At 68.6% G+C, this 55,654-nt stretch carries 53 protein-coding genes (2 of these 53 cut by a window edge); 29 read left to right on the top strand and 24 right to left on the bottom strand.

The genetic code is table 11. The annotated features are described in order from the left end of the window. Positions 1-169, top strand: partial view of a M90 family metallopeptidase gene (locus J2X20_RS26690; RefSeq protein WP_310272239.1) — the end only. Its footprint begins 653 nt before the window's first position; only the last 169 of its 822 coding nucleotides appear in the window; the start codon falls outside the window, past its left edge; the stop codon is at positions 167-169. Here J2X20_RS26690 and J2X20_RS26685 read toward each other — a convergent pair. From J2X20_RS26685 to ggt, 8 genes are all read right to left on the bottom strand, one after another. Then, on the bottom strand, positions 166-720 hold the full coding sequence (locus J2X20_RS26685; protein WP_310272237.1) for a protein phosphatase CheZ: 555 nt from the start codon (positions 718-720) through the stop codon (positions 166-168). The genes J2X20_RS26690 and J2X20_RS26685 overlap by 4 nt on opposite strands. Positions 721-847: 127 nt before the next feature. Continuing rightward, on the bottom strand, positions 848-1,651 hold the full coding sequence (locus tag J2X20_RS26680; RefSeq protein WP_310272235.1) for a DUF2520 domain-containing protein: 804 nt from the start codon (positions 1,649-1,651) through the stop codon (positions 848-850). Next, positions 1,648-2,418: a class I SAM-dependent methyltransferase gene (locus J2X20_RS26675; protein ID WP_310272233.1), complete on the bottom strand. Its 771-nt coding sequence runs from the start codon at positions 2,416-2,418 to the stop codon at positions 1,648-1,650. The genes J2X20_RS26680 and J2X20_RS26675 overlap by 4 nt, the downstream gene beginning before the upstream one ends. A gap of 58 nt (positions 2,419-2,476) precedes the next feature. Continuing rightward, complete coding sequence (locus J2X20_RS26670) at positions 2,477-3,616, bottom strand: MFS transporter (RefSeq protein WP_310272230.1); 1,140 nt, start codon at positions 3,614-3,616, stop codon at positions 2,477-2,479. A 43-nt stretch (positions 3,617-3,659) separates the two neighbouring features. Continuing rightward, entirely contained in the window at positions 3,660-4,259 is a 600-nt protein-coding gene (locus tag J2X20_RS26665) for a TVP38/TMEM64 family protein (protein WP_310272227.1), read from the bottom strand. Beyond that, complete coding sequence (locus J2X20_RS26660; RefSeq protein WP_310272224.1) at positions 4,256-6,277, bottom strand: alkaline phosphatase; 2,022 nt, start codon at positions 6,275-6,277, stop codon at positions 4,256-4,258. Before J2X20_RS26660 ends, J2X20_RS26665 begins: the two co-directional genes overlap by 4 nt. 7 nt (positions 6,278-6,284) lie before the next feature. Next, on the bottom strand, positions 6,285-6,749 hold the full coding sequence (locus tag J2X20_RS26655) for a hypothetical protein (RefSeq protein ID WP_310272222.1): 465 nt from the start codon (positions 6,747-6,749) through the stop codon (positions 6,285-6,287). Between the two features lie 59 nt (positions 6,750-6,808). Continuing rightward, the gene (gene ggt / locus J2X20_RS26650) at positions 6,809-8,500 is read right to left on the bottom strand and encodes a gamma-glutamyltransferase (protein ID WP_310272565.1); all 1,692 of its coding nucleotides are present in this window, start codon (positions 8,498-8,500) and stop codon (positions 6,809-6,811) included. 139 nt (positions 8,501-8,639) lie between these two features. Between ggt and J2X20_RS26645 the strand changes: the two genes are divergently transcribed. Further along, a complete protein-coding gene (locus tag J2X20_RS26645) occupies positions 8,640-9,362 on the top strand; it encodes a winged helix-turn-helix domain-containing protein (RefSeq protein ID WP_310272220.1) in 723 nt (240 codons plus the stop codon). A gap of 51 nt (positions 9,363-9,413) precedes the next feature. On the opposite strand, the gene J2X20_RS26640 is transcribed toward J2X20_RS26645, so the two are convergent. Next, positions 9,414-10,160, bottom strand: coding sequence for a Crp/Fnr family transcriptional regulator (locus tag J2X20_RS26640; RefSeq protein WP_310272216.1), 747 nt, complete (start codon positions 10,158-10,160; stop codon positions 9,414-9,416). A gap of 175 nt (positions 10,161-10,335) precedes the next feature. On the opposite strand from J2X20_RS26640, the gene J2X20_RS26635 reads away from it, so the two are divergent. After that, entirely contained in the window at positions 10,336-10,866 is a 531-nt protein-coding gene (locus J2X20_RS26635) for a Rossmann-fold NAD(P)-binding domain-containing protein (protein ID WP_310272213.1), read from the top strand. Here J2X20_RS26635 and J2X20_RS26630 read toward each other — a convergent pair. Both J2X20_RS26630 and J2X20_RS26625 read right to left on the bottom strand, forming a co-directional pair. Then, positions 10,863-11,537 (bottom strand): cytochrome b/b6 domain-containing protein, encoded by a 675-nt coding sequence (locus J2X20_RS26630; RefSeq protein WP_310272210.1) that lies wholly within the window; start codon positions 11,535-11,537, stop codon positions 10,863-10,865. The two genes, J2X20_RS26635 and J2X20_RS26630, sit on opposite strands and share 4 nt — an antisense overlap. Then, positions 11,512-11,994 carry a rhodanese-like domain-containing protein gene (locus J2X20_RS26625; protein WP_310272207.1) on the bottom strand — a complete coding sequence of 161 codons (483 nt, stop codon included), beginning with the start codon at positions 11,992-11,994 and terminating at the stop codon, positions 11,512-11,514. The genes J2X20_RS26630 and J2X20_RS26625 overlap by 26 nt, the downstream gene beginning before the upstream one ends. Before the next feature lie 298 nt (positions 11,995-12,292). Between J2X20_RS26625 and J2X20_RS26620 the strand changes: the two genes are divergently transcribed. The 8 genes from J2X20_RS26620 (at position 12,293) to J2X20_RS26585 (ending at position 22,163) form a co-directional block, all read left to right on the top strand. Then, a complete protein-coding gene (locus J2X20_RS26620) occupies positions 12,293-14,992 on the top strand; it encodes a TonB-dependent receptor (protein WP_310272205.1) in 2,700 nt (899 codons plus the stop codon). 140 nt (positions 14,993-15,132) lie between these two features. Then, entirely contained in the window at positions 15,133-17,613 is a 2,481-nt protein-coding gene (locus J2X20_RS26615) for a DUF1549 and DUF1553 domain-containing protein (RefSeq protein WP_310272203.1), read from the top strand. An 11-nt stretch (positions 17,614-17,624) separates the two neighbouring features. Then, positions 17,625-19,061, top strand: coding sequence for a DUF1501 domain-containing protein (locus tag J2X20_RS26610; RefSeq protein ID WP_310272201.1), 1,437 nt, complete (start codon positions 17,625-17,627; stop codon positions 19,059-19,061). A gap of 604 nt (positions 19,062-19,665) precedes the next feature. Then, complete coding sequence (locus J2X20_RS26605) at positions 19,666-20,049, top strand: hypothetical protein (RefSeq protein ID WP_310272198.1); 384 nt, start codon at positions 19,666-19,668, stop codon at positions 20,047-20,049. Continuing rightward, positions 20,046-20,429, top strand: coding sequence for a hypothetical protein (locus J2X20_RS26600; protein WP_310272196.1), 384 nt, complete (start codon positions 20,046-20,048; stop codon positions 20,427-20,429). Before J2X20_RS26605 ends, J2X20_RS26600 begins: the two co-directional genes overlap by 4 nt. Then, positions 20,426-20,998: a peroxiredoxin gene (locus J2X20_RS26595; RefSeq protein ID WP_310272192.1), complete on the top strand. Its 573-nt coding sequence runs from the start codon at positions 20,426-20,428 to the stop codon at positions 20,996-20,998. Before J2X20_RS26600 ends, J2X20_RS26595 begins: the two co-directional genes overlap by 4 nt. 26 nt (positions 20,999-21,024) lie before the next feature. Next, positions 21,025-21,486 carry a c-type cytochrome gene (locus J2X20_RS26590; protein ID WP_310272189.1) on the top strand — a complete coding sequence of 154 codons (462 nt, stop codon included), beginning with the start codon at positions 21,025-21,027 and terminating at the stop codon, positions 21,484-21,486. Further along, on the top strand, positions 21,483-22,163 hold the full coding sequence (locus J2X20_RS26585; RefSeq protein ID WP_409034211.1) for a lectin: 681 nt from the start codon (positions 21,483-21,485) through the stop codon (positions 22,161-22,163). Before J2X20_RS26590 ends, J2X20_RS26585 begins: the two co-directional genes overlap by 4 nt. 4 nt (positions 22,164-22,167) lie before the next feature. On the opposite strand, the gene J2X20_RS26580 is transcribed toward J2X20_RS26585, so the two are convergent. The 3 genes from J2X20_RS26580 to J2X20_RS26570 form a co-directional block, all read right to left on the bottom strand. Next, positions 22,168-22,860 carry a Crp/Fnr family transcriptional regulator gene (locus J2X20_RS26580; RefSeq protein WP_310272184.1) on the bottom strand — a complete coding sequence of 231 codons (693 nt, stop codon included), beginning with the start codon at positions 22,858-22,860 and terminating at the stop codon, positions 22,168-22,170. Between the two features lie 4 nt (positions 22,861-22,864). Further along, a complete protein-coding gene (locus tag J2X20_RS26575; protein ID WP_310272182.1) occupies positions 22,865-23,665 on the bottom strand; it encodes a substrate-binding periplasmic protein in 801 nt (266 codons plus the stop codon). A 167-nt stretch (positions 23,666-23,832) separates the two neighbouring features. Beyond that, the gene (locus tag J2X20_RS26570; protein ID WP_310272179.1) at positions 23,833-24,462 is read right to left on the bottom strand and encodes a LysE family translocator; all 630 of its coding nucleotides are present in this window, start codon (positions 24,460-24,462) and stop codon (positions 23,833-23,835) included. Positions 24,463-24,738: 276 nt separating this feature from the next. Here J2X20_RS26570 and J2X20_RS26565 point away from each other — a divergent pair, with 276 nt between their 5' ends. Together J2X20_RS26565 and J2X20_RS26560 are read left to right on the top strand one after the other, a co-directional pair. Further along, positions 24,739-24,963, top strand: a complete 225-nt coding sequence (locus J2X20_RS26565) for a hypothetical protein (RefSeq protein ID WP_310272176.1) — start codon at positions 24,739-24,741, stop codon at positions 24,961-24,963. Between the two features lie 1,105 nt (positions 24,964-26,068). After that, positions 26,069-26,446, top strand: a complete 378-nt coding sequence (locus J2X20_RS26560) for a hypothetical protein (protein ID WP_310272172.1) — start codon at positions 26,069-26,071, stop codon at positions 26,444-26,446. A 136-nt stretch (positions 26,447-26,582) separates the two neighbouring features. Here the strand turns inward: J2X20_RS26560 and J2X20_RS26555 are convergent, their stop codons facing one another. Then, positions 26,583-26,939 (bottom strand): DUF2200 domain-containing protein, encoded by a 357-nt coding sequence (locus tag J2X20_RS26555; protein ID WP_310272169.1) that lies wholly within the window; start codon positions 26,937-26,939, stop codon positions 26,583-26,585. A gap of 155 nt (positions 26,940-27,094) precedes the next feature. Between J2X20_RS26555 and J2X20_RS26550 the strand changes: the two genes are divergently transcribed. From J2X20_RS26550 to J2X20_RS26540, 3 genes are read left to right on the top strand one after another with little or no spacing between them, the layout of a single operon-like run. After that, positions 27,095-27,706: a class I SAM-dependent methyltransferase gene (locus tag J2X20_RS26550; RefSeq protein WP_310272166.1), complete on the top strand. Its 612-nt coding sequence runs from the start codon at positions 27,095-27,097 to the stop codon at positions 27,704-27,706. Next, positions 27,703-28,587, top strand: coding sequence for a DMT family transporter (locus tag J2X20_RS26545; RefSeq protein ID WP_310272162.1), 885 nt, complete (start codon positions 27,703-27,705; stop codon positions 28,585-28,587). The genes J2X20_RS26550 and J2X20_RS26545 overlap by 4 nt, the downstream gene beginning before the upstream one ends. A 36-nt stretch (positions 28,588-28,623) precedes the next feature. After that, the gene (locus J2X20_RS26540) at positions 28,624-29,190 is read left to right on the top strand and encodes an alpha/beta hydrolase (RefSeq protein WP_310272160.1); all 567 of its coding nucleotides are present in this window, start codon (positions 28,624-28,626) and stop codon (positions 29,188-29,190) included. Here J2X20_RS26540 and J2X20_RS26535 read toward each other — a convergent pair. Continuing rightward, positions 29,187-32,066, bottom strand: coding sequence for an ATP-binding protein (locus J2X20_RS26535; RefSeq protein ID WP_310272157.1), 2,880 nt, complete (start codon positions 32,064-32,066; stop codon positions 29,187-29,189). The genes J2X20_RS26540 and J2X20_RS26535 overlap by 4 nt on opposite strands. A 216-nt stretch (positions 32,067-32,282) precedes the next feature. On the opposite strand from J2X20_RS26535, the gene J2X20_RS26530 reads away from it, so the two are divergent. Next, on the top strand, positions 32,283-37,097 hold the full coding sequence (locus J2X20_RS26530) for an NAD-glutamate dehydrogenase (protein ID WP_310272154.1): 4,815 nt from the start codon (positions 32,283-32,285) through the stop codon (positions 37,095-37,097). Positions 37,098-37,146: 49 nt separating this feature from the next. Here the strand turns inward: J2X20_RS26530 and J2X20_RS26525 are convergent, their stop codons facing one another. Together J2X20_RS26525 and J2X20_RS26520 are read right to left on the bottom strand one after the other, a co-directional pair. Continuing rightward, positions 37,147-37,524, bottom strand: a complete 378-nt coding sequence (locus tag J2X20_RS26525; protein WP_310272151.1) for a hypothetical protein — start codon at positions 37,522-37,524, stop codon at positions 37,147-37,149. Positions 37,525-37,605: 81 nt separating this feature from the next. Beyond that, entirely contained in the window at positions 37,606-38,034 is a 429-nt protein-coding gene (locus J2X20_RS26520) for a VOC family protein (RefSeq protein WP_310272148.1), read from the bottom strand. Between the two features lie 230 nt (positions 38,035-38,264). On the opposite strand from J2X20_RS26520, the gene J2X20_RS26515 reads away from it, so the two are divergent. Together J2X20_RS26515 and J2X20_RS26510 are read left to right on the top strand one after the other, a co-directional pair. Continuing rightward, complete coding sequence (locus J2X20_RS26515) at positions 38,265-38,519, top strand: hypothetical protein (RefSeq protein WP_310272146.1); 255 nt, start codon at positions 38,265-38,267, stop codon at positions 38,517-38,519. 226 nt (positions 38,520-38,745) lie between these two features. Beyond that, positions 38,746-41,349 (top strand): cellulase family glycosylhydrolase, encoded by a 2,604-nt coding sequence (locus J2X20_RS26510; protein WP_310272144.1) that lies wholly within the window; start codon positions 38,746-38,748, stop codon positions 41,347-41,349. A 655-nt stretch (positions 41,350-42,004) separates the two neighbouring features. Here J2X20_RS26510 and J2X20_RS26505 read toward each other — a convergent pair. The 5 genes from J2X20_RS26505 to J2X20_RS26485 all read right to left on the bottom strand — a co-directional run bounded on the left by J2X20_RS26505 (position 42,005) and on the right by J2X20_RS26485 (position 47,163). Beyond that, a complete protein-coding gene (locus tag J2X20_RS26505) occupies positions 42,005-42,874 on the bottom strand; it encodes a TauD/TfdA dioxygenase family protein (RefSeq protein WP_310272142.1) in 870 nt (289 codons plus the stop codon). Next, the gene (locus J2X20_RS26500) at positions 42,871-44,655 is read right to left on the bottom strand and encodes a family 2A encapsulin nanocompartment cargo protein cysteine desulfurase (RefSeq protein WP_310272139.1); all 1,785 of its coding nucleotides are present in this window, start codon (positions 44,653-44,655) and stop codon (positions 42,871-42,873) included. The genes J2X20_RS26505 and J2X20_RS26500 overlap by 4 nt, the downstream gene beginning before the upstream one ends. Next, the gene (locus tag J2X20_RS26495; RefSeq protein ID WP_310272136.1) at positions 44,630-45,553 is read right to left on the bottom strand and encodes a family 2A encapsulin nanocompartment shell protein; all 924 of its coding nucleotides are present in this window, start codon (positions 45,551-45,553) and stop codon (positions 44,630-44,632) included. Before J2X20_RS26495 ends, J2X20_RS26500 begins: the two co-directional genes overlap by 26 nt. A gap of 42 nt (positions 45,554-45,595) precedes the next feature. Next, entirely contained in the window at positions 45,596-46,522 is a 927-nt protein-coding gene (gene epsC, locus J2X20_RS26490) for a serine O-acetyltransferase EpsC (protein ID WP_310272133.1), read from the bottom strand. Between the two features lie 167 nt (positions 46,523-46,689). Beyond that, on the bottom strand, positions 46,690-47,163 hold the full coding sequence (locus J2X20_RS26485) for a rhodanese-like domain-containing protein (RefSeq protein WP_310272131.1): 474 nt from the start codon (positions 47,161-47,163) through the stop codon (positions 46,690-46,692). Between the two features lie 320 nt (positions 47,164-47,483). Here J2X20_RS26485 and J2X20_RS26480 point away from each other — a divergent pair, with 320 nt between their 5' ends. From J2X20_RS26480 to J2X20_RS26470, 3 genes are all read left to right on the top strand, one after another. After that, positions 47,484-48,089: a TetR/AcrR family transcriptional regulator gene (locus J2X20_RS26480; protein ID WP_310272128.1), complete on the top strand. Its 606-nt coding sequence runs from the start codon at positions 47,484-47,486 to the stop codon at positions 48,087-48,089. A gap of 147 nt (positions 48,090-48,236) precedes the next feature. Continuing rightward, positions 48,237-49,067, top strand: a complete 831-nt coding sequence (locus tag J2X20_RS26475; protein WP_310272564.1) for an oxidoreductase — start codon at positions 48,237-48,239, stop codon at positions 49,065-49,067. Beyond that, positions 49,064-50,065 (top strand): NADP-dependent oxidoreductase, encoded by a 1,002-nt coding sequence (locus J2X20_RS26470; RefSeq protein WP_310272125.1) that lies wholly within the window; start codon positions 49,064-49,066, stop codon positions 50,063-50,065. The genes J2X20_RS26475 and J2X20_RS26470 overlap by 4 nt, the downstream gene beginning before the upstream one ends. Here J2X20_RS26470 and J2X20_RS26465 read toward each other — a convergent pair. Continuing rightward, on the bottom strand, positions 50,052-51,086 hold the full coding sequence (locus tag J2X20_RS26465) for a DUF3500 domain-containing protein (protein WP_310272122.1): 1,035 nt from the start codon (positions 51,084-51,086) through the stop codon (positions 50,052-50,054). The genes J2X20_RS26470 and J2X20_RS26465 overlap by 14 nt on opposite strands. A 70-nt stretch (positions 51,087-51,156) precedes the next feature. On the opposite strand from J2X20_RS26465, the gene J2X20_RS26460 reads away from it, so the two are divergent. The 7 genes from J2X20_RS26460 to ccmC form a co-directional block, all read left to right on the top strand. Beyond that, positions 51,157-51,636 carry a VOC family protein gene (locus J2X20_RS26460; protein ID WP_310272120.1) on the top strand — a complete coding sequence of 160 codons (480 nt, stop codon included), beginning with the start codon at positions 51,157-51,159 and terminating at the stop codon, positions 51,634-51,636. Between the two features lie 31 nt (positions 51,637-51,667). Then, positions 51,668-52,819 (top strand): serine hydrolase domain-containing protein, encoded by a 1,152-nt coding sequence (locus tag J2X20_RS26455; RefSeq protein ID WP_310272116.1) that lies wholly within the window; start codon positions 51,668-51,670, stop codon positions 52,817-52,819. A gap of 59 nt (positions 52,820-52,878) precedes the next feature. Beyond that, entirely contained in the window at positions 52,879-53,274 is a 396-nt protein-coding gene (locus J2X20_RS26450) for a VOC family protein (RefSeq protein WP_310272113.1), read from the top strand. Next, positions 53,271-54,143 (top strand): sugar phosphate isomerase/epimerase family protein, encoded by an 873-nt coding sequence (locus tag J2X20_RS26445; protein WP_310272110.1) that lies wholly within the window; start codon positions 53,271-53,273, stop codon positions 54,141-54,143. Before J2X20_RS26450 ends, J2X20_RS26445 begins: the two co-directional genes overlap by 4 nt. A gap of 77 nt (positions 54,144-54,220) precedes the next feature. Next, a complete protein-coding gene (ccmA, locus tag J2X20_RS26440) occupies positions 54,221-54,841 on the top strand; it encodes a heme ABC exporter ATP-binding protein CcmA (protein ID WP_310272107.1) in 621 nt (206 codons plus the stop codon). Then, complete coding sequence (ccmB, locus tag J2X20_RS26435; protein WP_310272104.1) at positions 54,841-55,503, top strand: heme exporter protein CcmB; 663 nt, start codon at positions 54,841-54,843, stop codon at positions 55,501-55,503. Before ccmA ends, ccmB begins: the two co-directional genes overlap by 1 nt. 1 nt (position 55,504) lies before the next feature. Further along, positions 55,505-55,654, top strand: the 5' end (the start) of a protein-coding gene (gene ccmC / locus J2X20_RS26430; RefSeq protein WP_310272101.1) for a heme ABC transporter permease CcmC. Its footprint extends 603 nt past the window's final position; 150 of the gene's 753 nt are visible here — the first part of the coding sequence; it begins with the start codon at positions 55,505-55,507; the stop codon falls past the right edge of the window.

The following is a 55,654-nucleotide window of genomic DNA, read 5'->3' as shown; positions in this document are numbered from 1 at the left end:
TGGCGAGCCCGGGCTGATCGATCCCTATGCGGCGACCGATCCGGCGGAATTCTTCGCCGTGATCAGCGAGCTGTTCTTCGAGCGGCCGATCGAGTTGGCGGCCGGGCACCCGGCGCTCTATTCAGAGCTCAGCGGCTACTACCGGTTGGACCCGGCCAGTTGGGTTTAGAAGCCGAGGGACGCCAAGAGGTCATCCACATCATCCTGCTTGAGGGCCTTGTCGGGCGTCTGCACGCCGCCGAGCTCCTCGGGTGCGGCGGCCGCGGCCGGTGCCGGCAGCGAGGAGATCAGGTCCTTGAGCGGCGGTTCGGCGCGCTCCAGCATCTTGCTGACCTTGTTGATGACCTGGCCGGAGAGATCCTGGAAGTCCTGCGACATCATGATCTCGGTGTGCAGCGACTTCTCGCGTGCCGCAAAGCTGGCGGCGTCGGCCGCGTAGGCGGCGCAGAGCTTCATCAGAGCGCGGGCGCGGTCCTGGCTGATGTTGCTGGACAGGGCCAGGCGGTTCAGCGCGTCGGACAGCTCGCGGCCCTTCTTGCGCACGGCCTCGGCGTCATCCTGGGCCGCCTCCACGAGGTTGAGCACCTTGGTGGCGGCCTGTTCGGTCATGCTGCGCACATAGGCCAGGCGCTCTCGAGCGTCAGGCAGTTCCTCGACGACCGTGTGCAGGACCTGGGCGGCGTCGGCCCGGATCATGGCCTGGATGGACGCGTCGGACATCTGGAACTCCCTGGATGCGCCCGGCAACAACGTCGGGGGCTGTAACAAGTTTAGAAGCACCCCCTCGGCGCGCAACCGCCGACTCGCCGCCGAACGCGGCCTTTGTCACGCCATGCTGCAAACGTATTCAGTGCGCCGCCAGCAGGGCACGCAAGGCCGTGATCTGTGCCACATCCAGGCGCCCGGCGGCTTGCGCCAGGGCGAGCTGGCGCTGGCCCAGAGCACGCAAGAGATCGGCCTCCAGGCCGGCGGCCTCCAGGGCTTGCAGATGGCGGGCCAGCACGCCGGCGTCACCGCGGGCGATGGGGCCCGAAACGGCAGCCGCCAGGCCCCGGGCCAGGGCCGTGTCCAGGGCCCCGCGGGTCAACGGCGCCAGCGCGGCCAGGGCCTCCGACTGAGCCAGGCCTGCCGCGTTCCACAGCGACTGCGCCTCGGCCAGCACGGCCAACACGCCGCTGGCGGCCAGATTGGCCGCCGCGTGATAGGCCGCACGGGCCTGGCCACTCATCGGCGTGGGCAACCTCAGCGGCACGAGCCCCAGCGCGTGAGCGAGTGCTTCCAGCGCCGGGCCGTAGACGGCATCGGCCTCTATGCCCACATGCACGCCGCCGAAGCCGGCGTCGCCGGCCAGCAGCTTCAAGGGGTGGAAGCCCGCCACGGCCAGGGCCGGGCTCAAGGCGGTGAGCGGCGTCGCCCCGCTGCAATGCAGGGCCAACTGGCCCGGGCGCCAGGGCAGGCTGGCCGCCGTGGCGGCGATCTGGTCATCGGGAACGGTCAGCCAGACCCAGTCTGCGGCCCGCGCCGCCTGCACCTGCCCCAGCTCGCCGCCGACCGGAAAGCGGCGGCCAACAACGACCTGCTGGCCAGCCGCCTGCAAGGCCGGCACCAGCGCCCGCGCCAGCCGGCCATAGCCGATGACCGCGTGGATCAAGGCTTGACGAACTTCAGCGTCATGCGATCGCTCTCGCCGATGGCCTGGTATTTCGCGCGGTCCTTGTCCTTCAGCGCATAGGTCGGCGGCAGAGTCCAGACGCCATCGGGATGGTCGGCCGTGTCCTTGGGGTTGGCATTGACCTCACTCTTTCCGGCCAGCTTGAAGCCGGCCTTCTCGGCGAACTGGATGACAGCAGCCTCCTGCACATAGCCCGTCGGCGCCTTGGGATCCTGGATGCGCGAGGCGGGCAGGCGATGCTCCTCGACGCCCAGGGTGCCGCCCGGCTTCAGGGCCTTGAAGGCGGCGTCGAAGACGGCCTGCGCCTTGCCCTCTCCCATGCCCATCCAGTTGTGCACATTGCGGAAGGTCAGCACCACATCGGCGCTGCCGGGCGGGGCAATGTCCAGCAGGCCCTTGGCGGGGTCGAAGCTGGTGATCTTGACCTTGCCATAGACGCCCATGGAATCCATCTTGGCCTTGAAGCGGGCGCTGCCGCCGTCGGCCGCATAGAGCTGGCCGCCTTCGCGCAGATAGGGCGCCAGGATCTCGGTGAACCAGCCGCCGCCCGGGGCCAGCTCGACGACGGTGTCGGTGGGCTTGATGCCAAAGAAGTTCAGCGTCTCGTAGGGGTGGCGATAGGCATCGCGGGCAACATTGCCCACCAGGCGGTTGTCGCCAGCGACGGCGGCCTTCAGCGGGTCGGTGCCTTGGGCTTGTGCAGCCGCAGCGGCCAGAGCGAGAGTGGCAATCAGCCAAGTCTTCATGAGGGGGGTCTCCTTGTGGAACAGGCAGTATCCGGTGCGCGTCGGCCCCTGTCCAAGCTCAGCGACGGAATGCCAAGGACGCCAGACCAAGCAGGGCCAGGGCGGCGCCAAACAGGCCCAGGGCGTGCAGACCCAGCCCCTTCAGCACCGCGCCGCCGACGGCCGAACCCAGCGTGGCGCCGACGTAGATGGCCGACGCATTCAGCGCGAACAGCACCGGCAGCTGGGCCGGGTCCAGGGCCGCGAGGCGCGCCTGCTGGGGCACCATGAAGCTCCAGCCGAACACGCTCCAGATGAACATCAGTGCGCCCACCGCCGCCAGCGGCCAGGTCGGCAGGGTCAGCGCGGGCATCAACAGGCTCTGGGCCAGGCAGAGCAGCACCAGGGTGCGGCGCGAACCGATGCGGTCAGTCAGCCGCCCGCCCATGGCATTGCCAACGACGGCGCCCAGGCCGAACAGCAGCAGCATGCCGGTCACGCCATCGCGGCTCAGGCCGTAGAGGCTCTCCAACAGCGGCGCGACGAAGGTGTAGCAGACGTAGAGCCCGCCGGTGAAAAGCGCGGTGAAGGCGACGGCCACCATCAGCCGGGCATCGCGCAGCACCTTGCCCAGCTTGGACAAGCTGGCCACCGGCACCGCGATGCCGGCCGGCAGCGCCGTGACGATGGCAGCCAGACCGACCAAAGTCAGCATGGCCACGACGACAAAGGCCGCCTGCCAGCCCAGGGCATAGCCCAGCCAGGCGCCGGCCGGGATGCCCAGCACCTGGGCGAAGGTCAGCCCGCCGAAGACGATGGCCAGGGCCCGGCCCTGCTGGCCCGGGCCGGCCAGGGCCACGCCGACCGAGGCCGCCACCGGCGTGACGAGGCCGCCGCCCAAGGCCATCAAGGCACGTGCCGCCAGCAGCAACGCAAAGCTGGGCGCCAGCGCGGCCATGACGGAGCCCGCTGCGAACAGCGCCAGGCCGATGGACATCAGCCGCCTGCGGTCCAACCGGCCCGTGGCCGCGATGAGCAGCGGCGACGCGATGGCATAGGTGCCGGCATAGACGCTCATCAGCGCGCCGGCATGGGCCCGGTCGACACCGAAGGCCAGGGCGACCGGAGACAGCACGCCGACGACGACGAAGGCGCCCATGCCGATGGCGAAGTTGGCCAGGGCCAGCAGCCAGAGCTGGCGGGTCGCGGAGGGGGTCATCGCCCCATCATCGCCAGCGGCGCGAAGTCGCGCCCGCCAAGGGTCAATGGGTGGCCCAGCCCATCCAGACGGCCAAGGTGTCGAACAGTGCCGTGACGACGAGGATGGGCAGGGGCAGGCCCAGCAGCGTGCCGATCACATAGTCCCGCAGGCTGACGCCGGACAGGGCCAGCGTGTAGTTCAGCGCCGACACCGAATGGAAGACCGTGCGCAGCATGACAACGCTGCGCACCGGGTGGGCATCCAGCTTGGCAAACAGCCGGCGTGCCAGCCGGTTGTCCAGCTCGCGCAGCGCGTCGGCGCCCAGGGCGCGCACGACGACGAAGGTCACCGTGCAGGCGATGCAGGCGGCGACATAGGTCGTCAGCGCTCCCCACACCGGCCCCAGGGCCAGCACCGCCGCGGCGAGAAAGAAGGCGCCGGGGATGTGTGCCAGGTTGGCTAGCACGAACAGCGCCGTGAAGGCCGCAAGGCCCCACAGCCGGTGCTGGGCAAAGCCCTCGCGCACGGCCTGCAGGCTGATCTGCTGGCGCAGGCCGGTGATCTCGACCAGGCCCCACAGCCCGGCGACGAAAACCAGGACCGCCAGCCAGCGCCAACGCTGATGGATGGGCGCGGGGGGGGCGGTCTCGGTGGGCTTCAACGCTTGGGCTTGGACGGCTTCTTGGAGCCCGAAGTATCGGCGGGCGCGACGATACCCTTCACGGCGGCCTGCGCCAGCTTGAAGAAGACGTCGGTGTTGTCGATGACGCCGGTGAAGGCGAGGGCCCCGGGGCCATAGGCCGACAGCGGCACGTCGGTGGCGGTGTGCACGGCCGACTCGCCCGGCACCTGGCCGGTGACGAGGTAGTCGCCCAGCGCGTCGTCGCGCTCCTGGGCATTGGCCGGGTACCACTTCAGCGGCGCCTCGCTGGCAAAGGGCTGCTGGCTGTCGCGCTGCGGCGTCTTCTTGGTGCGCCAGTCCTCGTAGCGGTCGGCATTGGCGCCATAGCCCACCAGCAGGCGGAAGTCGATGTCGGTCGTCTCGGGGTAGCCGTCGGCCGCAATCTTGTAGCGCGGGAAGCCGGCCTTCTCGTAGATGCCGACGACCTGGTTGCGCAGATTGGGCACGCCCTTCTTGGCGGCCAGATCGATCAAGGCCTTGTCGGTCACCATGGAGCCGCCGATCAACGCGGCGCCGGAGCATTCATGGTCGGCCGTCACGATGACCAGGGTGTCGCCCTGCTCGGCCGCGAAGTCCTGGGCCACGCGCACGGCGCGGTCGAACTCCAGCGTGTCCAGCATCCAGCGCTCGGTGTCCATGTTGTGGGCCTGCTTGTCGATGGAGGCGCCTTCGATCATCAGCACAAAGCCCCTGGGCGAGCGCTTCAGCACCTTGATGGCCTTGGCGGCCATCTCGTCCAGCATGGGCTGGTCGGGCAGGCCGAAGTCGTCGACGACGCTGCCGCCCTGCAGGCCGTTCTTGTCGGCACCGCGCCGGCCGTTGATCTTGTCCAGGGCCACATTCATGTTGGAGAAGGCGAACAGGCCGAGCAAGGGCTTGGCGGCGTCGGCCTTGTCGAGGTCGGTCCTGGTGGCGGCGTATTGGAAGCCGGCGCCCTGGAAGTCCTTGATCAGATCGCGGCCCTTGTCCAGGCTGCCTGCGGCCACGCTCCAGCGCTTGACGATCTCGGCCGTGTGGGCGTCGGCCACCGAGAAGGCGTAGTCGCTGCTGTCGGTGCGCGCCGAGCCCGGCGTGCCGGCGGGCAGGAACCACTTGCGGCCGCCGCCCATCAGCACGGTCAGGCCGGTGTGAGCGCGGTCGTCGAAGAACTGGTCGACGATGCCCGTGCCCGCGCCGCGGTTGCTGGTGTGCACGGCATTGCCGGCCGGCGTGGCGTCAAAGACGTCGGCCGTCGTGACGACACCGAGCTGCTTGCCCTGGGTGCGGTGCAGATACTCGCTGAGGTATTCGACGCGCGGGTTGTCGAAGGCGTCCACCGTATCGTCGGGAAAGACGCCCTCCTCGTTGTTGTTGTTCTTGTTGCCGCTGACATAGCTCGTCATGCCCGGCGCCGAGTCCGTCACGATGGAGTTCAGCGACGAGGTCTTGACCATGGCGGTCGCCGTGAACGTGTCCATGGCCAGGGGCTGCAGGGCCTTGCCCTGGGCATAGCCATGCACGATGCGCGCGGCGGTGCGCTGCGAGGCGCCCATGCCGTCGCCCAGCAGGATGATGATGTTTCTGACCTTGGGGCCGAAGGCGGCCGTGAAGGGCACAACCTCGAAGTTGCCCTTGGCGACGACCTTCTGGCCGTCGGCCTGGGTGGCCTCGACGCTGAACTCATGCTTGCCGGCGAGGTCGCTGCTGACCGCGCGCACGGTGGCGATGACAGTCTCGGCAGCCAGGCCCTTCACGCAGCCGCTGGTGCAATCGCGCAGCGCGACGCCGGCGGCCACCGGCTTGCCGTCGATGAGGAAACGGGCGGCGCTGATCTTCTGACCCGCATCGGGCTTGATGGTGGCCTGCAGGTCGAAGCGCTGGCCGGGCAGGAAGCGGGCGATGACGGGGTCGGCCCGGCCGCTGGAGAAGAGCTCGCTGGGCGGCGTCAGACGGGTGACGGTGGGCGCTGCCATGGCGGAGCCGGCGGCAAGTGCGGCGAGAAGCAGGGTGTGTTTCATCGAGGTCTCAATGCGATGCAGGGGCGGCGGCCAGGGCCTCGGGCGCGAGGCGCAGGCGGATCCAGCTGACGCGGCCGCTGGCGTCTTCGGCCGGGCCGTATTCGAGGCGACCAGTCAAAGCGATGGGGCCGGCCTGGTGGGCGACGAAGCGCGCGCGCTGCGATTCGGACAGCAGCACGGTGACGGTGGAGGCTGGCAGGTCATCGGCCTCGCCGTCGGCATGCTCGGCCATGGCGACGGGGCGCGGCGTCAGCAGGAACTGGCCGGCCTGGGGTTGCTCGCGCTGCACCATGAAACCCACCAGCCTCACCTCCTGGCCGGCGGCGGCCTTCAGCTTGGCGGTGGGCTCCAGCCCGCGCGGGCCAATGGGTTGAGCGAAGAAGTCGGAGAAAGCCAACTCGACCGGCGCGGCTGTGGCAGCCAGGGCGGCAAGGCTCAGCGCACCGGCGAGCAGCAATAAGTACGGTCGCATGCGGCCCTGTCAAAAGGGCTGCATGCTCCCGCGAAGCTGTGTCAAATCGATGACGAAGCTCAGTAGCCCAGCGCAAGGCCGCTGTTGCGCCGCGGGTCGTTGGCGCCGTAGTAGCGGTTCTTGCCCACCGGCTTGCCGCCCAGCCTGGGTGCACCGACCAGGATGCTGGCGAGGTGGTTGGCCGGCTGCGGGTCGGCGAACTTCTGGCCCCAGCCCTCCAGGATCTTGCGCGTGTCGGGCGACAGCGCATTCACCTCCAGATTGGTCGCCTCGGGCAGCCACTGCTGGTGGAAGCGCGGCGCGTCCGTCGCCTCCTGCACGTCCATGCCGTAGTCGATGACGTTGATCATGGTGTGCAGCACCGCCGTGATGATGCGGCTGCCGCCCGGCGTGCCGACCACCATGATGGTCTTGCCGTCCTTGGTGACGACGGTGGGGCTCATGGACGACAGCGGGCGCTTGCCCGGTTCGATCTTGTTGGCCTCGCCCTGCACCAGGCCGTAGAGATTGGGCACGCCGACCTTGGCGGTGAAGTCATCCATCTCGTCGTTCAGCAGCACGCCGGTCTTGGCGGCCGTCACGCGGGCGCCGAACCAGTCGTTCAGCGTGTAGGTCACCGACACGGCATTGCCCCACTTGTCGACGATGGAGTAGTGCGTGGTGTTGCTGCCCTCGTGCGGCGACACGCCGGGCTTGATGTCCTTGGAGACTCCGGCCTTGTTCGGGTCGATGACGGCGCGCAGTTGGGCCGCGTAGTCCTTGCTGAGCAGGCGCTCCAGCGGGTTCTTGACGAAGTCGGGGTCGCCCAGATAGCTGTTGCGGTCCACATAGGCATGGCGCATGGCCTCGATCTGGTAGTGCACCGCCTGCGCCGAGCGGAAGCCCAGCTCCTTCAGCGGATAGCCCTCCAGGATGTTGAGGATCTCGCAGATGATGACGCCGCCCGAACTCGGCGGCGGTGCCGAAACGACGTGGTAGCCGCGGTAGTCGCATTCCACCGGCGGCAGTTCGCGCGTCTTGTACTGATCCAGATCGGCCTGGCTCAGGATGCCCTTGCCCGCCTGGCTCGACGCAACCAGCGCCGCCGCCACCGGGCCCTTGTAGAAACCGGCCTCGCCCTTGTCGCGGATGGCCTTCAGCGTGTTGGCCAGGTCCTTCTGCACCAGCTTCTGGCCGACCTGCCAGGGCTGGCCCTGGTTGAGGAAGATGGCCGCCGTGGCCGCATCCTTGCGGAAGTCGTCGGTGGCGGTGTGCAGCATGTCGATGTCGCCCTGGTCCAGCACGAAGCCCTTCTCCGCGTAATGGATGGCCGGCGTGATGACCGCGGCGCGCTTCATCGTGCCGTACTTGGCCAGCGCGTATTCCAGGCCCGACACGCTGCCCGGCACGGCCACGGCGAGATGGCCCTTGGTACTCAGGCCCTTGACGACATTGCCGTCCTTGTCGAGGTACATGTTCGCCGTGGCGGCCAGCGGCGCCTTCTCGCGGAAGTCGAGGAAGGTCTTGCGCCCGTCGGCCAGCTGGACGGTCATGAAGCCGCCGCCGCCGAGGTTGCCCGCGGCGGGGTAGACGACTGCCAGCGCATAGCCCACGGCCACGGCCGCGTCCACCGCATTGCCGCCGTCCTTCAGCACGTCCACGCCGACACGCGTGGCCAGGTGCTGGGCCGTGACCACCATGCCGTTCTCGGCGGCCACCGGGGCCTGCGAGGCCGCCTGCGCCAGGCCCGCCGCCAGCAGCGCGGCCGTCATCACCAGGGAACGCGATTCCAAGAATTTCATGCGAGAACTCCTTCCAGGCTATTGGGGGCCGACCTTACTGCGCTGCTCTGCGCTTGCCACTCCCCTGGATCGCGACGTCATGGGAGGCGCAGTTAAAGTGGCCTCTTCCATGAGCAGCCCCCTCCACATCGCTGTCGTCGACGACGAGATCGACATCACCCTGCTGCTGGCCAACTACCTGAAGGCCCAGGGCTTTCGCGTCAGCCAGCTGCACAACGGCCGCGCTCTGCTGGAGCTGATGCCTGTCGACACGCCCCAGCTGGTGCTGCTGGACCTGGGCCTGCCTGGCGAGGACGGCTTCGTCATCGCCCGCCAGCTGCGCGAGCACTGGCGCTGCGGCCTGGTCATCCTGACCGGCCGCGGCGACGCCATCGACAAGGTCGTCGGCCTGGAGGTGGGTGCCGACGACTATGTGACCAAGCCCTTCGACCTGCGCGAGCTGCTGGCGCGCATCAAGGCCGTGCTGAGGCGCATGGCGCCCAGCGAGGCCGCGGCACCCGCAGCGCCGACGGCCGACCGCACCCAGCTGCGCTTTGCCGGCTGGACGCTGGATACGGCAGCTCGTCGACTGGTCGACACCGGCAACGCGGAGGTCGTACTGACCACCGGCGAGTTTGACTTGCTGCAGGTGCTGGCCCGCCACGCCGGCCGCGTGCTGTCGCGTGACTTCCTGCTCGAGCAGACGCGCGGTCGCGAGGCGGCGCCGTTCGACCGCACCATCGACGTGCTGATCGGGCGCTTGCGCAAGAAGCTGGGCGACAGCGCCGATGAGCCCCAGCTCATCAAGGCCGTCCGGGGCGCCGGCTATCTCTTCGTGCCCACGGTGACTTGAGCGCGCCTGACGCAAGGCGCTGACGAAGGCCGTCGCCCCCGCGAGGGCCGCCTACTGGAGCACCGGGCTCGGTGCCAAGCTGCGCTGCACGTAGGCGGCGAGGGCCGACACATCAGGGATGCAGATGTCGCGGCGACCGCGCTCGGTGAAGGCGATCAACTGCCCGCGGGCCAGCTTGGTCAGGGCGCGGCTGACCGTCTCCACCGTCATGCCCAGGTAGTTGCCGATCTCGGCCCGCGTCATGCGCAGCGTGATCTGGTCGTTGCGCAGGCCGCACTGGGCCATGGCTTCGGCCCAGTAGCGCAGGAAATCGGCCACGCGGGCATCGGCCGACAGCGTGCACAGGGACAGCAGCGAGTCGCGGTCGCGGCTGATCTCGCGGCTCATGGCCGCGTGCAGCAGGCCCAGCAGCGGCGCATGGCGGGCGCAGGCCGCCAGCAGTGCGTCGTAGCGCACGCTCCAGACCTCGCCGGTGTCCAGGGCGACGGCGTCGCAGCCGTAGCGGCCGGTGGCGATGCCGTCAAAGCCCAGCCAGTCGCCCTTGAAGTGCAGGCCGACGACCTGCTCGCGGCCGTCCGCGGCGAGGTTGAGGGTCTTGAAGAAGCCGGAGTGGACGACATGCAGGCAGCCGAAGTTGTCACCCGTGCGGTACAGGCTGTCACCGGCGTGCAGGATGCGGCGACTGATCTCGACATGGTCCTGCAGGCCCTGCAGGGTGTCGGCGATGCGCTGGGGTGCGGCGGCCGGGGCACGCAAGGCAGGGTGGGCGGCGGCGGTGGGCATCGTGGCGGTCAGCATCTCGGGGCTCCTGGGCGGCTTGTGGCGATGGACAGCAGCGTAGAAACCGGCCGACAACCCGCGAGCAATGGTGGGCCTCGTTCGGTAATGCTCGGTAAACCGGCGGTGAACGGCGGCGTCTGCTTGATTTGTGTCAGGCCTGGGCGGCGCCTTGGCGCCTAGCCTTGGCGGGACCATGCTGCATCCTCAAGCACTCTTGTCGCTGGAAGCACTGCCCGGGAACGATATCCAGGGCCTGGTCGACTGCGCGCGGCAATTCCAGCGCAGCCCGATCCAGGCCACGCCGCTGCGCGGCAGGATCCTGGCCCTGCTCAGCGATGATCACGACAGCCCCGCTGCGCAAGCCTTCCTGCGTGCCGCCACCGGTCTGGGCGCCCAGGTCGCCCGCGTACGGGCCACCGAGCCCGGCCCGCGTCAGCTGCGCGACCGGGCGCGCCTGCTCGGCCAGCTGTATGACGCCATCGAATGCCAAGGGCTGGACGAAGCCGATTTGCGCCAGCTCGGCCGCGACGCCGGCGTGCCGGTCTTCAACGGCATTGCCTCGCCCGACCACCCGCTGCAGACGCTGGCGGCGCGCATGACGCTGCAGGAGCTGCGCGGCGAACTGACGCTGCCGCCTGCTCCGATCGACCCGCTGCCGGCCGAGGCTGTGGCCCGCAACCACCACCACCTGTTGCAGGCGGTGCTGAGCTGCACCCTGGCTTAGCCCAGGCCCGAAACGCGCAGCAGGCTCCAGGCCGCCGCCGCCAGAGCCAGGCTCAGCAGCACCCAGGCCAGGCGCGGCCGCTCCGCCGCAGCTGCTGCCGCACCGGGCCGGCGGCCCCGCCACATGGCGCGCAACAAGGGCTGGCGGCGGATCGCCACATAGATGGCGATGGCCGCCAGATGCAGGCCCAGCCAGACATAGAGCAGCTTCGCCGCGAGCTTGTGCCAGCCGGTCAGCTTCAGGCTCAGCTCCTCGTCGACCCAGCCCGACCAGGGCCCGGCAAAGCCGATCTCGTCATTGCCAAACAGGCCGGTCGCCACCTGGGTGAGCAGTAGGGTCAGCACTGCGAAGACGGACAGCGCCCCCAACGGGTTGTGACCGAGGCCCTGCCAGCGCCCACGCAGATAGGCCCACACGCGGCGGGGCGAGGGCCAGAACTGCGCGAAGCGCGCGTAGCGCGTGCCCCACAGGCCCCAGCCGAGGCGGAACACCAGCAGGGCCGCGATGCCCTGGCCGGCGCGCGCATGCCAGCTCATCCAGGCGCCGCCGGCGAGACCGGTCGCTATGGCAGCCGACACCAGGGCCACCAGGGCCCAATGGAAGACGCGCAGCGGCAGGTCCCAGACGGGGACATCCGCGTGGGGCTCAGGGCTGGCGGGCTGCTGCGACATTGGCACTTCCCTCGGCCTGGGCCCGCGGCGCCGGTGCCTGGATATGGGCAACGGCCTTGCCGCCCTCGTTCTCGTAGTCCTCGCTGCCGGTGGCACCCGCGACGCGATAGCCCTTCTCGGCCAGGATGTCACCCGCGCGCCCGGCGCGCACCGCGTGGTTGGACACGGTCAGGATGGCGCGGTCCTTGGGCAGATAGGCCAGGTGCTTTTCGAGGTCCTTGTTCTGGATGTTGAGGAAGACCGGGAAGCTGCCGTACTTGATGAGCTCGTCGGGGCGGCGCAGGTCCAGCACCAACAGCTTGTCGGGTTGGGCCAGCAAGGCGTCGACCTCGGCGGCCTTCAGGCGCTGGGTCTTGTATTTCCATTCGGCTGCCGGTGCGGATGCGGCCGTCTGGGCCTGGGCAACGGCGCTGAGGCCAAACAAGAGGGCAAAGGCCAGGGCGTGCAGTGTTTTCATGTTGAGGTCCAGAGGAGTTGCAGACCTCGGGGACAGCGCAGCTTCCGTGCCAGCCCAGGCCCCGTGAAAAGCCGGTCGCCGACGTCAGAACTGCGCCTTCACGCGCAGCGCCTGCTGTAGCGCTGTTGATCCAGCAACAGCAGGCGCCCGGCGGACTGCCGAGAGCGGGCCTCAAGGCCGCCAAAACGGGCCCAAACCCCCGTTGCCAACGCGAAGCGAAGTTGCTTAGAAGCCCGGCGCATTGGGCACGCTCCCTGCAATGAAGCGATCGGCTCACCTCTGTCGATCACCTCATTCCATGACCACAAAACATCGCCTCCGCCCTCTCACCGCCCTCATCGCCGCCCTCGCCGCCGGCAGTGCCCTCGCCCAGGAAGCTGCCCCTGCCGAAGAACCCGCGCAGCAAGCCCTCGGCGCCGTGACCGTGCGCAGCCGCAACCGCATCGAGAAGCTGCAGGACGTGCCGCTGTCCATCTCCGTCATCCAGGGCGCCGAACTGGACCGACTGGGCGCTGTGGGCATCGACGACATCACCAAGCGCGCCGCCAACGTCAGCTGGAATCTCGGCAACCAACGCACCAGCTCCATCTCCATCCGCGGCATCGGCAAGATCGGCCAGACCGAGGCTCAGGACCCGAGCGTGGGCATCATCGTGGACGGCGTTTCCTACGCCTACAACGCGCTGACGTCCAGCTTCGACTTCGTCGACATCGACACCATCGAGGTCACGCGCGGCCCGCAGGGCACGCTGCTGGGCAAGAACGCCAGCGTCGGCAACATCATCTTCACCACCAAGCGCCCCAGCTTCACGCCGACGGCCGACTTCACGCTGGGATTTCGCCAGCGCGACGGCCTGTTCGCCACCGCGGCCATCGGTGGCCCCATCGTCGACGGCCTGATCGCCTGGCGCGGCACCTTCTCGGCCAACCGCGGTGCCGGCGACATCAAGAACGCCTACAACCGCGACGTCAGCTACACCAACACCGACCGCATCTCGGGCCGCGTGCAGTTCCTCGTCACGCCCTCGCCCGACTTCAAGGCCCGCTTCGCCTTCGACCTGCAGCCGCGCGCCGGCGAGACCACCAACGGCCGCAGCTTCCCCGTCATCAACCCGCCGACGACCTATTCCAACGGCGCGCCCATCACGACCGTCACCAACGAGCAACGCCTGGGCCGGCGCTGGTTCAAGGACAACACCGGCTATTCGCTGGCCGACTACCAGAACCTGCTGACCACCGACTCGGTGCGCGGCCTCGTCACCGGCAGCTCCGGCGCCACGGCCGACCTGAACTGGCAGCTGGGCAGCCACACGCTGACCTCCATCACGGCCTTCAAGAGCTACCACTTCGACGCCGTGAACGATGACGCGACGCCGTTTGACGTCTATCGCAATGCCGGCGGTTTCTGGAACGACTACCGCCAGGCCACGCAGGAGCTGCGCCTGACGTCCGCACCCGGCGGCTTTGTCGACTACCAGGCCGGTCTCTACTTCATCAAGGTCAACAACACGGCCGACTACCGCCGCTGGTGGGGCAATGACGCCGGCGCCTGGTTCGCCAGCGCCGCCCAGTACAACCGCCTGGACGCCGACGGCGCCGGCCGCGACCTGCTGCGCAACAGCCTGGCCAATGTGAAGGCCTCCTACAACAGCCCGACCGGCGTACAGGACATCCGCAACCAGAGCGCAGCCATCTTCGCCCAGGCCAATTGGCATTTCAGCGAGGCGCTGACGCTGACCACCGGCGCCCGCCTGACGCGCGAGGAGCGCAAGAACGCCGGCACCAGCCGCATCACCAGCGATGGCAGCGCGCCCGAGCTGAATCCCTCCATCGTCAACGGCGTGCTGCTGGGCGGCTTCGACAGCTACCTCAACACCGGCGCGGCCAAGTGGGTGAAGGACGGCATCGTCGTGCCCGCGGGTACGGCCGGCGCGGTGCAGGTGGCCGCCGGCACCGCTGCGGCACCCACCGTTGCACTGACGACGTCCACCGCCGATCCCGCCCGCTCCGCCAGCGCCCTGGCCGCCGCCAACAAGGCCGCCGCCAAATATTTCGGCGTCGCGACCTGGGACGCGCTCAGTGCCGCCCAGAAGCGCCAGCTCGCCGACGCCCAGGCCATCCGCAAGACCAATGTCGGCGTGCTCTTCCCGACCACCGAGGCCGAGCCCTTCAAGGCCACGCAGCCGGCCTGGGTGCTGAGCCCGAGCTACAAGTTCAACCGCGACCTGACGGGCTATCTGTCGCTGCAGCACGGCGAGAAGGCCGGCATCGCCCAGTTCGTCAACGGCATCTCCTCGCCCGTCAAGGCCGAGAAGACCGACAGCCTGGAGGCAGGCTTCAAGTCGGCGCTCTTCAACAAGACGCTGATCCTGAATGCCGACGTCTTCCTGACCCGCATCAAGGACTACCAGCAGAGCGTGCGCGTCGTCGACAGCTACACCACGGCGCTGAACAACGACGGCACCTTCTACTACACCAGCACCACCGGCAACGTGCCCAAGGTCGAGGTCAAGGGGCTGGAGATCGACGGCGTCTACGGCGGCATCCGTGACCTGACGGTGCGCTTCTCGGCCGCCTACAACGACGGCAAGTACAAGTCCTTCCCCAATGCCGCCCAGCGCACCGAGGACAACTTCCCCGGCGCCGCCCCCTATGCCGACTTCAGCGGCAAGCCGCTGGCCGGCTCGGCCAAGTACACCGGCAACATCGGCGTGGACTACCGCCAGCCGGTCTGGGGCGACAAGGAGATCAACTACACGGGCAACGTGGCCTTCTCTTCGTCCTACTACTCGGACGTCGGCCTGTCGGCCTACTCGGTGGTGCCCAAGAGCACGACGGTGGACGCCGGCATCGGCTTCGGCACGCGCAACAAGAGCTTCAACGTCAGCCTGATCGTCAAGAACCTCTTCAACGACGACACGGTGCGCTCCATCAGCAGCACCAGCTACGCGCCGGCCATCCCGCGCAGTGTGGGCATCCAGTTCATGGCCAGGTTGTAAGCACTGTTGATCCGCCAACAGCGCTTCAACAGCGCTGTTGGTGCCCCCGCAAAACCGCCCTGCTTTCCACCGCATTCGCGCCATTTTTGCTGGCGCGTTTATTGCGCTGACCCTCTTAGCTCATCTCCCGGGAGACCTACGTGCCCCAGTTCCGGATCGCCCCTCTCGCCCTCGCCGCCCTGCTGGCCGGCGTCACCACCCTCAGCCCCGCCGAGGACTACGCGCCACCCGGCGGCTTCGTCAAAGGCAGCGAGCGGCCCTGGTCGTACACGCCGCTGAACACCCAGGTCGCCACGCCGGCCACCAAGGCCAAGGCCTGGGTGCGCCAGCCGCTGGACGCCTTCGTGCTGGCCAAGCTCGAAGCGCAAGGCATTACGCCTTCGCCCGAGGCCGACCGCCACGCCTACATCCGCCGCGCCACGCTGGATGCCTGGGGCATCCTGCCGACGCCGGAGGAAGTGAACGCCTTCGTCAACGACAAGTCGCCCAAGGCGCATGAAAAACTCGTCGAGCGCCTGCTGGCCTCGCCGCGCTACGGCGAGCGGCAGGCGCGGCGCTGGCTGGACCTCTCCCGCTACGCCGACAGCGACGGCTACAACACCGACGGCACGCGGCCCAATATCTGGCGCTACCGCGACTACGTCGTCAACGCCTTCAATGCCGACAAGCCCTTCGACCGCTTCGTCAAGGAGCAGATCGCCGGCGACGAGCTCTGGCCCGAGCGCACCGAGGCGCTGATTGCCACCGGCTTCCTGCGCAACCTGCCGGACGAGATCAATGCGCGGGACCTGAACCTGAAGAAGCAGGAGGTGGCCAACGACCTGACCGACACCGTCTCGGCCGTCTTCCTCGGCACGACGCTGGGCTGCGCCCAGTGCCACGACCACAAGACCGAGAAGATCACGCAGAAGGAGTACTACGAGTTCCAGGCCTTCTTCGCCAACACCAGTTGGAAGGACGATGTCTCGCCGCTGACGGGCAAGGCCAAGGCTGACTACGACGCTCAGCTGGCCAAGTGGGAAGACGCGACCAAGGACATCCGTGAGCAGCGCGACGCCCTGCTCAAGCCCATCATCGAGAAGCTGGAGACCGACCGCCTGTCGGGCTTCGTGCCGGCCACGCGCGAGTCCATCAACAAGCCGGCGTCGGAGCGCAACGCCTACGACCGCTGGATCTACCACCGCAACCTGTGGACCCTGTCGGGCCGCACCCGCAACGCCGAGAACCAGCTCAAGACCAAGGACAAGGAGGCCTACGCCAAGTACGAGGTGCTGACGGCGCAGCTGAAGAAGTTCGACCACTTCAAGCCCAAGGACCCGGGCTATGTGTCCACCATCGTCGAGCTGGGCAACGACGCGCCGCCGACCAAGGTGCTCTTCAAGGGCATCTACGACCGGCCGCTGCAGGAAGTTCAGCCTGGCCTGCCCGCCCTGCTGACCGACAACACGACGCTGAAGATCGAGCCCACGACGACGTCCTCGGGTCGCCGCACGGCCCTGGCCAACTGGCTGGTCAGCCCCGACAACGGCCTGACCGCCCGCGTCTTCGTCAACCGCCAATGGGCCCAGTTCTTCGGCCGCGGCATCGTCGAGACCAGCGCCGACTTCGGCAAGACCGGCAGCAAACCCACCCATCCCGAGCTGCTGGACAAGCTGGCGGCCGACTTCGTCAAGCAGGGCTGGAGCGTGAAGACGCTGCACCGGCAGATCCTGCTGTCCAGCACCTACCGCCAGGCCAGCCAGGCGCGTGACATCAAGCAGGACCCGGACAACAAGCTGCTCTGGGCCTTCCCGCGCCAGCGCCTGGAGGCCGAGCAACTGCGCGACTCCCTGCTGGCGGCTTCGGGTTTGCTGGAAGAAAAGCGCGGCGGCCCCTCGGTCTATCCGCCCATCCCGCCCAACTTCGACATCGGCGGCCAGCGCAACCGCTGGCAGACGTCCGAGGACCCGCGCGACCACAACCGCCGCAGCCTTTATGTCTTCGTGCTGCGCAACTCGCCCTATCCGCTGCTGGAGACCTTCGACTGGGCCAATCCGCAATCGCCCCACTTCAAGCGTGATGTGACGACGACGGCACCGCAAGCCCTGGCCCTGGTCAACAGCGACCTGGTGCTGGGTTGGAGCCAGGCCCTGGCCGGCCGCGTCATCCAGGAGACCGGTGGCAGCGAGGCGGCACAGATCGACCGCGTCTACGAGATCCTGTTCTCACGCAAGCCCACGGCCAAGGAAAAGGAAAAGCTCGTCGCCTTCCTGAATGCCCAGGAGGCCCTGCAGACGGCCCAGGCCGGCGAGGTCAAGAAGCCGCATCTGCCCGAAGGCTGGGGCGTGGATCCCAAGCTGGCCAAGCAAATCGACGGCTTCTACAAAGCCGCCTACAAGCGCGAGCCCGACCGCTACGAGCGCACCGCCTTCCTGAGCTACCTGGACCAGCAGGCCGCCAAGCGCAGGAAGGGCGACGGCGGCGACGACTCGGCCGATGACGGCGGCGGGGCCGCCCCCTCCGCCACCGTCGCTGTCGCGAGCGGCGCCCCCACCAAGGGCGCCAGCAAGGCCCGCGCCGCCGCCTTCGTCGACCTGGTCCACACCCTGGTCAACACCAACGAATTCACCTACCGCTTCTGAGGACCGACACCATGAGCCACCACGACCATTCCCGCCGCCATTTCCTCGGTTCAGCCGCCGGTATCGCCACCGCCGGTGCCTTCGGCTTCGGCAGCTTCGGCGGCCTGCAATCCGCCTTCGCCAGCGAGCTCTTCGACCCGACCACGCCGCGCCAGCCTCACCATCCGGCCAAGGCCAAGGCCGTCATCTGGCTGCACATGGCCGGCGCGCCCAGCACCCTGGACCTGTTCGACTACAAGCCCGAGCTGATCAAGCTGGCCGGCACCCCCCTGCCCGACAGCTTCGGCAAGGACCTGAAGACGGCCACCGACGGCGGCGTGGGCAACCTCTACGCCAGCAAGCGCACTTGGAAGCAGCACGGCGAGTCGGGCGCCTGGGTGTCGGACCTGCTGCCCAACATCGCCAAGCAGGCTGATGACATCGCCTTCCTGAAGGGCAGCAAGACCGAGGGCAGCACCCATGTCATCGCGTCGCTGAAGCTGCACACCGCCGGCCTGGTGCCGGGCCGCCCGGCCCTGGGCTCCTGGGTGCAGTACGGCCTGGGTTCGGCCAACCCCGACCTGCCCGCCTTCGTCGTGCTGCCCACCGGCGTCGGCGCGGCCGGCGGCGGCCGTGGTGCCGTCATCTGGAGCAGCGGTTTCCTGCCCGCGGCGCTGCAGGGCACGCCCTTTCGCAAGGGCGACTCGCCCATCCTGCACCTGGCCCGCCCCGACGGCATTACCGAGAAGGAGCAGCGCGCCCAGCTCGACCTGCTGCGCGCCCTGAACGGCGAGCATGCCGAGCGCTATCCCGGCGACACCGAGCTGATCGCCCGCGCCAAGAGCTATGACCTGGCTTATCGCATGCAGGTCTCGGCCCCGGAGGCCGTCGACCTGGGCAAGGAGACGGCCACGACCAAGGCCGCCTACGGCATCGGCAGCAAGGAGACCGACGAGTACGGCACCGCCCTGCTGCGCGCCCGCCGCCTGGTGGAACGCGGCGTGCGCTTCGTGCACGTCATCTCCGGCGCGCCGGACAACAGCGTGGATTCGTGGGACGCGCATAACAACCTGGAGAAGAACCACGCCGTCATGTGCAAGCAGGTGGACCAGCCGGTGGGTGCGTTGTTGGCCGACCTGAAGGCGCGCGGCCTGCTGGAGACGACGCTGGTGGTGTGGGCCTCGGAGTTCGGCCGCACGCCGTATGGGCAGTCGGGCAACGGGCGGGACCACAACCCCTGGGGCTATACGCAGTGGATCGCTGGGGGCGGCATCAAGCCGGGGACGTATGGCGGCACGGACGAGATCGGATTGCGTGCGGCAACGGGCGTGGTGGACACGTATGACCTGCAGGCGACGCTCTTGCATCAGCTGGGGCTGAACCACAAGAAGCTGGTGTTTGCGCATCAGGGTCGGGCCGAAAAGGCAACCACCGTGTTCGGCGACGTCATCAAGGAGATCTTGGCTTGATGTGAGGGTCGCTGTTGCGAGGTGCTGCGTCTCATCGCTGCATTGCCGGGAGTCCGTCCCGGCGGCCGGGTAACTTTCTTCTGCGGGGCCAGAAGAAAGTCACCAAAGAAGAGGCCCTGAACCGCACACCGTCACGGCGCCGCGAAGAGCGGCGCGCGAAAACAGCCAGTGGCATTCCGCATAGACGCGACCCGCTTCGCTCTCGCTGCTGTCCCTATGACGAGCGCCATCCATCACCCCTTCACGCCGCTTAACGCCGGCTGCACGCCGGGCTCATCAGGAAATACCGAACAGCCGCGTCGCCCGAGCGGCGCTGCATTTGGTTTTCTCCTGAGCACGGCGTGCAGCCGCGCGTCGGACGGGCAGCCGGTTCGATGTGTGGTGCTCGTGACAAGTCAGACGCGAGAGCGCAGCGGGTCGCTTCGGGGTGCGGCCCGGTTCGAGCAACGCGAGCGCCTCATCCCGCTCGAGTGCGGATTGCATTAGCGCTCCTCTTTTGGTGACTTTTCTCTGGCGCGTCAGAGAAAAGTTACCCGCCCTCGCGGGGCGGATTCCCGCGGCACTGCACACGAGTCATGAGGCCCTTGGCAAATCAGTCCAAACAATGAAAACGCAAAAAGCGCTAGCTACCTTCATCCCCCTGCTGATAGCCGGCACCGTGCTCGCCGCCCAAGCCGAGCTCAGTGCCGACGAGATGCGCAGCGCCGAAGACACGCTGCGCGACCTGGACTCCAACGTCAGCCTGCAGAACCGCAAGGCCCTGGACGAGGCGCGTGAACTGGCGCGCTTCTTCCAGCAGGTCGGCGCCCACTACACGGCCCAGCCCGGCGCGGCCCGCGGTGTCGACTTCGCGCGCAAGTCGCAGGACCACGCCCAGGCCATCGCCGCCGCCGTCGAGGCCGGTGACTACGACGCCGCCCAGGACCGGCTGGCCGACCTGACGCGCAGCTGCAAGACCTGCCACGAGGTCTACAAGGCCAAGAAATGAAAGTCCGCCTTCTCATCTCTATCGCCCTGCTGGCCGCGCCGCTCGCATTGCAAGCCGCCTCGCGCCTCGAGCTCGGCCGTTGGATGCGTGCCATCGATGCAAAGAGCGTCAGCGTGCAAAAGCATCTGGCGGCCGGCCGCACCGACGACGCCGTCGCAGACGCCCATGCGCTGCGCCAGCTCTATGCCGACATGACGACCTTCTTCGAGAAGGACTACCCGGCCGCCGACGCCGTGGCTTTCTCGCGCGACGGCGAGCGCCTGGCCGCAGCCATCCCTAACGCCCTGGAGCAAGGCGACGTCACCGCAGCCAAGGGCGCGGCACGCGCCATCGCCCTGGCCTGCAACGACTGCCACGACCCTTACAAGCCCTTGCCATGAAACAGACCCTCCTGGCCCTTTCCTGGCTGGCCCTCGCCGCCAGCACCCACGCCGCGCTGAAGCCCGGCGACGCGGCGCCCGACTTCCAGGCCACCGCGGCCCTGGCCGGCAAGACCGTCGATGTGCAGTTGAAGGAGGCGCTGGCCAAAGGGCCGGTCGTCGTCTACTTCTATCCGGCCGCGTTCACGGGCGGCTGCAACCTGCAAGCCCATGAGTTCGCCGAGAACCTGGCGCGTTTCACCGCCGCCGGCGCAACAGTCATCGGCGTGTCGGGCGATGGCCTCGAGCGCCTGCGCGAGTTCTCGGCCGACCCCGAGACCTGTGCCGGCAAGCTGACCGTCGCCTCCGACGCTGACGGCCATATCGCCCGCGCCTTCGACATCGCGACGACCGCGACGCCACCCGGCCGCAAGACCACCAAGGGCCAGGACATCAACCACGCCCGCGCCGAGCGCACCAGCTTCGTCATCGGCCCCGATGGCCGTGTCGTCGCCACGGTGGGCGGCCTGGCGCCCGCAGCGAATGTGGCCGCCGCCCTCGCCGAGATCGAGCGTCTGGCGGCCCACTGACCCTTTCCCCTGCCACTCCAACCACGATGAAAAACACATCCTCCCTCCTGCTCGCGGCGGCCCTGCTCGCCTCGAGCGCCCACGCCCAGCAGACGCCCAAGCCCGAGCAGCTCATCAAATGGCGCCAGTCGGCCTACCAGGTCATTGGCTGGAACACCGGCCGCGTCAAGGCCAATGTCGATGGCGTCTACAACAAGGACGACGTCATCCGCGCGGCCAACACGATTGCCGCCGTCGCCAATGGCGGCCTGCCCACACTCTTCGCCGCCGGCACCGACAGCGGCAAGGGCTGGCATGACACCAGCGTCAAGGCCACGCTGTTCAGCGACGCCGCCGGCGCCGCTGCCGCCCAGGCCGCCTTCGGCAAGGAAGCCAACGAACTGGCCCGCGTCGCCCAGGGCGGCGACGTGGCCGCCGTCAAGGCCCAGCTCGCCGCTCTGCAGAAGACCTGCAAAGCCTGCCACGACGACTACAGGAACAGCAACTGATGAAGGCTCTGCTCTGCTCCGCCGCCCTGCTCGCCGCTGTCGGCGCCCAGGCCCAAACGCCCCCCGCCGCCGCCGCCAGCGCGCTGCCACCGCCGCCCTTCAGCTTCTTCGTCACCAGCACCGGTGCCGGCCAGGGCGCCAACTATGGTGGCCTCGAAGGCGCCGACGCGCATTGCCAGAAGCTTGCCGACGCGGCCGGCACGCCGTTCAAGACCTGGCGCGCCTACCTGAGCACCCAGGGTGCCGGCGCCGTCAACGCCCGCGACCGCATCGGCAAAGGCCCGTGGACCAATGTGCGCGGCCAGGTCATCGCACGTGACGTCGGCCATCTCCACGGCGACACGCTGGAGCAGGCCCAGCTCGGCAGCAATCTGACGCGCAACACGGCGCTGACCGAAAAGGGCGAACGCCCCAAGGCCGCCGGCGACACACCCAACGAGCACGACATCCTCACCGGCTCGACGCCCGAGGGTCGTGCCTACCCGGACGGCGCCGACAAGACCTGCCGCAACTACTCCTCGGGCGCCGAAGACGGCTCGGTGCAGTTGGGCCACTTCGACCGCACGGGTGGCGGCAATGCGTCGTGGAACTCGGCTCACGGCAGCCGCGGCTGCAGCCAGCCCAAGCTGGTGGCCACGGGCGGCGCGGGCCTGCTGTACTGCTTCGCGGCCAACTGAGGCGCTAGCGCCTTCTGAGGCCTTCCACGTCGATGACGCGCACGCCTTGCCGGCGGGCTTCGATGAGCCCGTCGGCTTCGAGCTGCTTCAGCGCGGCGTTGGCACGCTGCCGCGACACGCCCGCCAGCAGCCCGATCTCGCTCTGGCTGAAGGGCAGCAGATTGGAGCGGTTGGGATAGAGATAGGGATCGAAGAGGCTGGCCAGCGTGTGCGCGACCCGGGCATCGATGCCGGGCAGGCGGCCGATGGCCAGCAGCTCCATGAAATGCCCGAGCCGGGCATTCAGCAGCCGCGCGACGAACTGGTTGAAGGCCAGGCTGCTGTCCAGCAGCCATTGGAAGATGTGCAGGGGGATCAGCGCGACGCGGGCTTCGCGCTGCACCACGGCGTCGTAGCGCCAGCGGCCCTGCTTCATCAAGGTGCCCTCGCCGAACCAGGTCCCGGAGCAGGCCGCCGTCAGCGACGTCTCCTCGCCTTTCTCGCTGACCACCTTCTGCACCACCAGGCCGTCCATGATGCCGACCCAGTAATTCGCTTCGCCCCCGGTGCTGACCACGGATTCGCCCGGCAGATAGGTCCGCGCCATGGCCGCCGACAGCACCAGATCGAGATCACCCGCGGCCAGCGTCCTGCCCCAGGGCGAGGTGCGGATGAAGCTGTAGAGATCCTGGGAGGCCGGCATGTCGATGCAACCCATGGGTTCAGGGCATGGAGCTCAGGGCCTCGGCTCGGGGCAGATGGGCGCTGAAGATCTTGTAGAGGGTTCCGTCCGCCCGCATGGCGGCGATGGCGTCCTGGATCTTGCGGGTGTCGTCCTCGCGCACCCTGGCCCGGGACAGCGCGAAGCCTGCCGCGTAGTTGTCGCCCGGGAAGGCGTCGATGATGTCGACCCGGCCATCCAACTTGCTGTCAGCCAGGATGCGCCCCCACACGACGGGCTCGGACAGGAGGGCGGCATCACGCCCCAGCGCCACGAGCCGGGCGGCCGCCTTGGCGTCGGCGTATTCGTCCACCCGCCCCTGCTGGCGCAGCTTGGCGATCCAGTCGTCCCACTGCGGACCATGCCTGAATCCCTTGACCACCGCCAGCCGCAACTCGCTGCGCTCGGCGAACGCCTGCAGCGTGTTGACCGGGTAGGGCAGGCCGGACCGAACCAGCAGCCGGTTGCGCCCGCTCATGTAGATGACGAAGCGCGCAAATCCCTTGCGTTCTTCCGTCTCGATGGCCGACACGGTCATATCGAGGGCGCCCTGGGCCAGATCGGTCCAGGTACGGACGCGGGAGTCCACGAAGGTCTCGAACCTGCAGCCGGTGCGGCGCGCCACCTCGTCGACGATATCGACGTCGATGCCCGCCGGGCTCAGCCCCGCACGCCGAAAGGCCAGCGAGCCGTATTCATACAAGGCCACGCGGTACGGGCCGCACGCGGCCGACTGCGCCAATGCCTGCGCACCGCCCGCGGCCAAGCAAGCCGCTGCTATCCACATCCTGACGTTGCCCATGCGCCTGTACTGCCCATCTAATTTGGGTCGAGTATCCGTTGGCGGCGCAAGAGTCGCCGCAGCCTGTCTGGCCGCGATCCGAAACTGGGTGACTGCTGGGCAGCGAGGCTGTGCCGATGACTGACCACGCACGTTGCGACCGCAGGGGCAACGCTTCAAGGCGGCGTCTACCGGGCCCGTTCCAGCGCCCCCTTGACCCCAAGGCCCACCAGCGCCACGCCTGCCATCTGCTGCAGCCGCTGGAACAGCGTCGGCCGGGCTACCAGCCACCGCCGCGCCCGTCCTCCCAATGCCGCCGTGCAAAGGTTGGTTGCCGTGCCCGATACGATGGAAACCAGGCCGAGCACCGCCGCCTGCGAGCCCGGGTGGCCGAGCGACGGGTCGACGAACTGGGGCAGGATGGCCAGAAAGAAGATCGCGATCTTGGGGTTGAGCAGGTTGCTCACCGCGCCCTGTGCGAAGGGCGAGCGCCAGCGGCTGGCGCTGCCCTTCATTGCGGCGTCGAGCGCGGCCGGGCGGCGCAGCATCTGCCAGCCCAGCCACACGAGATAGGCGGCGCCGGCGGCCTTCACGGCGACGAAGGCTGTGGGCACCGCAGCCAGGAATGCCGTGAGCCCCAGCGACGCCGCGGCCACATGCACCAGGGCCGCACAGGCGATACCCACGCAAACCGCCGCGCCCGCGCGCGTGCCACGCGTCACGGCGTTGGTCAGGATGCAGATCATGTCCGGCCCCGGGATCAGCGCGAAGCCGATGTTGAGCATCGTGAAGGCCAGCAGCGTGGCGGGGTCGATCATGGCAAGGAAACGGTCGGGTCGCCCTCGGCGACGGGAGTTGCATTGGAACGCCACCCTGGCGCAGGCGTGTCAGCAGCGTGCGGCCCTCGGCTATCACGGAGTCGAAGCGGCGACAACAGACGCATGACGTTGAACGACCAGACAGAAGCACCCAGGCCATCGCGGTGAATGGAGATCCGAACGCACGGCTCTCCCCCTTTTGGGGGAGGCGGTCCGCCGACATCCCCCTTGAGGGCGATATCCGGCGTGCGGCTGGATTCAGACACTGGCGACACCATGAACCAGTCGCCATCAGATCCAGAAAGAAAGCCGGAGATCGCCATGCACCTTGCCGAGCGACGCAGCGCCGAACGGACCCACAACGAGTTGTGGCCAGAGGCTATGCGCGATGAGCTCAGGAAAGTTCAGTTCCTGCACGCCATCGAGGTCGAAGAAGTTGACGGGGAGTCTTGGCGCGACATCTTCGAGAGCTTCGAGGGGCGCCACATCCGCTTCATCTGACGACACCAGACGCTCGCGTTCAGCCTTTCAGGACGCCGTGGCCGAGTTCAACACCAGAATGGGAGAAAACCATGGCCTTGTTTGAGTTCAACCGCAGTTTCGGTCCGGTGGCTGGCGTGGCCCAGCTGTCTTTTGAGCGAAGCCCAGGGTTGATATGCGCCCGGGATTGCGATGGGAGGATGGTCATGAGCATCGCCACCGGCCCGGGCTTCGGTCAGCGCCTGGCGGCGGCGTTTTCCGACTACAGGCAGGCGATGCAAGACGCAGATCGCCGAGGGCAGTTGTCCTTCTCCTCGGAGTAACTTGCGCGCAGGCCGGTTTCAGACCTTCCATCTGACTGCGGGTCCTGGTCTGGCGCGAGCATGCGCTGTTCTCGGGCAGGGGGGCTGCTTTGCAGCGAATGCTGACGTGCCAGCCTTGCTATGCTCGCAGATGCATCATCTCTACGCGACACACATGCTATTGAATCGGCCCCCTTTTATTTGCTCGATCATCTCTGTTCTTCTCATGGTGGGCTGTAGTTCCGCGCCTCTTTCATTTGTCCAAGGAGTGCCGCTGTCGCGTGCTGACGGCAGTCTTTATCCGGTGCGCATCGTTTCAGTAGATGGGAAGATCCAGTTCGGCGGTCGTCCCGATGGATCCGTTGAACTGTGGCCTGGTGTGCGCTCAATAGTTTTTGAAGCGGCACCTGGCGCGGGTGCTCGTAAGAGTGTCCAGAGGACGTTCATGGTTAAGGTCGAACCTTGCACCAATTACTACTATGCCGCTAGAAGGGCTGCGGTTATGGATTCGGATTGGTCGCTCGTACTTGATCGGAAAGAGCCAGTGGCAGGTTGCAATCCAGAGGAAGAACTCAGGAAGGCTAGCCTAGCCAACGCTCGCGGCGGTTCGTGAGTCGATAGGGCTGTCTGGCAGCCGGTGTACCAGTTGGACGCGGTGGCGATGTGACGAGTCGGTGTCTGAATCGAAAGACCGCAATCAGCCTGAAGCCGACGGCATGATCCCGGCGGCCCGCTTCGCGGGCGAAAGCAGACTTCCCTGTGCGTCTGCAACGGTTGGACTCGCAACTGTCCAGATCGCTGCGTCCTGGCGTGAGAGTTACCCCATGCGCTACCTGAACCTCATATTTCTTTCGGCCTATTTTTTGGCGGGCTGCACCCAAGAAGCACCGCATCCGCCGGCGCGTCAATACGACCCCGTTCTCGTCAAAGCGCGGGCATTGCAGGCGCTGGTCTGCGTGCAGTTGCAGCGTGTGCCCCCCGAATGGAAATCCGATGTTGTCTTCCGCTCGCCGAGTAGTGGCGACATGTGGGAGCTGCTATCCGACCAGCCGCTGGTGGATCACGCGAAACGGATCAGCAGCGTCTACAGCCGTGGAAGCGGTAACGTCTACTTGGTTCTGCAGGAGGGGCTGCCCGAAACGATATCGGTTTATGGCCCGATCCCGCCCGCTCCGAAGTGCCATGAAACCAGGGCCGTTTGAGGTCGCACTAGGGCAATGAGCGTCCAACTCGCCATTCCCCTTTGCAGCGAGGTTGTGTGAAAACTCGGCCGGCGGCGTGTTTCCGGGGGGCTCGACAGCATTGGCGCCTCTGCGATCGTCGATCCTGAGCAGCCGTTCAAGACGTCCGCCGCAGGATCTTCTCCATGGCCTTGCCCTTGGCCAGCTCGTCGATGAGCTTGTCCAGATAGCGCAGCTTGCGCATCAGCGGGTCCTCGATCTCCTCCACGCGGACGCCGCAGACCACGCCCTTGATGAGGGCTGCATCGGGATTCAGGGCCGGCGCCTCGGCGAAGAAGGTCTCGAAGTCGGCGCCGCTGTCGAGCTGGCGCTGCAGACCGGCCTCGTCATACCCCGTCAGCCAATGGATGATGCGATCGACCTCGCCCTTGCTGCGGCCCTTGGCCTCGGCCTTGCGGAGGTAGAGCGGGTAGACCTTGGCAAAGGGCGTGGCGAAGATGCGGTGGCCGGCCATCGTCATTGCTCCTGCGGAATCACGGCGTCGATGAGCCATGCTAGCGCCACCGGGATTTCGCCTAGGCCGACAAACGGGCGCGCCTAGGCAATTCGCCCCATGAGCACCGCCCCGCCTTAGGCCTAGTCTGAGCGCATCGATCACCGGAGGATTCGATGGCGCAGCTGACCGCAGAGGCCTTGGCCAAAACACGAAAGACCGTGCAGTCCTACGAAGGGTACGCACGCGAGTACGACTCCCTGGTGGCCGAGAAGCGCCCGCCGCATATCGAGGACGCGCTGCGCCGCCTGGTGCGCTGCCTGCCGCCCGGCGGGACTGTGCTGGAGATCGGCTCCGGCCCGGGGCGGGACGCGGATTTCGTCGAGTCCCTGGGCGCGAGCGTGCGGCGCACCGACGCGGCCCGGGCCTTCCTGGACCTGATGGCCGAGCGCGGCCAGCGGGCCGAGCTGTTGAATGTTGTGACCGACGCCCTCGGTGGACCCTATGACGGCGTGCTCGCCATGGGTGTACTCATCCATGTGGAGCGCGAGCAGATCGACGCCGTGCTGCACAAGATCCACGCCGCCCTCAAGCGCGGCGGCGCATTCCTGGTCGCGATGCGCAAGGGCACGGGCGAGACCGGCGGCGACTGCCTCACGGTGTGCTGGCCCGCCGACCACTTTGCCGCGCGGCTCGCCGCCGCGAGCCTGACGATCGACTGGCAGGCCGAGAGCGTGGGCCGCGACGGCAACGACTGGGTCAGCTTCCTGGCCAGGCGCGCATCATGAGCCGGCGCGGACTGCTGCTGTTCGTCCTGCTCAGCCTGCTCTGGGGCATCCCCTATCTGCTGATCAAGATCGCCGTCGCCGAAGTGGCGGTGCCTTTCATCGTCTTTGCCCGCTCGGCACTGGGGGCCGCCGTGCTGCTGCCCTTCGCGCTGCGCGGCGAAGGCTTTGCCGCGGTGCGCGCGCACTGGCGGCCGGTCCTCGCCTTCGCGGTCGTCGAGATGATCATTCCCCAAGGCCTGGTCGTGCATGGCGAGACGCGCATCAGCAGCTCGATGGCGGGGCTGCTGGTGGCGGCCACGCCCATCATCACCGTGGCGCTGAATCGGCTGCGCCGTGATCACGACCGCCTCGGGGCCGGCCGGCTCGCCGGCCTGCTGCTGGGCTTCGCCGGCGTTGCGGTCCTGGCGTTGCCCGAACTCGGCGGCGACCTGCTGTCGGTGCTGGAAGTGCTGCTCGCCGCCGCCTGCTATGCCGTCGGGTCGATGATCGCGGCGCGCTGGCTCGGCCCCCTGCCCGCGATACCGATGACGGCGACCTGCCTGGCCTTCGCCGCCCTCGCCTATCTGCTGCCGGCCCTGGGCAGCTGGCCCCCGGCATGGCCGAGCCACGAGGCCAGCTTCGCCATCGTCGCTCTGGGCATGGCCTGCACGGCGGTCGCCTTCGCCGCCTTCTTCCTGCTGATCCGCGAGGTCGGCTCGGAACGGGCCGTCGTCATCACCTACACCGCGCCGCCCGTGGCCGTCGCCGCTGGGGTGACCATGCTCGGCGAACCCTTGGACGGCCGCATCCTCGTCGCCTTCGCTCTCATCCTCTGCGGCGCCTGGCTGGCCACGTCGCGGGGGCCGCGACTCACCGCGACCGCGTCGGCCGCCAAGGGCTAGCGCCTGCCCCATTCATTCCACAGGAGAGTCAGACCCATGCAAAACCACCAGATCCTGTTCGTGCAGGGCGCCGGCGAAGGCGCCCATGCCGAAGACCAGGCCCTTGCCACCTATCTGACGCATGCCGTCGCGCCGGACTGCACGGTGAGATATCCCAGATTCGCCGGCCTGGAGGACGTGGCCTACGAGGTGTGGAAGACCGAGATCGCGGCCGAGCTGCGCAGCTTCGGCAAGCCCGGCATCGTGGTCGCCCACTCCCTGGGCGGCGCCGCGATGCTGAAGTATCTGAGCGAGCAGCGCCCCGAGCTGTCGCTGGCCGGCCTGTTCCTGGTCGGCACGCCCTACAAATGCGTTGACGGCGAATGGGGCAGCGACGACTTCGCCATGCCCGTCGACTTCGCCTCCGCCCTGCCGCGCATCGGCGCGATCTTCCTGTATCACAGCGCCGACGACGAATGGGTGCCCTTCCCGCATCTGGCCCGCTGGGCCGAGAAGCTTCCGGCTGCGACGGTTCGCCCCTTCACCGATCGCGGCCACTCCTTTTCCAAGCTGGCGTTTCCCGAATTGATAGCCGACATCCGCTCGCTGCGCCAGGGCAGCTAGCCGGCGGCCAGGCCGAGCCTGTGCGCAGCCGCCGCGGCGGCGCCCCGCGACGGCACCTCGAGCTTGGCGAGGATGTTGGACACATGCACGCTGGCGGTCTTGACGCTGATGAAGAGAGCCTCGGCGATCTCGCGATTCGACTGCCCCTGGGCGACCAGCTTCAACACCTCGACCTCCCGCGCCGTCAGGCCCGCCGAGGTGGTCGGGGGCGAGGCGAGCTCGCCCGGTTCGAGTTCTATGCGGCCGCGCTGGGCTGCGCTGGCGATCTGGCCGAGCAGAGGCACGGCGGCCAGCTGCCGCGCCAGCCCTGCTCCCTGGCGCAGCGCCTGCGCGGCCGGGCCGCGTTCGCCGCAGGCCAGCAGGGCCGAGCCCTGCCGCATCAGCCCATAGGCCGACCATTGGACATCCCCTATCGCCTGCCAGGCTGCGACGGACCGGCCCCAGGCCTCGGCATCCGGGCGAGCGTCGAGACGGCCGCGCTCGGCCAGGCAGGTCAGGGCGCAGGCGCGCTCGACCGGACCGGGCTGCGCCAGGCCTGCGGATGAATCCGCCAGCAGATCGCGCAGCGCCTCGGTCCCGCCGGGCTCGACGCCCATGCGCCAGGCATGGGCGATCAAGGGCCAGAGCAGCCGCGGCGACAGCCAGCCCCTGAGCGCGCCGATCCGATGGCAGGCCTCGACGGCGGCGGCTGAGTCCGCCCTCAGCTGGGCGACCTCGATGTCCAGTCGAAGCCGGGCGGCGGCGCGGCGCGGCGCGTCCTGCCCGGCCTCTTCGGCCGCCGCCAATACCTTCAAGGCCGCCTCCGCAGTGGCGAGGTCGCCCCGGCCGGTCGCAATCAACCCTCTGACCTGCCACAGCTGCACGCGCCCTAGCGGCGAGGGATCCAGCTCCAGGGCTTCCGCCATCATGTCGACCGCTTCGTCCCAGCGCCCGACGGCCATCAGCGAGCGCGCGAGGAGCTGGGCCACCGAAGCGCCCATATAGCGCGCCTGCCCGAGCTCGCGGGCCCGCTGCCAGGCCAGGCTGGCGGCCTCGACGGCCGCCGCATGCTCGCCGCGCGCGTCGAGCAGATCGGCCATCGCCACGCGGGCAATCATCTCCACCCGCCCCGAGGCGCTCGCCTGCGCATCACGCAGGGCGCGCTGCAGCAGCTCCACCGTGGCGGCGTCGGCGGCGGGCCGGCCCAAGGCCGCGGCCACCCAGGTTTCGCCCCGCCACTCCGCCTCGCCGGGGCGCGCCGCCAGCAGGGCCAGCTCGTCGGCCAGGGCTCGCGTCTCATCGGCGCGGCCGTGCAGGGCCAGGGCGCGGGCGAGCTGGCCGAGGGCCTCCGCCCGCGTGCGCGTCGGCCCCGGCGCCAGGCGCAGCGCCTGTTGAAGGTCATCCAGCTCGCCCGCATGCAGGCACTGCTGGCGCATCATGGCGCGCTCGAGCAGCAGGGCCGCGACGCGCTCGCTGTCGGCCACAGCATCGAGTTCCGCGATGCCGGCATCGACGAGGCGCTGCCCGCGTTCGGGCTCCACCGACCAGCAGGCGGCATCGGCCGCCGCCTCCAGCAGCTGGGCCCTGTCCACACCGGCCGGGCGTTGCGACGCCTCGACGCGCGGCCACAGCTCGAGCGCATGTTCAAGCATGCTCAGCCGCTCGGCATAGGCCAGCCGGGCGGTGGCCTCCCGCGCGGCCAGCCAGGCCGCCTGCAACGCCCGCACCGGGTCGTCCGCCGCGCGCCAATGCAGGGCGATGCGGGCCGCGATCCAGGCGTCCTCGCCGAGGCCGGGGTGGGCCTCGAGCGCTTCGGCATGGGCGCGATGCAGGCGCTGCAGTTCACCAGGCAGCAGATCGTCGCGGATCGCTTCCTGGATCAAGGCATGGCGAAAGGCGTAGGCCCCTTCATCGGCAGCCACCACCACATTGGCCTCGACGGCCGCCCGCAGTGCCGCGTCCAGCCCGTCGTCGCCGGCAACGGCGGCCAGCAGGCGGTGCCCGACGCGCAGGCCGCCCACCGCCATCGCCTGCAGCACGGCGCGCGTGCGCGGCGGCAACTCGTTCACCGTACCGAGCAGCAGGTCGCGCAAGGAGCCGGCCAGCCGGGCGTGTGCGCCGCCGTTCTGGGCGACCAGGGCTTCGGTGAACAGGGGCACCCCGGCGCCACGGGCGTAGACGGCGTTCACGATATCGGGCGCCGCCTCCTGGCCCAGCAAGGTGCTCAGGTGCAGGGCCACGTCTGCGCGCGACAGGCGCGCCAGCGCGAGCTCGGTCACGCCGTCGATGCGCGCCAGCTCGGTCAGTCCCGAGCGCAGCGGGTGGGCCGAGGCCAGGGCCTCGCTGCGATACGACGCCAGCAACAGCAACCGGGCCTCGCGCAGATTGCGGGCCAGGTAGGCGAGCAGATCGCGGGTCGAACGATCGGCCCAGTGCAGGTCTTCCAGGATCAGCACCACCGGCGCCCGAGCCGACAGCCGCGCCAGCAGCAGGCGCAGGGACTCGAACAGGCGCGAGCGCGCCATGCCCGGGTCGCCTTCCGAGGGCGCCGGCCCCAGCTCGGGCAGCAGGCGGGCCAGTTCGCGCGCGCCGGCGTGCCCCACCAGGCTCACGACCTCCGCCACGCCCTGGCGCTCGACCAGCAGCCGCAGGGCGGAAACAAAGGGCGCGAACGGCAGCCCCGGCTCGCCCTGCTCGACGCACCAGCCGGCCAGGATCAGGGCCTGGTGGCCAAAGCTCTCGGCCGCCTCGCGGATCAGCCGGCTCTTGCCACCCCCACCCTCGGCGCTGATGACCACCATGCGCGCACTGCCGGCGCAGGCGTCGGCGAAGGCCTCGGCCAGCATGGCCATCTCGCTGGCACGGCCCACCATCACCGGGCTCAAGAGACGTTTCATGGCGCAATCGCCGGGGCGGGGGCGTGCAGCGACAGCAGCAGAACTCGACAAGGCATGGAATGTCGTGGGTGGCAGGGGCAGATGGTGCCATGCCCCTGGCGCCAGGACGAGGCGCGGGCGGGGCCGGGCCGGCAGGCGTAATCTCCGGCTGTCAACACTTGGCACGGCGTAGCTGGCGCGCGACCATGCCGCGGCGAATTCCGACAGGAGACAAGCATGCTGGCGCAGACCACCCCATCCGGCCCACGGGCCGAACGCATGGACGAAGTCGTGAAGCTGGTGCGCGGCAAGGCCGCCGCCGACCAGAGCGAGGCCCTGGTGGCCTTCGTGCAGAGGTATTTCGGCCAGGTCGACCCGGAGGAACTGGCCGAGCGCCAGGTGGCCGACCTCTATGGCGCGGCGGTGTCGCACTGGAGCTTTGCACGCAAGCGCGACCTCGGCCGCGCGCGGGTCAGGGTGTTCAACCCGACCATCGCCGAACATGGCTGGCAGTCCACCCACACCATCATCGAGATCGTCAACGACGACATGCCCTTCCTGGTCGATTCGGTGACCATGGAGGTCAACCGCCACGGCCTGACGCTGCATCTGATCATCCATCCGCTGATGACGATGAGCCGCGACGGCGATGGCACCCTGCAGGGGCTGGCCGCCGATGGCGTGCACGAGTCCTTCATCCATGTCGAGGTCGACCGCATTCCGGAAGCCGCCCGTCTCGAAGCGCTGGCGGCCGACGTGGCCCGCGTGCTCGACGACGTGCGCGCGGCGGTGGACGGCTGGCGCGCCATGCGCCAGCGCATGCTGGACATCGTCGACGAGCTGCAGGGCCAGGCCCCGCCCCTGCCCGGCGAGGAACTGGCCGAGGGACTGGATTTCCTGCGCTGGCTTGGCGACAACCATTTCACCTTCCTGGGCTACCGCCGCCACGGCCTGGCCAGCGTCGACGGCCAGGACGTGCTGACCGTCGTGCCCGATTCCAGCCTCGGCATCCTGCGCGACGTGGCCTCCCTCGATGCCGTGGCCGCCTTCGCCGCCCTGCCCGCCGAGGTGCGCGCCCAGGTGCGCCGGCCCGAGCTGCTGGTGGTGACCAAGTCCACCGCGCGCTCCACCGTGCACCGGCCGGGCTATCTGGACTATGTCGCCATCAAGCGCTTCGATGCCGATGGCACGGTCAGCGGTGAAGACCGCTTCCTGGGCCTGTTCACGTCCACAGCCTACAGCGCCAACCCGGCCGACATCCCGCTGCTGCGCCGCAAGGTGGCCGACGTGGTGGCGCGGGCCGGCCTGCCGCCCGGCGGCCACGCCGGCAAGGCCCTGATCAACATCCTCGAGACCTATCCGCGCGACGAGCTGTTCCAGACCAGCAGCGACGAGCTGCTGCAGACGGCGGTCGGCATCCTGCACCTGGGCGAGCGCCAGCGCTTTCGCCTCTTCGTGCGGCGCGACCCCTTCCAGCGCTTCATCTCCTGCCTGATCTACGCGCCGCGCGAGCACTACACGACCGAACTGCGCCAGAAGTGGCAGGCCCTGCTGCTGCAGGCCTTCAACGGCAGCGGCTCGGAGTTCAACGTGCACCTGTCGGAGTCGGCGCTGGCGCGCATCCAGATGACGGTGCGCACCCAGCCGGGCCGCATCCCGGCCTTCGACGTGCGCGAACTGGAGGCGCGCCTGGTGTCGGCCGCGCGGCGCTGGGACGACGACCTGAAGGCGGCCCTGATCGACGCGACCGGCGAGGCCCGCGGCATCCAGCTGCTGCGCCAGTTCGGCAGCGCCTTTCCGGCCTCCTACCGCGAGGAGTTCGAGGCCCGCGCCGCGGTACCCGACGTCGAGCTGATGACCCGCCTCAGCGACGCCGAGCCCCTGGGCATGAATCTGTACCGGCCGCTGGAAGCCCCGCCCGGCCACCTGCGCTTCAAGCTGCTGCGCCGCGGCGAGCCGCTGACGCTGTCGGCCAGCCTGCCCATGCTGGAACACATGGGCATGAAGGTGCTGGACGAGCACCCCTACCGCATCGCGCCCCAGGACTCGGCGCCGATCTGGATCCATGACTTCGGGCTGATGAGCAGCGCCGATGCCGAGGTCGAGGTCGCGGCCCTGCACCAGGTGTTCGAGAACGCCTTCGCCGCCGTGCTGCGCGGCCAGGTCGAGGACGACGACTTCAACCGCCTCGTCGTGGCGGCGCGCCTGACGGCCGAGCAGATCGTCGTGCTGCGCGCCTATGCCAAATACATGCGCCAGATCGGCTTCGCGCTGTCGCAGTCCTTCATCGAGGCGACGCTGGCGACGCATGCCGGCATCGCCGGCCAGCTCGCGCGCCTGTTCGAGCTGCGCTTCGACCCGGCCGGCGGCGCCAACGCGCAGGCCCAGGCCGCCGAGCAGGTCCAGGCCATCACGGCCGCACTCGAAGAAGTCGACAACCTGTCCGAAGACCGCGTGCTGCGCCAGTTCCTGGCGCTGATGCTGGCGACGACACGCACCAACTTCTGGACCCGCGACGCCGCCGGCCAGCGGCGCAGCTTCCTGTCGTTCAAGTTCGACTCGTCCAAGGTGCCGGGCCTGCCGGCCCCCAAGCCGATGTTCGAGATCTTTGTCTACTCGCCGCGCTTTGAAGGCGTGCACCTGCGCGGCGGCCGGGTGGCGCGCGGCGGCCTGCGCTGGTCGGACCGGCCGGAGGACTTCCGCACCGAGGTGCTGGGCCTGGTGAAGGCGCAGATGGTCAAGAACACCGTCATCGTGCCGGTGGGCTCCAAGGGCGGCTTCGTGCTGAAGAAGGCGCCGCCCTCCAGCGACCGCGAAGCCTTCATGAAGGAAGGCGTGGCCTGTTACCAGGACTATCTGCGCGGCCTGCTGGACCTGACCGACAACCGCGTCGGCGACAAGATCGTGCCGCCGCCCCAGGTGCGCCGCTACGACGCCGACGACCCCTACCTCGTCGTCGCCGCCGACAAGGGCACGGCCACCTTCTCGGACTATGCCAACGGCGTCAGCAAGGAATACGGCTTCTGGCTCGGCGATGCCTTCGCCTCCGGCGGCTCGGTGGGCTATGACCACAAGGCCATGGGCATCACGGCGCGCGGCGCCTGGGAGTCCGTCAAGCGCCACTTCCGCGAGATGGGCGTGGACACGCAGACCACCGACTTCACCGTGGCGGGCGTGGGCGACATGTCGGGCGACGTGTTCGGCAACGGCATGCTGCTGTCGCGCCACATCCGTCTGCTGGCGGCCTTCGACCACCGCCACATCTTCCTGGACCCCAACCCGGATGCCATGGCCTCCTTCGTCGAGCGCGAGCGCATGTTCAAGCTGCCACGCTCGTCCTGGGCCGACTACGACGCCGGGCTGATCTCGGCCGGCGGCGGCATCTACCCGCGCAGCGCCAAGTCCATCCCCATCACGCCCGAGGTCAAGCAGGCGCTGGGCATCACGGCCGACGCGATGACGCCGACCGAGCTCGTCAACGCCATCCTGAAGGCGCCGGTGGATCTCATCTACAACGGCGGCATCGGCACTTATGTGAAGGCCGCCACCGAAACCCACGCCCAGGTCGGCGACCGCGCCAACGACGCGCTGCGCGTCAACGGCGGCGAGCTGCGCTGCAAGGTGTTCGCCGAGGGCGGCAACCTCGGCTGCACCCAGCGCGGCCGCATCGAGTACGCGCTGGCGGGCGGGCGCATCAACACCGATGCCATCGACAACTCGGCGGGCGTGGACACCTCCGACCACGAGGTCAACATCAAGATCCTGCTCGGCCTGGCCGTCAGCGAGGGCGAGCTGACCGAGAAGCAGCGCAACGCCGTGCTGCCGCAGATGACCGACGACGTTGCCGCACTGGTGCTGCGCGACAACATCTTCCAGACCCAGGTGCTGTCGGTCACCGGCCATCTGGCGCCGCAGCTGCTGGATGCGCAGTCGCGCTTCATGCAGTACCTGGAGAAGGCCGACCGGCTGAACCGCGCCATCGAATACCTGCCCTCCAACGAGGAGATCGCCGACCGCCGCGGCAAGGGCCTGGGCCTGACCAGCCCCGAGCGCGCCGTGCTGCTGGCCTACAGCAAGATCTGGCTCTACGACGAGCTGCTCTCCTCCACGTTGCCCGACGATCCCTGGGTCTCGACCGCCCTGGTGCGCTACTTCCCGGCCCTGCTGCAGGAGCGTTTCGCCGGCTATATGCAGCGCCACCCGCTCAAGCGCGAGATCATTGCCACCCACGTCACCAACAGCATGATCAACCGGGTCGGCAGCACCTTTGTGCACCGCCTGCTCGAGACCACCGGCGCCCGCGCCTTCGAGATCGTGCGCGCCTATCTGCTCAGCCGCGAGATCTTCGGCATGGTCAGCCTGTGGCAGGGCATCGAGGCCCTGGACAACAAGGTGGCCGACGAGCTGCAGTCGCGCATGCTGATCGACACCAGCCGCCAGCTCGAGCGCGGCACCAAGTGGTTCCTGCGCTCCAACCGCCTCATCGACGACATGGGCGCCACCATCGAGCACTTCACGTCCAACGTCACCAAGCTCGCCGCGCGCCTGCCGCAACTGCTGGATGCCGACGAACGCGCCCGCGTCGACGCGGCGGCCGCCAGCTATGTGGCCGGTGGCGTGCCGCGCGAGCTGGCCGAACGCGTGGTGACCTTCGGCACGCTGTACGCGACGCTGGACATCGCCGAGATCGCAGGCGGTGCGCGCTGGCCGGTGGAGCTGGTGGCCGCCATCTACTTCGACCTGGCCAATCGTCTGGGCATGCCCTGGCTGCGCGACAAGATCACCGCCCTGCCCGGCGACCAGCATTGGCAGATGCTGGCCAAGGGCGCGATGCTGGACGACCTCTGGGGCCTGCAGCGCTCCATCACCGGCGCGGTGCTGGCCGACGGCGGCGACCACGACTCGCCGACGGCCCTGGTCGAGGCCTGGCAGGCCAGCAACGGCCGCACCATCGAGCGCGCCGAGCAGCTGCTGGGCGAGCTGCGTGCGGTGCCGGCGCCGGATGCGGCCATGCTGTCGGTCGCCCTGCGGGAGTTGCGTGGGTTGACCTAGTGAAGATTTGCAGCAGGCTGGCGCCAGGACGCCCAGATGCAGCTTCTGATCACGACCCGGCAGGGCAGGACAAGCTCAGCAGCCTGTCGCCGAGGAAGCGGGCAACGATCAAATCCGACGAGGTCTTGGCGGCGTGCCAGGTCGCCTCGTCGGCACTGACGGTTTCCGGGTCGCCCAATTGGAAGTAGACCTCCGAGCGGGCATCGCCGGCCTTGAGCCTCGAACATCTTTCAGCCGGATAGGCCCATGTCCCGCAACTGCCGGACAGGAAGCAGGACCGGGTGATGCAGGATTCCGACGCGAGGCTCCACTTGCCGTCAGCGGCTTCGCAGCGCTTCTGCGGACGGGAGTAGGCCATCGCAAAAACCACGATGCCGAAAAATATGCCCGTGGCCATATTCACGAGCAGCGCTGTGCGGTTGCGCATCGGATCACACCTGGAAGACCGATCTGAAGATGATGCTAACCACCCCGCCAGCGGCCCCCAAGCTTTTCAAGCGCACCCAGGCTAAAAGGTCAGCTTGACCGAGGCCGCGCTGCGCTGGGCCGCGCCATGGAAGACCGCTTCGATGTTGTTGCCATCCGGGTCGGTCACGAAGGCGGCGTAATAACCCGGGTGATAGGGCCGCTCGCCCGGCGCGCCGTTGTCCTTGCCGCCGCCGGCCAGTGCAGCTCGGTGAAAGGCATCGACCATGGCGCGATCCCTGGCCTGGAAGGCCAGGTGCACGCGGCCGGTGAGATGGCCCTGGGCGGCCTTGCTGTCGGCCGTGGACACGAACAGCTCGTCGGCCCAGAAGAAGCCCTCGCCCGTGCCGCCGAGGGGGACGTCCAGCACCTGCAAGACCGCCTCGTAGAAGCGCTGGCTGGCCGCCAGGTCGCGCACGACGAGTTGGATGTGGTCGACCAGCCGGCCACGATGCAATTCCTGGGTTTCCATGTGCACTCCGGTCCATAGGTGAGTGGAGTGGCGATGTTAGGAGTCGGGACGACGCCAGACTGTTTCTACAGGCATCCGTCTGTACGAGCCGCCACCGTGCGGGCATCCACCCATCCCTCGAATCCGCAGTTCATCCGCTTGCGCCGGCGGTCCATCGCCTGGCACTCGCGGCGCAGGCCGCGCCTGCAGACACTGCAATCACTGACACAGCCCACCCACCGGAGCCCCACATGAACACCGCCGCCAAGACCTTCTTCGTCGCCATCGCTTCTGTTGCCGCCGCTGCCGCCATCGGCGTCGGCCTGGCCAACGGCAACTCGGCACCCGCGACCGAAGTCGTGAAGCTGGAGCGCGTGGTCATCGTCGGCAAGCGCGCGGATGCCACGGCGGTGGCCAAGCTGCCGCGCGTCGTCATCGAAGGCCAGCGCGCGCGCGCGGCCGAAACGCTGGTGGCGGCGGCCCAGAGCGCCGTCTGGCTGGTCTGAGACCCGCGCCGCTGTCAGTCACCCACCCGCCGCTGGCGGGTTTTCTTTTTTCCGCACGCCGCGACTCCTGCGACGGCAATAGCGGAACCGGTTCCACTCTGCAAGCCGGAATTGCACTGAATTCGCCGCGCATCCCTAGGAAGCCAGCTGTTCAAGGTTGACACGCATTTGGTCCGTCCCGGATACTGAATTGGAACCGGTTCCATTTCAATAACGGAGACAAGACGTGGCAAGACGAGGGTTCGTAGGAGGCGCCGCCTCCCGGCTGGGCAATTCCGCGCGCAACGCATTGCTGGGCGGCTTGATGGGTACGGCGCTGCTGGCCGGCTGTGGCGGCGGAGGAGCCTCTCCCGCCCCCTCTCCCACCCCTTCACCTGCGCCCGCTCCGGCCCCCGCACCGGCGCCGGCGCCCGAACCCCTCACCCAGCTGAAAACCGATGGCACGAAGTGGGTGGACGCCAACGGCAAGCAGGTGCTGCTGAAGGGCAGCAACCTGGGCAACTGGCTGGTGCAGGAGTTCTGGATGATGGGCCAGGGCGGCAACGGCGTGACCGACCAGTGCACCCTCGAGGCCAAGCTGACCGAGCGCTTCGGCTATGACGAGAAGGAAAGACTGATCAAGCTCTATCGGGACAGCTGGATCACCACCCGCGACTGGGACCAGCTGAAGGCCTTTGGCTTCAACATCGTGCGCCTGCCCATCCTGTGGAGCGTCATCGAGGACGAGAAGAAGCCCAAGACCCTGCGCGCCGATGCCTGGAAGTATCTGGACTGGAGCATCGCCGAGGCCAAGAAGCGCGGCATCTACGTCATCCTCGACCTGCACGGCGCCGCGGGGGGCCAGACGCCCAACGACCACACCGGCTGCGCCGGCCAGAACAAATACTGGACGGATGCCGATGCCCAGGAGCGCACCCGCTGGCTGTGGCAGCAGATCGCCACCAAATACAAGGACGAGCCGGTGGTGGCGGCCTATGACCCCCTCAACGAGCCCTGGGGTTCGACGGCCGAGGCCATGGTGACGCGCGTCGAGGACCTGTACAAGACCATCCGCGCCGTCGACGCCAAGCACATCGTGCTGCTGCCCAGCCACTACGGCAGCATCGACGGCTATGGCAACCCGACGGCCAAGGGCTTCACCAATGTCGCCTTCGAGATCCATCCGTACCCGGGCCTGTTTGGCGACCGGCCCGGTGACACACCCTATAGGGTCCACCGCGACTGGCTGCGCTGCGGCCAGAGCGGCACCGCCGGTGTCTGCGCCTACGACAAGCAGGTCAGTGATCTGAAGATCCCGCTGCTCGTCGGTGAATTCCAGCCCTGGCAGGGCGCCGGGCTGGATCTGGGCGGCCAGATCGGCCGCGCCACCTACGACACCTACGCCAGCTATGGCTGGGCCTCGACGTCCTGGGCCTACAAGCTGGTCAGTCCGGCAGGCGGCTCCGGCAAGGGAACCTGGGGCATGGTGACGAACGCCGTCAACACCAACTTCGACACCGGCGTCGGCATGGTGGCCAAGGCCAGCACCTGGGATTGCGCCGGCTGGGATGCCAGTTTCGCCACGGCCTGTGCGGTCAAGGCGCCGACCATCAAGGTGGGCGGCACCGGCCCCAAGACCTATTACTTCGTCATCAAGAGCGGCGCGGTGAGCGGCAGCAACCCCGATGTGAGCTTTGACAAGATCAGCATCACCAACACCGCCACCAATGCCGAGCTCATCAGCAACGGCGGCTTCGGCTCCAACGCAGGCTGGACCACGCTGACCATCAGCGGCAAATTGAACCTGGACTTCAACGACTCCACCGCCGGCAAGGCCCCGGCCGGCAGCGACGGCGCGGTCTTGCGCGTCACGCGCCCCGCGGGCATCACCGGCGAGATCAACGGCGGCGTCTACCAGGCCATCACGCTGCAGGGCGGCCAGACCTATGCACTGAACGGCGTCTTCAAGGACAACGGCAGCGCCAACACCTGGGCCGAGATGTATCTGCTCGACAAGGAGCCGGTGCAGGGCAAGGACGTCGTCGACATGAACGGCAAGGTGGATTTCGCCACCGCCACCGTGGCCGACATCGAAGCCCTGTTCAAGAGCTATGCCACCCAGGCCTTGGAGGTGCACTCCGGCCTGGCCCAGTGGATGACGAGCACGACGGCCCCGGAAGTCTTCCAGTTGCCGGCGCGCCCGACCAATCTGAAGCTGGCCGAAGCCGCCAACGGCAATGCCCTCAGCTGGGACGCCAGCACGGATGCCAAGGTCACGGGCTACAGCGTCTATCGCGCCACCGGCGCCGGTGGCGGCTACACCAAGCTTGCCGACAAGGTCAGCACGCCCAAGTACACGGACAGCACGGCCGTCAGCGGCACGACTTATTTTTACGTCGTGACTTCACTGACCGCGGCCAACGAGAGCTATTACAGCGACGCGGCCAGCACGGCCATCCAAGCCGTGCCCGTCCCTGCAACCCTGCAGGCCGAGGCCTTCACCGCCATGAGCGGTGTGCAGCTCGAGAACTGCAGCGACACGGGTGGCGGCCAGGACGTCGGCTATTTCGATCCCGACGACTACATCGAGTTCAAGATCAGCGTCGCGACGGCCGGCAACTTCACTCTCGACTACCGCCTGGCCACCGCCAATGGCAGCACCGGCTTCGAGGTCTGGGTGGACGGCGTCAAGGCCGTGGACGTGATGGCCGTGCCCAACACCGGCGGCTGGCAGACCTGGGTCACCCAGACCAGCGCGCCCTTCGCCATGACGGCCGGCAACCACACCCTGCGCCTGAAGTCCGTCGGCAAGGAGTGGAATATCAACTGGGTGAAGGTGAACGCGCAGTAAGGTGCCGAAAAGCGGTAGCGGTCACCGCGGGGACGTCGTTGGCTTGCCTTTGCGAAGAGCCTTTCAACTCGTTGCAGTGAGCCGGGAGTCCGACCCGGCAGGGCGGGTAACTTTTAGCGAAGCCTTCGGCTTTCTCTGACGCGCCAGAGAAAAGTCACCAAAAGAGGAGCGCTCAATGCAATCCGCACTCGAGCGGGATGAGGCGCTCGCGCTGCTTGAAGCGAGCCGCACCCCGATGCGAGCCGCTGCGCTCTCGCCCACCACTTGCGCAGAGAGCCAGCGCTCGGACCTTCACGCCACTTAACGCCGGCTGCACGCCGGGCTCATCAGGAAATACCGAACAGCCGCGTCGCCCGAGCGACGCTGCATTGGGCTGTTTTGATGAGCCCGGCGTGCAGCCGCGCGTCGAACGGGGCGCTGGTGCGATGAATCCGGCTCGTGACAAGTCGTGTGCGAGAGCGCAGCGGTTCGCTTCTTCCCGCATTGCCGCTGGCTGTTTTCGCGCGCCGCTGATGGCGGCGTCGCGATGGTGTGCGGTTCAGCGCCTCTTCTTTGGTGACTTTCTTCTGGCGCCGCAGAAGAAAGTTACCCGGCCGCCGGGACGGACTCCCGGCAATGCATCGAGCAGACAAACGCTACGCAAAAGCATCCTTAGTTAAAAAGGCTGATCTCCCTGAACCGTCGTGCGGTGCAGGCGCCGCCTCAGATGGTCAGGGCAACCGGCAGCGAGGTGCATCACCGAGCGGTTGTCCCAGAACACCATGTCGTGGGGCCGCCAGCGGTGGCGGTACTGCAGCTGAGGCAGGGTCGCGTAGCGGTACAGCTCTTCGAGCAGCGCCCGGCTCTCGGCCTCGGGCAGGCCGACGATGCGGGTCGTGAAGTGCTCGCTGACGAAGAGGCCCAGTCGCCCCGTCTCCGGATGGGTGCGCACCACCGGCTGCACGGCCGGCCTGACCTGGGCGATCTGCTCGTCGCTGAGCTTGGGCCGCCAGGGGCTGCGCTCGCGCAGTTCCTCGTATTTGGCGAGGTAGGAATGCTCGGCCTGCAGGTCGCGCACGCGCGATTGCAGCGCGGGCGGCAGCGCGTTCCAGGCCGCGTGCTGATCGGCGAACAGCGTGTCGCCGCCTTCGCTCGGCAGCTCCTGCGCCAGCAGCAGGGATCCCAGGCTGGGCTTTTCCTTGTACGACAGGTCCGAATGCCAGAAGTAGCCGGCGTCGCCCAGGCCGACCGGCTGGCCGTTCTCGACGATGTTGGAGACGATGAGGATCTCCGGGTGGTCCTGCAAGTGAAACTGGTGCAGCACATGGATCTCCAGCGCGCCGAAGCGGCGGCTGAATTCGATCTGCTGCTCGGGCGTGATGCGCTGGTCGCGGAAGACCAGCACATGGTGGTCCAGGTGCGCGCGGTGGATGCGGCGGAAGTCTTCGTCCGCCAGCGGCCGGCTCAGGTCCAACCCCAGCACCTCGGCGGCAAAGCTGCCGGGCAGCGGGCGGATCTCGATAGGCGTCAAGGTCTCGATGCTCATGCTCGGGCCAGACGGCGCACGACCGCCACGAAATGGTCGATCTCGTCGCAGGTGTTGTAGAACGCGAATGATGGCCGAACGGTCGCCTCCACGCCAAACCGGCGCAGGATGGGCTGGGCGCAATGGTGGCCGGAGCGCACCGCGATGCCCTCCTCCGCCAGCGCCTTGCCCACGGCCGCGGTCTCGTGGCCGGCCAGCACGAAGCTCAACACGCTGGCCTTGTCCGCCGCCGTGCCGATGAGGCGCACGCCCGGGATGGGGCGGATGGCTTCGGTGGCGTAGGCCAGCAGGTCGTGCTCGTAGCGTGCGATGGGGCCCAAGCCGATGCGTGAGACATAGTCCAGCGCCGCGCCCAAGCCAGCCGCATCCGCGATGTTGCCGGTGCCGGCCTCGAACTTCGCCGGTGCCGGCTGGAACACCGTGCGCTCGAAGCTCACGTCGGCAATCATGTTGCCGCCACCCTGCCAGGGCGGGATGGCATCCAGCACCTCCTTGCGGCCGACGACGGCGCCGATGCCGGTGGGACCGAAGATCTTGTGACCGCTGAAGATGAAGAAGTCGCAGCCCAGGGCCTGCACGTCCACGGCGAGGTGGGAGACCGACTGCGCGCCGTCCACCAGCGTCGTCACGCCCTGGCGCTGCGCGATGCCGACCAGCTCCTGCACCGGCACGACCGTGCCCAGGGCATTGCTGACCTGGGTCACGGCGAGCAGCCGGGTGCGCGGGTTGAACAGCTTCTGCGCCTCGGCCAGGATGACCTGGCCGGTGTCGTCCACCGGGATCACGCGCAGATGCGCGCCCTTGCGGGCCGCCAACTGCTGCCAGGGCACGATGTTGGCGTGGTGCTCCAGGTGAGAGACGACGATCTCGTCGCCTTCGCCCACATGCTGCTCGCCCCAGGTGTTGGCAACGAGGTTGATGGCCTCGGTGGCGCCGCGCACGAAGATGACTTCATCCGCCGAGCGCGCATTGACGAACTTCGCCACCGTCTTGCGGGCGTTCTCGTAGGCATCCGTCGCCCGCGCCGCCAGCGTATGGGCGGCGCGGTGGATGTTGCTGTTCTCGTGCGCGTAGAAATGGCTGAGCCGGTCGATGACGGCCTGGGGCTTCTGCGTCGTGGCGGCGTTGTCGAACCAGACCAGTTGCCTGCCGTTGACGCGCTCCTGCAGGATGGGGAAGTCGCGCCGGATGGCGTTGACGTCAAAGGGCGCACGCTGGCCTTGCAGCTGGTGCTTGTGGGGCAGCTCGCCGGCGTGATGGCCGTTGACACCGGGGTGGCGCTGCAGGTCCAGCACATAGAGCGACGACTGCGCCGTCGGCTCGACGAAGTAGTAGCCCGAAGGCACGGCTTCACGTTGCGGGGGCGCAATCTGCTGCGGCACGCCGAGCAACTGGCTGCCGGCGCGGCCATCAATGCCGGGTACGCTGGTCAGCAGCACATCGGGCACGCCATTGCCGGCCTGCGCATGCGGTGCGCGGGCCGGTGATGGCCGCAGCAGCGCGGCGGCCTGATCAGGGCCGGTGGGCGCCAGGTTCAGCCCAGGCGCTGCGGCGCCGAAGCCGCCGAACTGCGTCGTCGTGGACTGGGGCAGCGGACCGCTCGGCAGGCCCGGCGGCAGCGGATTGGCGGGCACGTTGAGGCCGCCGGCGGACTGCACCGGCTGCGCCGCAGGCAGTGACCCGCCATTCAAGCTGCCAAACAACTCGTTGGCCAGCCTGGCCAGCGACGCGACGTCGAAGGGGCTCTCGACCACGTCAGCGGTAGGTGTCAGGGTACTCATGGTATTTGCCCACTTCCACGTCTTCGAGCACGGCCAGCGCGTCGTCGCTGTGCACCGCGAGCGAGCAATACAGGCTGATCAGGTAGGAGGCAATCGCATTGCGGTTGATGCCCATGAAGCGCACCGACAGGCCCGGGCCCTGCTCGCCCGGCAGGCCCGGCTGGTAGAGGCCCACCACGCCCTGGCGCTTGTCGCCCACGCGCAGCAGGATGATGCTGGTCTTGCCGTCGTTGACCGGCACCTTGTCGCTGGGGATCAGCGGGATGCCGCGCCAGGTCAGGAATTGGCTGCCGAACAGGCTGATGGTGGGCGGCGGCACGCCGCGGCGCGTGCATTCGCGGCCGAAGGCGGCGATGCCCAGCGGGTGGGTCAGGAAGAAGGCCGGCTCCTTCCAGACCTTGCTGAGCAGGTCGTCCAGGTCATCGGGCGTGGGCGCACCGGTGAGGGTGGACAGGCGCTGCTCGTCCGCGACATTGGCCAGCAGGCCGTAGTCGGGGTTGTTGATCAGCTCCGACTCCTGGCGCTCCTTGATGGTCTCGATGACGATGCGCAGCTGCTCCTTGATCTGGTCGTGCGGGCTGCTGTAGAGGTCAGACACGCGGGTGTGCACGTCCAGCACCGTGGCCACCGCATTCAGGAAGTACTCGCGCGGCGCGGCGTCGTAGTCGGCGAAGGTGACGGGCAGTTCGGCCTCGTCGCGCTTGGCGCAGGCGACCTTGACGGCCTCGGGGTCGGCCACTTTGTTGAGGCGGTAGATACCGGCCTCAACCGGGATCCACTGCAGCAGATGCGTCAGCCAGCGCGGCGTGATGGTGGAGAGCTGCGGGACGGTTTTTGTCGCGTTGGCAAGCTGCCGCGCGGCGGTGTCGCTGAGCGCGAGTTGGGGAGATTCAGCCATGGGAAAGGAACTCCTGGGGGCGGTGGTTGGGTGGTGAGGGAATCAGGCCGTGAGGGCCTGGAAGGCTGAGTTCGGATCTGCCTGCGAGGCGGCCTGGGAAATGCGGCTTTCCGGCGGCAGGCTGCGCGTCAGCCAGACATTGCCGCCGATGACCGAGCCGCGACCGATGGTGATGCGGCCCAGCACGGTGGCGCCGGCGTAGATGACGACGTCGTCCTCGACGATGGGGTGGCGCGGCTGGCCCTTGTGGGCATGGCCGGCCGCGTCGGTGGGGATGCTCTTGGCGCCCAGCGTGACGTTTTGATAGATGCGCACCCGCTGGCCCAGCACGGCCGTCTCGCCGATGACGACGCCGGTGCCGTGGTCGATGAAACAGCCCGCGCCGATCTGCGCGCCGGGGTGGATGTCGATGCCCGTCTGGGCATGGGCCAGCTCCGAGATGACCCGCGCGATCAGCGGCAGGCCCAGGCCATAGAGTTCGTGCGCCAGGCGGTGGCTGATCAGCGCATGCAGGCCCGGGTAGCAGAGCAGCACCTCGTCGACGCTGCGGGCCGCGGGGTCGCCCTGGAATGCGGCGATGACGTCGCTGTCCAACAGCTCGCGCACGGCGGGCAGGCGGGCGGCAAAGCTCGCCACGAGCTCAGCCGCCTCATGGAAAGGCGGCGCCTCGACGCCGCGCAGCCGCGCGTCATGCCCCAGCTCCAGCGCCACTTGCTGGCGCAGCCTGGACAGGGCCGCGCCCAGCGTGTGGCCGACGTAATAGTCCTCACCCTCGGGTTGCAGGTCGGGCGGGCCCAGGCGCATCGGGAACAGCGCTCCTGCCAGCTGCTGCACGACCACGGCCAGCAGCTCGCGCGACGGCAGCTCGCGGCCGCCCGCGTCCCAGCGCCGATGCTCCTCGCGCCAGCGCCGGCGCGCGCTGCGCAGGGCCGAGACGATGCCCGACAGTTCATCGATCACGTCGGTCATGTCAATGGTCCTGGGCTTTGCGGGCCGAGTGCCGGGCCGCTCCCAAGCCGGCCCGCGTAGGGTGATGTGCTTGCCGGTCGATCCGGCAAGCATCGCCGTCCCCTCGGGGGACCGACCGGGCTTGCCCGCGTTCAGCGGGGCGAGATTGGGCGAGGGGCAGCATCATTTCAATCCTGCACCCAGGGCAAGCTGTGGAAGCGCCAGCCGTTGAAGTGGCCGCGCTGCTGATGCTCGTCGCTGTCGCCCTCAAAGCCTTCCTGCACATTGAAGACGTTGGCCAGGCCCGCCTTGGTGGCCGCTTCGGCCGCCAGCGCCGAGCGCTTGCCGCTGCGGCACAGCAGCAGCACCGGCAGCTCGTTGCCGGACTTGGTGCCCACCTTGGCATCCAGCTCCTTGGCGAAGCGCGGGTTGCGGTTCAGCGCGGTCCCGGTGGCCCAGGCCACATGCAGGCTGCCCGGCACATGGCCGACGAAATGGCGCTCCTCGGTGCTGCGCACATCGACAAGAACGGCACGGCCGGCCTGGACCAGGGCCCAGGCATCGCGCGGGGGAACGCTGCCTGCGAAGGGCAGGCCTGCGGCCTGGGCGGCCTCGCGGGCGCGGGCCAGGACTTCGGGTTCTTCAACAGCAACGGTGCTCATGTCGGCTCTCATGCGAAAACCGAGCAAGGCTAGGGTTCAGGGCTTCATCGGCAAACGAAGCAAAACGTGGACGGTTATGCGGTTTGCAAGCAAAGCCTCCAGGCAAAGAAAAAGCCCTTCAGCCGGCTTACCGGTCCGAAGGGCTGAAATCCACCCTTGCGGGAGGAGGAGACAAACAAAGAGGCCTCCACCTTAACGCTGCAGCGGCAACGGCAACAGTCAACTTGGCGACTGAATGGATAACGAAACCTCATGAGGCATAAGCCGCGCCCCAAGCTCAAGCGCCAGAAAAATCACGACAAGCCTGGCCTGCATGACGTATGATGAACGTCATGCGAAATACAGCAAACAACGCCAGAGCCGCGGCCAAGGAGGCCTCGCACGAGCGCATCGTGTCGACCGCGGCGCGTGCCATCCGCCGCAGCGGCTATGACGGCACGGGCGTCGCCGACATCATGAAGGAGGCCGGCCTGACCCACGGCGCCTTCTACGCCCACTTCGCCTCCCGGGAGGCCATGCTGGCGGAAGCCGCCGGGCTGGCCTGCGCGCAGTCGGCCGCCGCCGCGGCCGACGTCGTCGCCCACACACCGCCCGACAAGGCCCTGGAGACCATGCTCCACGCCTACCTCTCCAAGGCCCACGCCGAGCAGGTGGAACTCGGCTGCCCCTTGGCCGCGCTGGGTTCGGAGACGTCGCGCCAGGCCCCCGAGGTGCGCCGGGTGACCACCCGCCACATCAAGGCGACAGTGGACCTGATCGCGCGCCAGTCGCCTGACTGGGGCCGGCCTGCGGCGCACGAACACGCCCTCGTGACCCTGTCCACCATGGTCGGCGCCCTGATGCTGGCGCGCGCCGTTGACGAGGCCGCGCTGTCGCAGAGCCTGCTCGATGCGGCGCTGAAGCACCTGCTGGCTTCCCATCCCTGAACCTCACCGATGGAAGTCGGCCTTTCGCTCGCCAACAAATATGACGCACATCATACGAATCAAGACTCAAGCCTCCTCGACTCGCCGCGCACCGCGTACGCCGGCAAGTTCATGACCCTCACACGCGGACGAAGGAAAACCATGAACATGAACACCAAGATCGCCCTCGTGACGGGCGCTTCCTCGGGCATAGGCCAGGCCACCGCCGAGCGGCTCGCGAAGGCGGGCTATACCGTGTACGGCACCAGCCGGCAGGGGCGGCAGGCCGGGCAGCGCGGCTTCGAGATGCTGGCCCTGGACGTGACGCTGGACGACTCGGTCCAGGCCGCCGTGGCGAAGGTGGTGGCCCTGCACGGCCGCATCGACCTGCTCGTCAACAACGCCGGCTTTGGCGTGGCACCGGCCGGCGCGGAAGAAAGCTCCATCGAGCAGGCACAGGCCATCTTTGACACCAACTTCTTCGGCATGGTCCGCATGACGCGGGCCGTGCTGCCGCATATGCGCCGGCAGGGCAGCGGCCGCATCATCAACATCGGCTCCGTGCTGGGCTTCCTGCCCATGCCCTACGGCGCCCTCTACGCCGCGACCAAGCACGCCGTCGAAGGCTATTCCGAGTCGCTCGACCATGAGCTGCGCACCCGGGGCATCCGGGTCTCGGTCGTCGAGCCCGCCTACACGAAGACGCCTTTCGACGCGAACTTCCTGGAACCCGACGCCAAGCTCGATGAGTATCGCCAAGCCCGTGCGGCCGTGGCCGAAAGGGTGAGGCAAGTGATGACGACCGCGGACCAGCCCGGCGTCGTCGCCGAAGTCGTGCTGAAGGCCGCCGGCGCAGCGCACCCCAAGCTCCGCTACACGGCCGGCGGGCTCGCCAACCGCCTGCGATTGCTGCGCAAGTTCGCACCCGCCAGCCTGGTGGACGCCGGCATTCGACGCGATCTTCGGCTCGACGCGGCGCCGATGGGGCAGGCAGCATGAAAGCCTTTGTCCTCGACCGCTACGGCAAGAACCGCGCGCTGCGGCAGGCAGAGCTGCCGACCCCGACCGTGCGCGATGACGAGGTGCTCGTCCAGGTCCATGCCGCCGGCGTGAACCTGCTGGACGCCAAGATCAGGAACGGCGAATTCAAGCTCATCCTGCCCTACCGCCTGCCGCTGGTGCTGGGCCATGACGTGGCCGGCGTCGTCACCCAGGTCGGTTCGCGCGTGCAAGGCTTCAAGGTGGGCGACGAGGTCTATGCCCGGCCCGATGACCTGCGCATCGGCAGCTTCGCCGAAGCCGTGGCCGTCAAGGCCGCATCACTGGCGCTCAAGCCCAAGGCGCTCAGCATGGAAGAGGCCGCGTCGCTGCCGCTGGTGGGCCTGACCGCCTGGCAGGCCCTCATCGAGAAGGCCAGGCTGAAGAAGGGGCAGAAGGTCTTCATCCAGGCCGGCTCCGGCGGCGTCGGCAGCTTCGCCATCCAGCTGGCCAAGCATGTGGGGGCCACCGTCGCCACCACGACCAGCGGCGCCAACATCGAACTGGTGAAGCGCCTGGGCGCTGACGTCGTCATCGACTACCGCAAGGACGACTTCGAGCGGGTGCTGCAGGACTACGACGTCGTGCTGCACAGCCAGGACACGGCGGCGCTGCACAAGTCCCTGCGCGTGCTCAAGCCCGGCGGCAGCCTCATCTCGATCTCCGGCCCGCCCGATCCGGCCTTCGCCAAGGGCCTGGGCGCGCCCTGGTTCGTGCGCCTGGTCGTGCGCCTCCTGAGCGCCGGTGTCAGAAGGACGGCCGCGCGCCTTGGCCTGAACTACTCATTCCTGTTCATGCGGGCCAGTGGCCAGCAGTTGGGCGAGATCACCCGGCTGGTCGACGCCGGCGCGATTCGCCCGGTCGTGGATCGCGTCTTTGCGTTCGAAGCGACGAATGAAGCGCTGGCCTATGTCGAGACGGGTCGGGCCAAGGGCAAGGTGGTGATCAAGGTGAAGTAGGCGGCCGGTGGCGATGTTTGCTGCCCTCGGCACTGCGGTAATGCTCGCCCAGCACATCGCGGCCGAAATCGCCGTCGAAGTCGCGCCACACCGAATGGATGTGGTTGCCACCCGAGTTGTCGAACTCGATGAGGAAGCCCGCCCCCTGGATGCGGAAGTAGAAGGGTTGGCCGGCCTGCGTCGAGCCGGCCCAGCCCATGCGGATGCCGTCCAGTGGCGCGGCCCGCACCCGCGCCAGCCGCGCCTGGGCCAGATCGGGCTGCAGGTGGTCGGCAAAGGCGGCCACCAGCTTCAGCAGCCGGGCCTGCTGGCCGGCATCCATGTCAGCAAACGGCAGGCCCACGGCGTCCAGTGGCCTGGCGTGCGGGGCATTGCGGCTGACGATGTCGCCGAAAGGGCGGCTGCTGAAGACGGCATGCCCGCGCTGGGCCGGCGTCAGGCTGGCCAGCCATTGGCGGGCCAGGTCCTCTTCGGTGCCAAGCAGTCGAAAGCCCTGCCTGGGATCGGTGGCCGGATTGGCGCCGAAGAACTGCGGCAGCGTCGCCACATAGCGGTCGCCGGCCAGGCTGAAATGCAGGGACAGATGATGGCCTTCGATGCGCCAGCCCCAGCCACCCGCTCCGGGTTGGCCGTAGATGGCCACCGCGTAGTTCTCGGGGTCGCGCCAGCTGCCCGAACCCTCCAGCTGGCGCAGCGCAATCTCCAGCGCCATCAGCGCCCTCACCTTGTCCAGGCCCGACTCGTTCAGCGCCGTGCGCAGCAGGGCGGTCGTGGCGTCGCGCTGGGCTGGCGACATGGCCTTCCAGGCGACGCCGTCGCGGCGCCGCGGCGTGTAGTGCCAGTCGCTGCGGGCGGCGTCGGTGAAGGGCAGCAGCAGCGCGCCGCGCTGCGCGGCCGGCGTGGCCTGCAGCAGCTGCCCGGCGGCCTGCGGGGCCGAGAGCGGCTGGGCCTGCAGCGGCGGCATGAGACCCAGCCAGGCGACGAGGAGTGAGCTGACCAGCAGAAAACGGCGGCGCTTCATGGCGTCAACATAACGTAACCACCCCGTCCCCCGCCAGGGGTCAAGATGTGACCACGCTTCAGGAGCCCTCATGACCACCAAGAACACCATCTGCCTGTGGTTTGACAAGGACGCCGTCGACGCCGCGCGCTTCTATGCCGAGACCTTCCCCGACAGCAGCATCGGCGCCATCCATCACGCCCCCGGCGACTATCCCGACGGCAAGCAGGGTGATGTGCTGACCGTCGAGTTCACCGTCTTCGGCATTCCCTGCATCGGCCTGAATGGCGGCCCCCTCTTCAAGCACAGCGAGGCCTTCTCCTTCCAGATCGCCACCGACACGCAGGAGGAGACCGACCGGCTGTGGAATGCCATCGTCGGCAACGGCGGCCAGGAGAGCGAATGCGGCTGGTGCAAGGACCGCTGGGGCCTGTCCTGGCAGATCACGCCGCGCGCCCTCATCGACGCCTTCACCGACCCCGACCCGGCCGCCGCCAAGCGGGCCTTCCAGGCCATGATGACGATGAAGAAGATCGACATCGCCAAGATCGAGGCGGCGCGGCGCGGTTGAGCCGCGCCGGCAGGCCCCGAGAATGCGGGGCATGAGATTCGCCCTCACCGCCGCGGGGCTGCTGGCCGCGGCCTTGCTCGCCAGCTGTGCCCACCACACCGCCCTGGCCCCGGCCCCCCTCGCCGACGCCGACGCCGCCGTTGAACGCTTCATCGCCCAGGGCCAGCTGCCCGGCGCTGCCCTGTGGATAGAGCGCGTCGGCCATGGCAGCCACCACCGCGCCTATGGCCGGCGCGCCGTCGACCCCGCGCCCGAGGTGCTTGACGAGACCACCGTCTTCGACGCCGCCTCCCTGACCAAGCCCGTCGTCACCGCCACGCTGGTGCAGCTGCTGCGCGAACGCGGCCAGCTCGACGTCGAGGCGCCGCTGCAGCGCTATCTGCCCGGCTGCGGCGGCGCCGACAAGGCCGGCATCACGCTGCGCCAGCTGCTGACGCACAGCTCGGGCCTGCCCTCGGGCCTGCCGCGCAACGGTGCCGGCAGCTGGGCCGGCAAGGACGAGGCCCTGCGCATCGCCTGCGAGCTGCCGCTGGCCGCACCGCCGGGCACGCAGTTCCGCTACTCGGACGTCAACTACATCCTGCTCGGCCTCATCGTCGAACGCGCCGCCGGCATGCCGCTGGAGCGCCTGGCCGAACAGTGGCTGTTCCAGCCCCTGGGCATGAAGGACAGCGGCTATCTGCCGCTGCGCCGCATGGACGCCTCACGCATCGCGCCGACAGAAAAGCTGGCCGACGGCCAGGTGCTGCGCGGCGAGGTGCACGACCCGACGGCGCGCAAGATGGGCGGCGTGGCCGGCCACGCCGGCCTGTTCACGACGACGGCCGACCTGGCCCGCTTCGCCCGCATGCTGCTGGGCGGCGGCGTGGCCGAGGACGGTCGGCGGCTGCTGTCGGCCGACAGCGTGGTCCTGCTGACCATGCCGCAATCCCCGCCGGAGCTTGCCGAGCAGCGCGGCATGGGCTGGGACATCGCCTCGCCCTACGCCCGCCCACGCGGCAGCCTCTATCCGCCCACCAGCTTCGGCCACACCGGTTTCACCGGCTGCGCCTTCTGGCTGGATCCGGCAAGCCAGAGCTTCTTCGTGCTGCTGTCCAACCGCGTCCATCCCGTGGCCGGCACCAACGTGCTGCCGCTGTATGGCGAACTGGGCACGCTGGCGGCACGGGCTGCGGGCCTGTAGGCGCAGGCCAGGTCGCCCCTAGACTGCCTGCCAAGCGCACAGCTGAACAAGGAGAAGGCATGTTCAATCACATCATGGTCGGCAGCAACGACATCGAGCGCTCCAAGCAGTTCTACGACGCCGTGCTCGGCGTCCTCGGCGCGGGCCAGCCCTTGCGCAACGTCGCGGCCAGCGGCCACGTGAGGCTGTTCTATCGCCACAACGGCAGCACCCTGGCCATCAGCCAGCCCATCAACGACGAGCCGGCCAGCTTTGCCAACGGCGGCACCATCGCCTTCAAATGCGATTCGCCCGAGCGCGTGCAGCAGTTCCACGACGTGGCCGTGGCCCATGGCGGCACCTCTATCGAAGAGCCGCCGGGCCTGCGCGAGCATGGCCTGGGCAACTTCCACCTGGCCTATGTGCGCGACCCCGACGGCAACAAGCTCTGCGCCATCTACCGAGTGCCGGCATGAGCCTGAACCGGCGCCTCGTCCTGAAAGGCCTGCTGGCGGCTGCAGCCGCGCCCGCCTGGGCCGCGGACCGCCCACGCATCGCCCACCCGGGCGTGCAGCTCTACACCGTGCGCGACGAGCTGCAGCGCGACTTTCGCGGCACGCTGAGGCGCATCGCGGCCCTGGGCTACCGCGAGGTGGAGTTCGCCGGCTACTTCGACCAATCCCCGCAAGCCATCCGCGCCCTGCTCGACAGCGTGAGGCTGACGGCGCCTTCGGCCCATGCGGACGACCGCCTGCTGGGGCCGGAAGGCGAACGCATCATCGACGCGGCCCTCACCCTCGGGCATCGCTACCTGGTCATTCCCTGGGTCGACCAGGCACAGTGGCGCGACCTCGACGGCTGGAAGCGCCGCGCCGACAGCTTCAACCGCGCCGGCGAGCTGTGCCGCCGCGCCGGCCTGCAGTTCTGCTATCACAACCACCATTTCGAGTTCGCCACGCTGCAGGGCCAGCGGCCCTATGACCTGCTGCTGGCCCGCTGCGATGCCCGGCTGGTGCAGATGGAGCTGGACCTGTGCTGGGCCGTGGCCGCGCGCCAGGACCCGCTGCAGCTGCTGAAGGCCCACCCGGGCCGCTTCCCCCTGGTCCATCTCAAGCAGCTCAAGGCCCTGCCGCCGCTGCAGGGCGGCGACGTGCTCAGCCTCAGGATGGAAGACGCCGCTGCCCAGATGACCGAGGTCGGCCCCGGCGCGGTCGACTTTGCCGGCCTGCTGGCCGACCCGGCCAGCCGCGGCATCCGGCATTTCTTCGTCGAGCACGACCAGCCGGCTGAAGCGCTGGCCAGCATCGCGACCAGCCTGCGCTGGCTGCGCACGCTGCAAGGCTGAAGAGCCAACGCCAACTGCACTAGCTCAGTCGTTTTGCTTCGTTGGCGCGGCACGGCCCGCTGCCTAGAGTGGCGGGCATGTCCCTCGTCCCCGCCTCCCTCGCCGCGCCGCCCGTGCTCATCCTGCAGCGCGTTGGCCAGTCGCGTGGCGCGCGGCCGCTGTTCGAGGGGCTGGACCTGGCCCTGCATCCGGGCCAGCTGCTGTGGGTCCAGGGCGCCAATGGCAGCGGCAAGACCAGCCTGCTGCGCCTGATCTGCGGCTTGAGCACCCCGCGCGCCGGGCGGCTGCATGTGGAGCGCGAGCTGCTCTACATCGGCCACCGGCCCGGGCTCAAGGACGTGCTGTCCGTCATCGAGCAATTGCGCAGCAGCGCCGCACTCGCCGGGCACCCTTGCACGCAAGGCGAGGCCCTGGCGGCGCTGGCGCCCGTCGGCCTGGACGACGCCGCCGGCCTGCGCCTGGCCCAGCTGTCCGAGGGCCAGCGCCGCCGCGCCGCCCTGGCCCAGCTGTGGCTGCCCCGGGTGGCGCCGCTGTGGGTGCTGGACGAACCACTGGCGGCCCTGGATACGGCCATGGCCGACCGCCTGGCCCAGCGCCTGGACCGGCATGCCGACGAAGGTGGCAGCGTCGTCTTCACCAGCCACCAGGCCCTGCCGCTCAAGCGCAGCGTTCGCAGCCTGCAGCTCGGGAGGCCTTGATGGGCGCCGCCCTCCAAGCCGCCGCGGCCCTGGCCCGGCGGGAGTGGTCCAGCACCTGGCGCCAGCCCGCCGAATGGCTGACGCCGCTGGGCTTTGTCGTCGGCGTGGCGGCCATGTTCCCCCTCGGCCTCGGGCCCGAACCGGCGCGGCTGCGCGAATTGGCACCGGGCCTGCTGTGGATCGCCGCCCTGCTGGCCAGCCTGCTGGCCCTGCCGCGGCTGTTCGCGCCCGACCTCGCCGACGGCAGCCTGGAGCAATGGTGGCTGGCGCCGCTGCCGCGCCCGTTGGCCGTGGCGCTGAAGCTGGCCGTGCACTGGGCCTTAAGCAGCCTGCCCCTGGTGCTGGTCACCCCGCTGCTGGCCCTGGCCTTCGGCATCGAAGACCCCGCCCCGCTGGCCCAGAGCCTGCTGCTGGGCACACCGGCCCTGGCCCTGCTCGGCGGCCTGGGCGCGGCCCTGGTGCTGCACGCGCGTGCCGGTGCCGGCCTGCTGGCCTTGCTGCTGCTGCCGCTGGAGGTGCCGGTGCTGGTCTTCGGCACGGCGGCGGCGCAAGGCGGCGCCAACGCCGACACGGCCCTGCTGCTGCTCGGCGCCTGGCTGGCCGTGCTGCTGGCCCTCGCTCCCTGGGCCACCTCGGCCGCCCTGTCCTTGATGCTGGATTGACATGAGCCCACCCCATCCGCTCTGGCGCTACGCCAGCCCTGCCCACTTCCTGACGCTGACCGGTCGGCTGCTGCCCCTGCTGTGGGTCGCCGCCGCCCTCGGCATCGGTCTGGGCCTCACGCTCGGCCTCTTCATCGCGCCCACCGATGCC

The sequence above is a fragment of the Roseateles saccharophilus genome, from assembly GCF_031458095.1.
Classification (GTDB): Bacteria; Pseudomonadota; Gammaproteobacteria; order Burkholderiales; family Burkholderiaceae_C; genus Pelomonas; species Pelomonas saccharophila_A.
Note: the sequence above shows the minus strand (reverse complement) of the source record. Positions and strands in the feature narration are given on the sequence as shown.

Excerpts from the sequence above, each read along its gene's own strand:
- J2X20_RS26505 (WP_310272142.1), bottom strand. The coding sequence starts at position 42,874 with ATGAGCATCGAGACCTTGACGCCTATCGAGATCCGCCCGCTGCCCGGC.
- J2X20_RS26495 (WP_310272136.1), bottom strand. The coding sequence starts at position 45,553 with ATGGCTGAATCTCCCCAACTCGCGCTCAGCGACACCGCCGCGCGGCAG.
- J2X20_RS26525 (WP_310272151.1), bottom strand. The coding sequence starts at position 37,524 with ATGCGCAACCGCACAGCGCTGCTCGTGAATATGGCCACGGGCATATTT.
- J2X20_RS26530 (WP_310272154.1), top strand. The coding sequence starts at position 32,283 with ATGCTGGCGCAGACCACCCCATCCGGCCCACGGGCCGAACGCATGGAC.
- J2X20_RS26475 (WP_310272564.1), top strand. The coding sequence starts at position 48,237 with ATGAACACCAAGATCGCCCTCGTGACGGGCGCTTCCTCGGGCATAGGC.
- J2X20_RS26535 (WP_310272157.1), bottom strand. The coding sequence starts at position 32,066 with ATGAAACGTCTCTTGAGCCCGGTGATGGTGGGCCGTGCCAGCGAGATG.
- J2X20_RS26565 (WP_310272176.1), top strand. The coding sequence starts at position 24,739 with ATGAACCAGTCGCCATCAGATCCAGAAAGAAAGCCGGAGATCGCCATG.
- J2X20_RS26485 (WP_310272131.1), bottom strand. The coding sequence starts at position 47,163 with ATGAGCACCGTTGCTGTTGAAGAACCCGAAGTCCTGGCCCGCGCCCGC.
- J2X20_RS26675 (WP_310272233.1), bottom strand. The coding sequence starts at position 2,418 with ATGAAGACTTGGCTGATTGCCACTCTCGCTCTGGCCGCTGCGGCTGCA.
- J2X20_RS26620 (WP_310272205.1), top strand. The coding sequence starts at position 12,293 with ATGACCACAAAACATCGCCTCCGCCCTCTCACCGCCCTCATCGCCGCC.
- J2X20_RS26455 (WP_310272116.1), top strand. The coding sequence starts at position 51,668 with ATGAGATTCGCCCTCACCGCCGCGGGGCTGCTGGCCGCGGCCTTGCTC.
- J2X20_RS26625 (WP_310272207.1), bottom strand. The coding sequence starts at position 11,994 with ATGAAAACACTGCACGCCCTGGCCTTTGCCCTCTTGTTTGGCCTCAGC.
- J2X20_RS26460 (WP_310272120.1), top strand. The coding sequence starts at position 51,157 with ATGACCACCAAGAACACCATCTGCCTGTGGTTTGACAAGGACGCCGTC.
- J2X20_RS26635 (WP_310272213.1), top strand. The coding sequence starts at position 10,336 with ATGCTGCATCCTCAAGCACTCTTGTCGCTGGAAGCACTGCCCGGGAAC.
- J2X20_RS26600 (WP_310272196.1), top strand. The coding sequence starts at position 20,046 with ATGAAAGTCCGCCTTCTCATCTCTATCGCCCTGCTGGCCGCGCCGCTC.
- J2X20_RS26655 (WP_310272222.1), bottom strand. The coding sequence starts at position 6,749 with ATGCGACCGTACTTATTGCTGCTCGCCGGTGCGCTGAGCCTTGCCGCC.
- J2X20_RS26520 (WP_310272148.1), bottom strand. The coding sequence starts at position 38,034 with ATGGAAACCCAGGAATTGCATCGTGGCCGGCTGGTCGACCACATCCAA.
- J2X20_RS26660 (WP_310272224.1), bottom strand. The coding sequence starts at position 6,277 with ATGAAACACACCCTGCTTCTCGCCGCACTTGCCGCCGGCTCCGCCATG.
- J2X20_RS26580 (WP_310272184.1), bottom strand. The coding sequence starts at position 22,860 with ATGGGTTGCATCGACATGCCGGCCTCCCAGGATCTCTACAGCTTCATC.
- J2X20_RS26645 (WP_310272220.1), top strand. The coding sequence starts at position 8,640 with ATGAGCAGCCCCCTCCACATCGCTGTCGTCGACGACGAGATCGACATC.
- J2X20_RS26560 (WP_310272172.1), top strand. The coding sequence starts at position 26,069 with ATGCGCTACCTGAACCTCATATTTCTTTCGGCCTATTTTTTGGCGGGC.
- J2X20_RS26670 (WP_310272230.1), bottom strand. The coding sequence starts at position 3,616 with ATGACCCCCTCCGCGACCCGCCAGCTCTGGCTGCTGGCCCTGGCCAAC.
- J2X20_RS26605 (WP_310272198.1), top strand. The coding sequence starts at position 19,666 with ATGAAAACGCAAAAAGCGCTAGCTACCTTCATCCCCCTGCTGATAGCC.
- J2X20_RS26590 (WP_310272189.1), top strand. The coding sequence starts at position 21,025 with ATGAAAAACACATCCTCCCTCCTGCTCGCGGCGGCCCTGCTCGCCTCG.
- J2X20_RS26465 (WP_310272122.1), bottom strand. The coding sequence starts at position 51,086 with ATGAAGCGCCGCCGTTTTCTGCTGGTCAGCTCACTCCTCGTCGCCTGG.
- J2X20_RS26570 (WP_310272179.1), bottom strand. The coding sequence starts at position 24,462 with ATGATCGACCCCGCCACGCTGCTGGCCTTCACGATGCTCAACATCGGC.
- J2X20_RS26630 (WP_310272210.1), bottom strand. The coding sequence starts at position 11,537 with ATGTCGCAGCAGCCCGCCAGCCCTGAGCCCCACGCGGATGTCCCCGTC.
- J2X20_RS26555 (WP_310272169.1), bottom strand. The coding sequence starts at position 26,939 with ATGGCCGGCCACCGCATCTTCGCCACGCCCTTTGCCAAGGTCTACCCG.
- ccmB (WP_310272104.1), top strand. The coding sequence starts at position 54,841 with ATGGGCGCCGCCCTCCAAGCCGCCGCGGCCCTGGCCCGGCGGGAGTGG.
- J2X20_RS26540 (WP_310272160.1), top strand. The coding sequence starts at position 28,624 with ATGCAAAACCACCAGATCCTGTTCGTGCAGGGCGCCGGCGAAGGCGCC.
- J2X20_RS26500 (WP_310272139.1), bottom strand. The coding sequence starts at position 44,655 with ATGAGTACCCTGACACCTACCGCTGACGTGGTCGAGAGCCCCTTCGAC.
- J2X20_RS26470 (WP_310272125.1), top strand. The coding sequence starts at position 49,064 with ATGAAAGCCTTTGTCCTCGACCGCTACGGCAAGAACCGCGCGCTGCGG.
- epsC (WP_310272133.1), bottom strand. The coding sequence starts at position 46,522 with ATGACCGACGTGATCGATGAACTGTCGGGCATCGTCTCGGCCCTGCGC.
- J2X20_RS26610 (WP_310272201.1), top strand. The coding sequence starts at position 17,625 with ATGAGCCACCACGACCATTCCCGCCGCCATTTCCTCGGTTCAGCCGCC.
- J2X20_RS26595 (WP_310272192.1), top strand. The coding sequence starts at position 20,426 with ATGAAACAGACCCTCCTGGCCCTTTCCTGGCTGGCCCTCGCCGCCAGC.
- J2X20_RS26550 (WP_310272166.1), top strand. The coding sequence starts at position 27,095 with ATGGCGCAGCTGACCGCAGAGGCCTTGGCCAAAACACGAAAGACCGTG.
- J2X20_RS26545 (WP_310272162.1), top strand. The coding sequence starts at position 27,703 with ATGAGCCGGCGCGGACTGCTGCTGTTCGTCCTGCTCAGCCTGCTCTGG.
- J2X20_RS26445 (WP_310272110.1), top strand. The coding sequence starts at position 53,271 with ATGAGCCTGAACCGGCGCCTCGTCCTGAAAGGCCTGCTGGCGGCTGCA.
- ggt (WP_310272565.1), bottom strand. The coding sequence starts at position 8,500 with ATGACGGCCGCGCTGCTGGCGGCGGGCCTGGCGCAGGCGGCCTCGCAG.
- ccmA (WP_310272107.1), top strand. The coding sequence starts at position 54,221 with ATGTCCCTCGTCCCCGCCTCCCTCGCCGCGCCGCCCGTGCTCATCCTG.
- J2X20_RS26450 (WP_310272113.1), top strand. The coding sequence starts at position 52,879 with ATGTTCAATCACATCATGGTCGGCAGCAACGACATCGAGCGCTCCAAG.
- J2X20_RS26685 (WP_310272237.1), bottom strand. The coding sequence starts at position 720 with ATGTCCGACGCGTCCATCCAGGCCATGATCCGGGCCGACGCCGCCCAG.
- J2X20_RS26480 (WP_310272128.1), top strand. The coding sequence starts at position 47,484 with ATGATGAACGTCATGCGAAATACAGCAAACAACGCCAGAGCCGCGGCC.
- J2X20_RS26515 (WP_310272146.1), top strand. The coding sequence starts at position 38,265 with ATGAACACCGCCGCCAAGACCTTCTTCGTCGCCATCGCTTCTGTTGCC.
- J2X20_RS26575 (WP_310272182.1), bottom strand. The coding sequence starts at position 23,665 with ATGGGCAACGTCAGGATGTGGATAGCAGCGGCTTGCTTGGCCGCGGGC.
- J2X20_RS26640 (WP_310272216.1), bottom strand. The coding sequence starts at position 10,160 with ATGCTGACCGCCACGATGCCCACCGCCGCCGCCCACCCTGCCTTGCGT.